Origin of the sequence: Nitrosospira sp. Nsp1 (genome assembly GCF_900100985.1) — a bacterium.
Classification (GTDB): Bacteria; Pseudomonadota; Gammaproteobacteria; order Burkholderiales; family Nitrosomonadaceae; genus Nitrosospira.
Genome location: NZ_FMUF01000017.1, coordinates 1 through 57,419 on the forward strand (window position 1 = coordinate 1; position 57,419 = coordinate 57,419).

The following is a 57,419-nucleotide window of genomic DNA, read 5'->3' on the forward strand; positions in this document are numbered from 1 at the left end:
ATCAGCAAGAAATGGACGATGCCGATTCAGAACTGGAAAGCGGCACTAAATCGATTTACCATCATGTTCGATGAGCGTATGCCACAGCATTAAACAATTCCCCGATTACACAAAATCAAGGACACCCTCGGCAGGTCAGGCTGTAGCCGGCGCCTCCAGCTAAACTGGAGACACCGGGAACCAGCGAAAGGTCCATATCTGTCCCAATCACTCTTCCATTATAAGAAATTAGTAGCCCCCTCCTGATCCATCCGATTGCCCGGAAGAACCCGCTCCCTGGCCCGATGAGCCGGACGAGCCTGCTCCCTGTCCCATGGATGACCCCCCGGAGGAAGATCCCTCTCGACCCGATCCGCCTTGACCCGTGTTAGAGCTGCGAGGTCTCTCGCTGCCTTGGCCTGAAGCAGCGCCTTGCCCTCCGGACTGCCCTGCCGAGGAACCTTTCTTGTCCACCGGCCCGCCATGCCCGGACATATCGCCATACTGTCCTGTCTGGTCTCCCGCGCCTGCGGCATGAGCCGCGCCAGCAGCACCAAAGATGACAATACCTGCAAAAACTACAGATCGAGCCATTTTTTTCAGCATAAGAATATTTTCCATAATAACTATCTCCTTTGCCAGCGGAATTGCTGAATTGAAATACTACTCAGAATACCTTGGTGTTCCGTACGTTGACGCACAAACCAAATGCGCAGCTGTGGCAGAAACTGGAGCACGTCTGTCGGACTCATCAGAAATTTCAACTCTCCATCCAGGGAATTCGCATCTTGTTATTCCGTAATCGGATGAAATTGCGAGCAAGCCGCGTGAGCCAAGGAATGGCTTTATCTTAACCAGCAAAATCGAGCTGGCTCTGTTCGCCAGCATAACTTGGCTCTCTTCCTGCCATAAGGTGGAGCCTGTCGCTTATCAGCCCAACCAGTCATGGCGGCCTATTCAACGAACCAGCAGCGCGAGCAGGCTGCAGGCATTATCGAAAATGTGGGCTAACGAACAGAACGACCGAAAGCCCCCGCGTTATCTTCCTGCCAACAAGCAATACTGATTTGTTTGAATTTGAGTAGACGATTTGCTTCCGGCCACCAATTATATATTTGTCATATTGGAGATAACCATGCCCACCACGCACAGTACCGCAACAAGAAAAAGCCCGACACAACGACCCACCACGCTCGGACCCAGGCACGACGCCATTGAGTTGTTGACCGACGATCACGCCAAGGTAAAAAAAATGTTCAAGGAATTCAAGAAACTGTGCAAGAAGAATGAGAAGGAAGGAAAGGAAGAGTTGGTGGAACAAATCTGCAAGGAACTTACGGTACATGCTCAGTTGGAGGAGGAAATATTCTATCCCGCTGTCCGCGAGGCGATCGACGACGACAACCTGATGAACGAGGCAATGGTTGAGCACACATCAGCCAAGGATTTGATCGGCCAAATTCAATCGATGAAAGCTTCCGACCCCATGTACGAGGCAACAGTCAGTGTCCTCCGCGAATATGTCAACCATCATGTGAAAGAAGAGGAAAATGAAATGTTTCCCGAGGCAAGGAAGTCGAAAATGGACCTCGAAGAAATCGGCTCGGAAATAGCCAAACGGAAAGAGGTTTTAATGGAAGCATGGCGCAAACAGATGCTTAAGGCACCTGCGAAGCGTACCTCGCTGCCGAACTCGGGGGCAAGCAAGGAACCGATCGTCCGCACAAGTAGAAAATGACACATCGGCGTTTGCCCGGTGCTTCAAGCATAGGCGGAAATGGCATTGCGGCAAGAACGGTACCGGGATGGAGCTTTATGCACGTAAATGAAAATCCTGCGACTGCGATTTACTTGCTTTTAGCACCTTGCGGGGCAAATTAAAAAAGGTGAGCTGAAGCTCACCTTTTTTCCTCCGGTTCTATCTACCTGACAGTCTGTCGGACTTAAAGGAAATCGGCTGCAAAAGCGTTTGACTGGTTCATATTTCGCCGCTTTTTCGGCCAATAGAATAACTATTGGCCTTCAAAACCTGCCCTCGTCCAGTCACTTTTTCGCTGTGATTCTTCAAGCCCGACAGGCTGCTGGTCATTTATGACTTTGGCTGCCAGCCTTGGCATGCTGCATGGAGGATCCGCCACGGCCGGAAGATGAAGAGCGGCTGCCGGAGCCGCTTTTTCCGCCATGCGAGGCTTCGCCCCCTTTTCGACCGGCTTCGCGCGCTTCTGCGGAATCAAACTCATGGGCGGTTCCCTTTTCGTGAGCCGCTTTACCACCCTTACTCGCGATTTCGCGCTGCTTATTTTCGTCCATCGAGGCAAAACCGCGCTTGCTATCGCTACCACTGCTTTTTGATGTAGGCATTTTTATCTCCAGATATCCAAAAAATAAAGAATTCCCGTTGATACCACCCGACACCCAATTCTGACGCTTGAAGCGACGGCAGTGCTCTGGGAAGCTTATCTCCACTATTAAAATTAAAAACTGAGACGTGATGTCATCTTAGTGAGCGTAACTACTCTTTTATGTACGGCGGCGAACATAAAGCCTAAAAAATTAATTCATTTGTATTTATTACGCCTGAATGAAAACAGGAACGAACGATCTTCTTGTCATGAGGATACATGACCGTGGATAGATTCTGATTCTCCAGGTTCATGTAACATGCCTTGCTGTTGGAGTGGCGGGATAACTTCCTGTTGATGGCCTCCTGGATTATATGGAAGCGCCGGGTCATGGGGTTGATGTGGGCGGGCCGCTCTTCCGGCCTGTTCGCAACAACTGCACCGGTACACTGAACAAGGCGATTACGGCCGATATAGCTTATAAATTGGTACGCGCATATTTCGTAGCACTGGGATTCGAGATTGGGGTTCACGCCTTGCGCGCGACCGCGCGCACCAATGCGCTGAATCATCAGGCAGACATTGTCAAGGTGCAGAAATGGCTGGGGGTATGCGAATATTGCGACAACGCGGATTATGATCACCGCAAGACACGGCTGAAGGCAGTCCGACGTTTAAGGTAAGTTAATAACTCATGCTACGGTAAATTCTTTCAAACGCGCCATCATTGACGCGTTCATGATTCTATAGCCTTGGTTCCAGGATTCCGCAGACAATAAAAAACCCGCCGAAGCGGGTTGATCAGGGAAAGCCAGTACCGCCACCTTCCTTTTGCCAGCCAGGACACGGCAGTAGGAACCGTGTACGCCAGTCATTCCAATCGTCAGGAAACCAGCCCCATCAATCCGGTTAACATCAGGATCAGGATCAGTTCAAAAATGTTATCATTTTCGGTGCTTTCATCCTTACTGTTTTCCGGTTTCATGTTTTCAGTTTTCATTTTACCGCTCCTCGTTTGATTAATTACGAAGCTTGCACCATTGCACTACTTGTGAATAATATGTGAAGAATGTGTGAAGAATATGTGAAGACCTTATTTTTGTCAAGGGATAAAGACCTTCTAACGGTCAACCGGATTAGCTGGCGGAATGAAGGGATATTCTCCAAATTCTGCAGATGATCCGCTAGTCTTCAGATGTTTAAATCAGTTTCCCACAGCAATGGAATCATCCTGTTCAGATGCAAAAATGCCCGCAGGAATTCACTATAATAACCAACAGATTTATTTGGATCGTAGGCACCGATTTGAATCGTTGCCCTCCCGGTCGTGGCATCTTCCGTGTGGGACTGCCGATGCGGGCTACGGCATATCATGGTGACGGCAGCTGACCGATGTACCGGCGCTGCGTCTGTTGTCCGGTCAGACGTTACCGATCGCCTCGCGCTGTGCAATCCGGGCGTCACGGGTGTGGTGTGCAGCTGCTGGCGCGTGACCAGGTGCGATGTGTCCAAGTCGAGATTCATGACGTTGACATCGTGGCTGCAGACGCGCGCGGCTATGACGAGTGGCCCAAGGTTATGGCGTAAACGCGTTTCTTGGCCTGCTGCTGTCGGTTGCAGTCATTGTCCTCATGCGGTCAAATGCTCGTGCAGGATGATTGTACCGACCAACATCAACACGATGCCTCCAAGTACTTCAGCGCGCCGGCCTACGAGGGTACCCAATACGCGGCCCAGCATAGCGCCAACGGTGACCATAATCATGGTAGCCAAGCCAATGGCCGCGGCCGCTACCAGAATATTGACATTGATGAATGCCAAGCCGATGCCAACGGCAAGAGCATCGATACTGGTGGCAATAGCAGTGACCACGAGCAGGAAGAAGCCATGCCGCCTGGTTTTTTCTTCCTTTTCTTCCGAGACTTTCAAACCGTTGTAAATCATGTGCAGGCCCAGGATCAGCAATAAGCCAAATGCTATCCAATGATCCCAGTCTTTAACGAACTGCGACGCCGCTTGGCCGATCAGCCAACCGATGATCGGGGTAATGCCTTCGACCACACCAAAAATCAAGCCCATGCGCAAAGCCTCGGCAAGCCGGGGTTTATACAGGCTCGATCCTTTGCCGATGGCTGCTGCGAAAGAATCCGTTGACATGGCGAGGGCGAGCATTATTAAAGAGAAATGATTCACAGTTTTCTATTTCCAGCTGGGCCCGGTAGCCAGCACAAACCTGATAATCTCGCATTCGTCGACTCAACCAGTTCACCCTTTTTCATCTTCGTTAGCCGTTAGCGTCTGCGCTATCGAGGGGAAACGGACTCCCTTTGCGACTTTCTCGTTTTCAGCCAAGCCACTCTCTTATCGGATCAGCTCGGCTCATGGAAGCCAAGCAATTAAATAGAGACATGCTGCGACGTTTGGCAGGATACTGGATAATATGCTCGAGCGTACGGCCAATCCTTTTTGCGGAATACCGTTTGCAGAGCGTGCCCGGCCTGACACGTGGATGAGGTGTGTACTACGTGGGCAGACGATCCGTCAACACGAAACCAGGCGTTCGTGGATGACTGCGCTATTTGTCTCTTAACACGCTGTGCTACGCATAGCGGGCAAAAGTACCATGATCCAGGCAGTAGTGGATAACGTAACCGGATAACGCAACCAACAGCAATTACTGGAGTACCGCAGGTAATGGCTTGCTTGGTGTAGTGCTCCTATTATGGCTAAAACCGGCCCTCGGGTCGAATTCTGACTGACCGTTCCAATGGGTGAAGACAGAGTTCTGGAGGACCAGGTCTTTCCCGGTTAGCAAGAACTATTCAAGGTCTTTCTTCATGAGAACACGTAAACTTGTCTTCAATATTCATCTTTATATTGGTCTTGCCAGTGGTCTGTTTCTGGTTCTGAGCGGGTTAAGTGGAAGCATGATAGTTTTTCGGGAAGAGATCGAGAAACTCATGCACCCAGAATTGCTGGAAACGGTGGCACGCGACGAGCGAATCCCTGTGCAGACAGTATTGAATACGGTCAAGCGGGCGTATCCAGAAGACAGGATAGTTTTTATCCGGATGCCGCGCACGTCACAGGAAACCTATTTGTTCAAGATGAATAGCGCTCATGACTTGTTCGTGTATGCGGATCCTTACAGTGGAGAAGTGCTCGGTGCGCATAGGCAGGAAGATACGCTTATTGGATGGGTTGCTCTTGTACATACCGAACTTCTGATTGGCGAGCGCGGTAAAACTGCCCTTGGCGTCAGCGCATTGCTCCTGATCTGCATGAGCGTCACAGGCCCCTTTCTGTGGTGGCCACCTAATGGAAAGATTTCCCGAGGCCTTAAAATCGATTGGCGGAGTCCCAGGAAAAAGCTTGTTTTTGATATGCACCGTGCATTCGGAATCTATTCCATGCTTTTTCTTCTTATCATTGCATTCACTGGTGTCTCGCTGGTGTTCAATAAAACTGTAATCGAAATTACCAATTTTTTGACAGCCAGTGCACCAAGACCTTCGCCCCCTTTCTCCAGTTCTCTTGGAAAAACCGAAACAATCCCTCCAATCGATGACTTGCTGCATAAGGCAGACCGCATTCTATCCGGCCCCACCACCTGGATCACCTTCCCTCAAACAGCAGAGGCACCGCTTGTGATCCGAAAAAAGATGCCTGAGGAATTCAATCCAAACGGAAAAAGTTTTATCTATTTCGATCAGTATACGGGTGAAGTGCTACTTGTCGAAGAAGCCTCGTCTGCTCCTGCGGGCGCCCGCATCTACAATACGTTTTACCCCATACATACAGGTACCTTAGGGGGATTGCCTACCCGTATCTTTCAGGTGATCGTTGGTTTTTTACCACTCCTCCTGTTTGTCACAGGTTATATCATGTGGAAAAATCGGAGCAAAGCGAGAGCGCATAAAAAAACTCCAAAAAGTAATTTGAAGCAGCATGATTCAAAAGTCCCGGATTCAGGAGATCATGCGGCAGAACCTTAGCCCGGTATCACGATCCAGGTAAACCAAACCTGCCATTAATCCCGGCTCTACCGAAAAGAGAATTCCAGCTTTACATGAGAACGATTCTAATTTACTATAAAAATAATTAACGGTACCAGCCAGCCATTCAGCCATTGCCAGCCAGTACTTTTCCGAGAAAACCAAGAAAAAGGAAAACATTGTGCTGCGCAAGATTGCTTCCGCCTCCCATCCTTCGTGCGCCCTTGCGCAAATACGCTTCAAGCCGCTGGCCCTGGCCATGCGCATGGCTTTCGCCGGCCTGTTGACCGTGGGATTCATCGATCACGTTCATGCGCAAACTGCGCCACAGGCAAAGCAAGAGGCCACCGGAGACGTGGCGACACTCCCTGAGATGAAAGTCAGCGCAGAACGATCTGATGCGCTTCCGCAGCCCTATGCCGGCGGACAAGTGGCGCGCGGCGGACGGCTCGGGTTGCTCGGCAATACGGACCTCATGAAGGCTCCTTTCAGCATCAGCAGCTATACGTCGCAGATGATCCAGAACCAGCAGGCAATCACGGCGGCCGACCTCTTGTTCAAAGATCCTTCAGTCCGCTCCACCGGCCAGAGGGGTGGCGTCGTCGATTCTTTCTATATTCGTGGCTTTCCGATCGGCGAAGGCAACGTGGGAGAACTCGCCTTCGACGGGCAGTACGGTGTGGCCCCAAATTACCGGGTATTCACCGATTACGCCGAGCGCGTCGAGGTGATCAAGGGGCCTGCCGCCCTGCTGTATGGCATGTCCCCGAACAGTGGCGTCGGCGGTGTTATCAACATCGTTCCAAAGCGCGCGTCTCCGACCGACTTGACCCGGCTCACGGGCAACTACATGTCGAACGCGCAGGGGGGCGGACATCTCGATGTCAGCAGGCGGTTTGGCGCGGATCGCCAGTTCGGCATCCGGCTCAATGGCAGCCATCACCAGGGCAATACGCCGCTGGACAATCAGTTCCGACAGGCGGATGTCGGCGCCGTGGCGCTCGACTATCAGGGCGAACGGTTCCGGGCGACGCTTGACGCCATCGGCCAGTATGAGCGGTTCAAGGCGCCATCGCGCCCGTTCCTGGTTACCGCGGGCCTTGACGTACCGTCCGCGCCCAATGGCCGGCGTAACGTCACCCAGCCCTGGGGCTGGTCGAAGATCCAAGACAACTCGGTCCTGCTCAAAGCCGAATATGACTTCTCCAACGCGCTGACACTGTTCGCCAGTGTCGGCGGCGCCCACTCATGGGCGGATCGGCTGTCCGATCAGACGCCGACGATCCTGAATGTCGCCGGCGACACCATATCAAAGCCGATGTACTTCAGGTTCGGCGTCGAACGCTCCAGCACCGACGCCGGGCTGCGCGCTCGCTTCAATACTGGCCCCGTTCGCCACACCGTGACGCTTCAGGGCAGCGGTTATCGTGATCGTCTAAAGCGAGGCTCCAGCGCCGGTACGGATGTGTTGTCGAACATGTATTCGCCCATTGATCGCCCGGGTCAAGACTTGGCTAAACCCGGCTTGGCGAAAGTCTCGGAGACCGAATTCTACGGAGGCACATTAACCGATACCTTGTCTATAGCCGACGAGCGTGTGCTGCTTTTGCTTGGTGGGCGCATACAGCAAGTCAATTCCGACAACTTCGGTTCAACCGGCGCCGTCACGTCTTCCTATGCCAAAAGCGCCATCACACCGCTGGTGGCTCTGCTCGTCAGACCCTGGAAAAACATCTCGGTTTTCGCTAACCGTATCGAAGGGCTGAGCAAAGGGGATATTGCACCGCAGATCGCAGTCAATGCCGGCCAGATCTTCGCGCCCTATAAATCCGAGCAAATCGAGGTCGGCATCAAGATCGATCATGGTCGCCTGATCACTACGTTGAGTGTCTTTCAGATCAAGAAGCCCAGCGGCCAGCTCACCGGCAATGTCTTTGCGGTTGATAGCGAGCAGCGCAATCGGGGCCTGGAACTCGCCCTGTTCGGTGAACCCGCATCGGGCGTTCGGCTGCTGGGCGGCGTGACGCTGTTCGATGCCGAATTGACGAAAACCAGCAGCGCGACCACGCTGGGCAATAAGCCGGTCGGTGTGCCGTCATTGCAGGCCAACCTGGGCGCTGAATGGGATATGCCGTGGCTGCCTGGATTCACCTTGACCGGGAACCTTATTCACACCGGCAAACGATATATCAACCAGGCGAATACGCAAAGCGTGCCTTCCTGGACCACGTTTGACTTTGGCGCGCGCTACGGCACCAAGGTGGCCGGAAAATCCGCTACCGTACGGGCTAGTGTCCTCAATGCATTCGATAGCAACTACTGGGCAGGCGTGGCCTCTTTCAGCACTTTATCGCTAGGCACGCCGCGCACCGTACTGGTATCGGCCACGGTCGACTTCTGAGTTGAGGCGGGAGCACGCCATGCAAGACAATTTCCTATTGGTGGAGAACGAAGCCGGGCACATACGTGCCTCGATCCCAATCGCACTGCCGCCCGTTCTCAATCAAAGCATAGCGGATATGGTCTATTCGATACCGCATACACTCCTGGATCTGGTCAATCGGCATGGATCTCCGCTCCACGTCATTTGGCCGCATATTCTGCAGCAAAACGTTGACGCGTTTCGGGCCATCCTCACAGCGGGTGTCATCGTCCAACCGCGGCAGCTCTGAGATCTCGTTCAAACCAAACCCCGCCGCTGAGCCGATCCTTTAAGTCCGACAGACTGCTAAATGGCGGTGATCAGATCCTTGAGCACCTTGAAATTCACGGGTTTGGTGAGGTGATAATCAAAGCCGCTCTCATGCGAGAGCCGGCGGTCTTTCTCTTGGCCCCAGCCAGTCAATGCTATCAGCTTGATATCGTCGAACTGCGGTTGCTGGCGAATGCAGCGCGCCACTTCGTTACCATCCATGCCGGGCATGCCGATATCCATGAGGATTACATTGGGCTGGTAATCGGGAATAATCGCAAGTGCTGCCGGGCCGCTATTAGCACCCTTGACATCGAGGCCCATTGATTCAAGCAACATGACAAGCACTTCGGCCGCATCATGATTATCGTCTACCACCAATACGCGCAACTTGCGCGCCGTGGCGTCCGTTTTCGGCGGTTCAGGCGTTTTTCCGTGCATGGTCATTTCCGATAACGGCAAACGTACAATAAATTCGCTGCCTTTATCCTCCCCCTCGCTTGTGGCTTCGACCGTACCGCCGTGCATTTTAACGAGACGATAGACCAGGTTGAGCCCAATACCGAGCCCGCCCTGCGCCCCGTCACCATTTCGCCGTTCCTGAGCGAACATGTCGAACAAACGGGGTAGCATCCCCGGCAAGATTCCAATACCGTTGTCCCGCACGGATATGATGGCGCTATCGCCTTCCTGACGGACAGTCAGCCAGATCCGTCCGCCCTTTCTGGTATATCGTGCTGCATTGTTGAGCAGATTCGTGAATACCTGCTCAAGGCGTACGGGGTCGGCATAAACGATTAAAGGCACCTCAGGTATGGATACATCCAATTTATGCTCCTTCTCGCTGATCTGCGCCCTGCCTGCCTCGACAGCATTGCACAGCACAACAGCCAGATCCGTGGGAGCTTGCCGCAGCTCCACCTTCCCACTGGTGATGCGCGATATCTCCAGCAGATCGTCCACCAGCCTGACCATATGGTTGACTTGCCGGTTGATCATCGGCAACAGGCGCGGAACATCCGCCGCGCCGCCAGGACGCGCGATGATCTCCAGTGCGTTAGCAATCGGTGCAAGCGGATTGCGCAGCTCATGCGCAAGCGTGGCCAGAAACTCATCCTTGCAGCGGTCGGCATACAGCAGGGCTGTTTCCGCATTGACTGCCTCGGTAATATCTATTGATATGCCGATGTGGCCCGCATACTCGCCGGCGGTGGTAAACCACGGCAGCGCATAAGACTTCAGCCACCGCCATTCCCCTTCGGCGGTCTTGATCCTGACCCGATGCTGAAAACGTGCGCGGTCGTGCAACGCCTGCTCGAACGCTGCCACGTACGCCGGTGCATCGTCCGGATGAATGGCCGAACGCCATCCGGTGGGCATCAGATCTTCCAGGGCAATGCCGAGCATGTCCAGAAATCGCTGGTTGAGATAAACCGCATTCCCCTTCGCGTCCACTTGCCAGGTCAGTGCCGGGGATGCTTCCGCGATAGCGCGGAATCTTGCCTCACTCTCGCGCAGGCTCTGCTCGGTCTGCTTGCGTTCGGTTATGTCAATAAGATACCCAACGCCCTCGTTATCGTTGAGTTCTTTTGCTGCAATCAGTGCCCACCAGCGCGAGCCGTCCTTGCGAAATAATTCCTTTTCATAAGGAGAAATGCGACCCGTTGCCTTGAGTTCCTCCGTAGCCTTCGAAGAGACTGTTTTCCATTCTGCCGGCGTAAGGTCGTCGCATTGCAATAGACCCGCGCTCGCATCTTCGCCGCTGAAGCCACTCATCTTCAGAAAAGCACCGTTCGCTTCCGTAATCCGGTTTTCCCTATTGAAGAAAATAACACCGACCGTGTCGATCTCAAATGCAGTTCGGAAACGCTCTTGTGCTTCGCGTATCGTCTTTTCGGTTTTTTGGCGCATTTTCACATGCTCGGTGACGTCGATTCCATGATTCATGACCCATGACCCGGGATCGGGGCATTACGGAATGCTTCTTCCAGCAGGCTGTATTCGTTTTGCTTGTAACGCTCTTTGAGGCGGTGACGTTCCGACCCCACGCGCGCATCTTGATTACTTCGGTTTTCTCGCTAACCGTCACAAACACGGCGCCTGTCCTGCCCCTCCGGATCTGGAGGATGTTTAGCACGCATCAAGGATGATCACCGTCATTATAGCTCTGCATGAGCTTCATGCCCTCAATAATAATAAGGCGGCGGAAGGCAGCAAAAGCATGAAGTTAACCGCAAACTGAAGACTCCTGGACCATGTCGAGATTGGCTCAACTTCAATTCAACCCAATCATGCCCAAAGATTAGCTCGCCCATTTCGCTGCCGCGCTACCAGTCCGGCATTTCTGCCTGAATCATGTGTACCCGCTCCTCCGGTTCAACTTCAGCACTTTGATATTCGATACCTCGTTCGATCACCAGACACACTCGAGAAGAATGTAGCCAAACTATTTTTTCCACAGCTCGTTACCGTGCAGACTAGCATGATCTTGTGCTTCGCTTGCTCGCACACCCTCGAACTTGCGGCATTATGCTCAAGAAAAAAGAAATTATGCCATGACCGTGATAATTTTCTCGGAACAGGACGCGATATCGTTGATACCGATTAAGAAAAGAACCGGTCCCATATATACTAATGCCATTATGTAACGAACTGATCCGAAAAAACGGTATTGTTCAGTCTTTTGGCGTTGAATGGACTCAAGAGATCCTCTTGATTGAACTCAGGGATTAAACAGGGTGGACAATGCCCGTGAAAATAAAACCTACCGCGTATACCATTGTCAAAGAAAATTACAGGCTTGGCGCCTACTGTTTTACTGCTGCCTTTTTGTTTATAGCTGGCCAGGATTTTAAAAAGGAATGACGCAATGACGGAAGATAATGATGAAAGGCGGCCACGCACTCACATCTTGCAAACTTCCAATACCATTCTTCAGGCGAGCGAGCTTGTCGAGCACGAGCTCAAGCAAGTCAAGGAAGCGTTGGAAGAGAAAACCAGGCAACTTGACCACTCCCTGTCTATCCTGCGTGCCACCATAGAATCGACAGCCGATGGCATCCTGGTTACCGACGAGCATGATAATGTACTTCGCTTCAACGAACGGTATCTGGAGATGTGGCAAATCCACCCCGCCATTATCGATACGGGGCAACACCGGCATCTTCTGAAATTCTGCTGCAAGCATTTGGCGGATCCACGGCAATTCCTGGATAAGCTGGAGGAAATCTACGCAACCTGGCCGACAGACAGTTATGATTTGCTGGAACTGGCTGATGGCAGAGTGTTCGAGCGCTTTTCAAGGATACAGCATATCGAAGAGCGGAGCGTCGGCCGCATCTGGAGCTTTAGAGACATCACGGCACGCAAGCACGCTGAGGAAGCCCTGCGCGAAAGCACCGAGCGCTTGCGTTTCATGGCTGAGGCAATGCCGCAAAAAATATTCACCGCCCGGGCCGACGGAACCCTGGATTATTTCAATCAGCAATGGAAAGATTACACAGGTCTTGCCCCTGAGCAAATGGCAGGCTGGGAATGGACAAAACTTATCCATCCCGAAGATATGGATGAGAGCATCGGGCGCTGGCAACACTCTCTGAACACCGGTGAGCCTTTCCGGATGGAATGCCGTTTCCGGCGGGCCGACGGTGATTACCGCTGGCATTTGATCCAGACTCAGGCCAGACGCGACGCCAGAGGAAATATATTGATGTGGGTCGGTTCAAATACCGATATCGACCCTATCAAGCGGGCGGACGAGGAAAAAAAGCAACTTCTCGAGAACGAAAGAATCGCGAGAAACGAAGCCGAGCGCGCCAACCAGTTGAAGGATGAATTTCTCGCAACCTTGTCTCACGAACTCCGGACGCCACTTAACGCGATCCTCGGATGGTCACAGCTCATATTGCAGGGAACAATGGGCAAGGAAGACATCCAGCGAGGCTTGGAAACCATCGAGCGGAATGCGCGTGCGCAGAACAAACTTATCGAAGACCTGCTCGAAATGAGCAGTATCATCTCGGGAAAGGTAAGGCTTGACGTGCAGCGACTGGATTTTGCCTGCATCGCCGAGGCAGCCGTTGAATCCATTGCCCCGGCAGCCGAGGCCAAAGGGATTTGCATTCGAAAAATCATCGACCCGACCGCAGGATGGGTTTCGGGTGACAATAACCGGCTTCAGCAGGTCATCTGGAACCTCCTTTCCAATGCGGTTAAATTTACGCCCAAGGGCGGTACCGTGGAGGTTATAGTCGAGCGCGTCGCTTCTCATCTCCATGTTATCGTCAGGGATTCGGGGATGGGCATCAAACCCGAGTTCCTCGCATACGTTTTTGACCGTTTCCGCCAGGCTGACTCCACACTTACGCGAAATCACGGCGGCCTCGGCCTGGGACTTGCCATCGTGAAGCAACTCGTGGGACTTCACGGAGGAACGGTTCGGGCAGAAAGCGATGGCGAGGATAAAGGGTCGGCGTTTATCATCAGCCTGCCGCTCGCTCCCATCAGCGAAAGAAAAGACCCGCATTCCGCAGCGTCCACGCAAATTGCCTTTGAGAATGGGCATATCACGCTTCCCGGCGTAAAAGTACTGGTCATTGATGATGAACAGGATGCACGCGAACTTATCAAGGAGGTGCTTACGCTATTTCAAGCCGACGTGATTACCGCCGCCACCGCCGCAGCGGGTCTGGAAATCCTGAAAAATCAGCGGCCCGATGTGATAGTAAGCGATATCGGCATGCCGGAAAAAGATGGATACCAATTCATTCGCGAAGTAAGAAATCTTCCCGCAACCGACGGTGGGAAAACGCCTGCTATTGCCCTGAGCGCATTTGCCCACTCTGAAGATCGGACGAGAGCGATAATTGCCGGTTATCAGATGCATCTCTCGAAACCCGTCGAGTCGCATGAACTGGTTGCTGCCATTGAAAATCTGACCGGATGGATGCAAAAGCCAAGCGTGCAAGGGACATGACCAGCCAGTCTTATTTTGAATCGCCCCCCTCCGCCTGAGAACTCACCCGCCACGACATTGCTTGGCCTCACGCAAAACCCGCATGGGAAAATAACTGGGGTTTATATCAGCCATTCCCACCATGAATCGACCATGAGCAGCCGACTATGCGCCGCTTGATTCTGCTCGGCGTGCTTGCCCTATTTTCCTGCATCGCGGCAATATTGATTATCGCCTTCGGTGTCGGTGAACTTTTATCAGGCGCGACGCCTACTGCCGTCAACACGCTATCAACCGATTTTCCGGTCGAGCCGGTACAAATACCCGTCAGTACTCATTCAAGGGAAGAGAAGAATTCCGGTGTGCACGGTTGGCTGGTGCGGGGAACCCAAGGTGACGGCGCAGTGTTGCTCGTGCATTCGATCCGGAGCAATCGCGTCGAAATGCTGAGTCGTGCCAGGTTCCTGAATGAGCAAGGGTACAGCGTTCTCCTCATCGATCTCCAGGCACATGGCGAAACGCCGGGAGACCGGATCACCTTCGGCTTGCGCGAGTCGGAAGACGTGGAAGCCGCAGTAGCCTATCTGCGTAATACTTTCCCCGGCGAACGGATCGCAGCCATCGGGGTCTCGCTAGGGGCAGCCGCAATCGTGCTCGCGAAAAATCCGTTGCGGCTTGACGCGGTGGTGCTCGAATCGCTCCATCCCACCATCAAGGAAGCCGTCGAAAACCGCTTGAGGCTCCATCTCGGGCAGATCGGCCCGGTTTTTTCTCCACTCCTGCTGTCACAGCTATCGTTTCGTCTGAACGCCTCTCCCGATGAGTTGAACCCCATCAGCCGGATAGGCGATCTCAACGCACCACTACTGCTGATTTCCGGCACCGATGATCAGCATACGACAATGGCGGAAGCCGAACGCCTGTTTGATGCCGCCCGGCAGCCGAAAGAAATCTGGATCGTCCCCGGCGGAGGACACTTCAATATGCACGCCTATGCCGGTAAAGAATACGAGAATCGTATATCCGATTTTCTTCAATGGTACCTGCGCAAGCGGGATTAATTTACCTGACGCTGAACCATACCCAACGAGTCGGCTCAGTGAAATTCTGACGCTCCTAAAACGGTGTCAGAAAAGAAACCCCGCCCGCGCCCACCGCCGTGCCATCCCGAAGCCGCTGCGCAAACCGGTTCCCTTGCGTTTCACTGTCATCGCCGATAACCCGTCCTATTCTGCTCTTATGGAAGCTCGATAACTGCTTCCCGAACGGAATGACAACTCGCGTATCATTTCCATATAACGCGTCATGCAGCTTCGGCAGTTCGTGCCACGGCGCGGTAGGTCTTCTGTGGTGTACGTTGTGATAGCCGAAGTTTAGGGTAAGAAGGTTCAGCCACGGGTGGCGAGTCGAGATCAGGTTGCTGAACGTATGAGATTCCTCATAGCCCCGGTCGCCTCTATGCTTCATCAGGTCGGCATCGCTGCCGAGCGCCGGAACAAGATCATAATTGTGTTGAAGCGCATCCATGAAGCGCAAAATCGTCAGGAATATAGCGTAAGCCAGCAAATAGCACGCATAAGCCAGTGGCGAATGCAGGAATACCATCAGAAGCAGGCTGAAACGGATAACGGTTATCCCGATTACCCGGGCCCGTTGGTCTTTCTTTTCCTTGAAGATAAACGGCGCGAGGATGAGCATTCCATGCATAAGGAACTCGATGACCGGCACATACAACCATTCCAGCACCTCTACAGTACGGCGCAGAACCGGATGGCGCGCAAGGTAACCCCTGTAGTCGATTAAAATAATATCCGCGTTATCCACATGGTGCCTCATGTGCGTCATACGCACATTGTCATACGTTGCATAGCAACCGCCAGTGAGCCAGTTTAGCCCGCGAGCCATCAAGGCATTGTGGTGCGGCGACTTGAACAGCGCGTTGTGGCCTAGATCATGAATAAGATAAGCCGCTATCGTCATCCCGTGCGCCATGGCGAGCGTACCCAGCACCATCGGAATCGGATTCAGGGACAGAATAAGGGTAGCCCCGCCAAAATAGGAAAACTGGCAGTAAAGCAAGGCCAAGAGGTTTGGGCGCAAGCTGCCTGTAAGGCGAAAGTAAGTCTTTTCAATTCTGTTGAACATGGTTTGGCATTTCCTTAGCGACAATATGCAGCTTTCCATTTTCAACATATCTCGTTCCCATCGTCCAGTGACCTGGGATATCACCCTTTCACGGTGAGTACAGGGGTTCGAATCCCCTTGAGGACGCCAACCTCCAATTAGACAGGTCTTTTATGATCTGGTGTGGGAGTCCCCACTGCCATATCACACCGTGGCAAATCGTCAGGCCTTATAGATAACAATTATACATGTAAAATTGCATACAAATAAGAATTATAATTGTCGCCACGATAATGGTTGATGCCGCAAAGCAAAAAACTGAGGAGAAATGAGCAACCCGAAAAAACAGGTAAACGCCAGGCGCCGCCAATTCATACATCTGCAGAATGATACGGATCAGTATTGGATGGATGTTCTGGGAGACACGCTTTTCCACGACCTGAACTACTACGATCTCTTCACGCGGATGTGGTTAAGGTTCAACGACGCTAATGACACTACGTTCCACAAATCAGAGTTGTATCAGCTCATGCCGAACGTCAGCCAGCGAACGGCGATAAAATATATTCAGATTGCCATCGATCACGGCTTGCTCATCGAGCACGTGAATCCCGATGACCTGCGCTCCAGGCGCATCACGATGTCCAGCGACCTCAAGCGTAAAATCGAGCTTTTTCTGGATTATTCGATATCGACGTTTGAGACACTACCGCTGCCGGGTCCCCGGCAGCAGCGTCGTGGCAAATGATGGTTCATACAGCGGCAGAGATGATTCTGCCCATAATTTAAATTTACCCGGGTCTCACTGGCCACTACCACCCGTGTCATATATCGCTGGCGGATTTGTCGCGTACGGGTTATTCGGGCTGTCACTGCTGTAGGGACTGCCATATCGCCCATACGGGTTATTGATGGAATCTTCGCTGTACTCGCTCCCGTAACGGCCATACGGGTTGCTTGTCGAGTTGGGATCGTATGGGTTGGCGCTGAGATTACCCAGATACTTGCCGGTTTGACGGTCCTTCAAATGTGGAGGCTCAGCTTGGGCAGCGGTAACCGCGAGCGTTAAAAAAATGGCAGAAATGATTAGTTGTGGTCTCACAATAGCGCTCCTTTTTTCGTAGGTCGGGCTCCGCCCGACATCATTTTACGATCGTCGGGCGAAGCCCGACCTACCTTGCAATTTGCATAGACCGTATTGTTGGCTGCTACCAGCACCCGCAACTATCACCAATTCACCCGCAACTATCACCAATTATCAGTATTTATCACACAACCACAGTATTAAAATTGCCCCCGCCTGCACCGCTCGCGCGCTGCCAAGCCTGAGCTTTATGTGCCATAGCGTACAGAACAATTGAACAATTCCGGTTTATGTTCAACGATAGGCATCATCGCTTATTCTGAACAAGAAGGAAAATATCATGAATACGATTTCTGTCTGGCGCGCGACGGTACCTCAAGCAGGCTTTCCAACACTTCAGGAAGAGATTACGGCCGATGTGGTCATCATCGGGGGCGGTATCACCGGTGTTACACTTGCCTTGAATCTGGCCGAGCAAGGCACCTCGGCCGTGCTGCTGGAAGCCCACACCGTTGGCTTCGGCAGCACGGGTAACTCGACGGGCAACCTGTACGAAACCGTCAGCAAGGGAATACATCATATCATTGACCGATGGGACAGCGATACGGCCCGCGCGGTTGCTACCGCCCGTCGCGCAGCGGTGGAACAGATCGACCAGCGGGTGCGTAAATTCGATATCCCCTGTGCTTTCCGCCGTTGTCGCCTCTACCGTTATGCCACCTCCGAGAACGCGCAGGACTCGTTGGAGAAAGAATACCAGGGATCGCTCAAGGCAGGACTATCCGTTCATCTCGAAAAAGCGCTGCCCGTTCCCCTTGCCCCGCCCTCAGGGCCCGTACTGGCGCTGGATAACCAGGCGCAATTTCACCCGCAGGCTTATGTTCGTGGGCTTGCCCGCCAAGCCGAAAACCAGGGTTGCCGTATCTTCGAAAACTCGACGGTTATCGAAGTGGATAAAGACAAGCGCGCCGTGCGTACAGACAAAGGTAAGGTAACGGCCCGGGAAATCGTGTTTGCCACTCACTCGCCGAAGGGCGTGCACCTGGTGCAGGCAGAGATGATCGCCAACCGCGAATATGGGCTCGCCGCACGCATTGCCAGAAATTCCTTTCCCTCCGGGATCTTCTGGGGCACCGGCATCGAACGGTTGTCGATTCGCAACGTGGATGTCGACGACGCCACATTCCTCGTCTGCGTCGGAGAGGAGCACAAAACGGGTCAGCAAAACGCGAAAATCAGCCTGGACCGGCTCGAATCCTCCGCACACGCCCATTTTAATGTACGTGAAGTGGCGTTCAGGTGGTCCGCGCAGAATTACAGCACAGCGGATGGCTTGCCGTATATCGGCCGCGATGCGACAGGCTGCTTCATCGCTACCGGCTTCGAGACCGATGGCTTAACCTATGGAACGCTGGCTGCATCACTCATCGCTGACCAGATTGCCGGGCGCGACAACGTTTTTGCCCCACTCGTCAAGGCGAGTCGTTTCTCGCCGCTGAAGGGAGCCAGGGGCATAGCCGGAGAAACGGCGAGCGTGGTGAAATCCCTCATCAAGGACTACGTGATCAACCGGGAGACGATGCAATTATCGCAGCTCATGCCGGGCAAAGGCGCGATCGTGGAGTTCGAGGACGAATCGTTGGCGGCATACAGAGCCCCTGACGGAACATTGATTGCGGTCTCGCCGGTATGCACGCATATGAAATGCAAAGTGCACTGGAATAGCGTCGAGACAAGCTGGGATTGCCCTTGTCACGGCAGCCGCTTCGCGCCCGACGGGGCAGTGATCGAGGGTCCCGCGTTAGAACCACTGGAACGCAGGTTTCTGACAGGACTGTAATCAAAATCAAAATAAAGCGTTCCGTCCTGCATTGAAGGTGTAGGCAAGATCGCCGATTGCAAGAACCGGTTCGGCGTGAAGACAGCAAGGTAAGTTGGGGTGAAGCACGAACCCCGGCATTTCAAATGCGGAACTGAACATCGGGATTCCAGCGCTACCCCAATCCACAGGCGGCAGCCCCAGCCAAACCAGCTCGCTGCGACTCTGAAAATCCTCCAGCGCACGCAGGATCATCTGTTCAAGCACCTTTCCGAACGCCTTGTCCGCCGGAAAAACCTGAACATTGTCGGGTACGCTCATGTTGCCGATAGCGGTATGAACGGCGTGCTGGATGCCCGTGCGGCTGAACGTCTTTCCATTTACGCTGATAAACATCGACAGCTCATAAGCATCGGTAATCAGTTTTCCAACCATCCACAACGGAAATCCTGTGCGGGATGCCTCCACCGCAACAGTGCCGCTATCGGCAACATTGTTCAGCACGATCCTGATTTCGCCGTCTTCCTGCTCCGGCCCCAGAGAGAGCTCATCAATAGGATAAATCACGCCGGTGTCCCTGAGTATCCGGCCTGAATAATCTCTCAGCGGAACCTCTCCCATGGGAAAGCGTACGCCATTTCGCTGAAACTCGACAACAAGCTTCAGCCGAAGCGGTACGTCTCTTTTTTTGATATCCTTGTAAGTGACAGTCGGAAATGAACTTCCTAAAAACGACCGTGGCGACGCGCATCCCGCGAGTACAGAGGAGGCAATGACATATAGCAATATTACGTAGCGGCCGAGATTCATGAGAAATGGTCCGTATGGGTACAGGAGAGTGCTGGCTATAGCAATGTCGAGGTTAACCCGTTATCCTTCATGCTGCAACTTTCTCGGCCTGTCCTTATGGAATCGCGGGTGTTTTATCTCATATAAATATCTGGATGATGAATCGGACAACGACTCCTTATTGCGCGATATTCGGATTTGACAGCACACGAATCAGGGAAGTACTTTCCATATTGGGATTCAGTGCGGAGCATGGCTTGCTTGCCAAGCGCATGCGCGCTGAAGTGATCGCTGGAAAAGCCGATGAGCTGATCGATTCCTGCCTTGCCCCGCTGGCGCGTAGCCGGGGCTTTACGCTGATCGAGCGAAATATCGGTATTGAATCCTTCAAGAGAACCTGGATCGAACGCTTGCAGCACTACGGTCAGGACTTTGATACCGCCGAGTATTTTGGGGACCGGCTTGCGAGCGCCGCTGCTTATGCACGCGCGAAAATTCCTCTGGGCATTTTTCAGGTACAGCACTGCCTTATCCAGCAGGTGCTCATAGATCGTCTATCGGTTAGATTCGCGGAAGCTGCTTCAACCGCCCGACCTCTCGTAGACTGTGTTTTGAAGCTTTCATCCCTTGATTTATATCTCACGGCCGAGGGCTACCATTTGCCGGAAGTTGCCGAACTGCAAAAGTCGCTGGACAACCTCCGCAAAGAAACATCCCGATTACACCAGGAGGCCTCGATCGATCAACTCACCGGCTTGATGAATTATGCCGGCCTCATGGAATCCCTTGAGCATCAGGTTAACGCCGCGCACGCGAACCAGCATAAGAGTCAAAAGGGTCTTTCCGGCAACATGTGCCTGATCATGATCGATCTCGATTTATTCAAGAAAATCAACGATACGCATGGGCACGTCGTTGGTGATTTTGTGCTCCGGCATGTCGCAAGCCGAATTCAGGCGGCAGTACGCGATTTCGACATGGTAGGCAGGTTTGGCGGGGAGGAATTCGTCATTCTCATGGCAAATACCGATCTGGAACTGGCAACGGTCATTGCCGAGCGCGTGCGTAAAGGGGTGATGGACACGCCTTTACATCTAAAGGAGCTGACCATCCCGGTAACCATCAGCCTTGGCGTCGCAATGCTGAGGCCGGACGAACGCAAGGAATCATTGCTAGAGCGTGCGGATGTGGCAATGTATGAGGCAAAGAGCGCCGGGCGTAATCGCGTAATAATTGCGAAAGATGCTGACGATATCAGAACCCTGCCGGAGTTATAGGCGCATCTGATTAAAAGGTCCGTTAACTATTCAACCGGACCGTCTGCAACGTATCTGCTTTATCGCCGGCAGCGCCGGAGGCAGACAACAGCACAGCCAGATCATCCTCTTGCGCCAACCCATGCGTAAACAACCACTCTCGAGCTTGTGCGAGGCGAGCCTGGGGCTCCGCTCCATTATCGGGCGCGTTGACAACGAGCGGCGAAATACCGCGGACCAGTGCGAGACTTCTATACAACCGCACGGAATCGGCGACCATGACAAGCGGTGCCTGGGGACGGAAGCGGGCAACGGATAGCGCCGTCTCCATGGATTGAACAGGAGCAATGATGGCCCGGGCGCCAATACGGGCGGCGAGCAGGCACGCCGCAAAACTCAGGGCATTTCCCGTTTCGTTCGGGCTGGCTGTTTCCGCGGGATTCATCCGGTCTCGCGCCATGCGTCCGCCATACGCCTCCTCTGTTGCGGTAAGCACGCGCTGGAGAAACCGCACTGCCGCAACCGGGAACTCGCCGACGGCTGTCTCCGCTGAAAGCATGACGGCATCCGTCCCATCCAGCACGGCATTGGCCACGTCAGTCGCCTCGGCACGCGTCGGATGCTCATGCTCCACCATCGACTCGAGCATTTGCGTAGCGGTAATAACAGGTCGACCTTGAGCATTAGCCACCGAAATAATGCGCTTTTGCACAATCGGTATTTCGGCAAGATCGGTTTCAACACCCAGATCGCCGCGCGCCACCATCACCCCGTCGGACGCTGCCACGATCGCGTCAAGATCGTCCAACGCGCGGCGCTTCTCTATCTTGGCCATCAGCAACGGCTTGATCCCGGATCCAGGGGGGAGACAAGACCTCACCCGCGCAAGATCGCCAGCCGATTGCACGAATGAGACGCCAACCCACTCAGCCTCTTGCGATACGGCAAATGCGAGATGCCTTCGGTCCTCATCGGTTGGAATCAGCATGTCTGTGGCGGATTCCGGTATATTAATGCCGGACCCGGAGCGGACAGTGCCGCCGATGCGCACCTGGCAATCGGCCCGGCTTGGGTTTGCAGTCACGCTTTTCACGCCGAGCTCGACCGATCCGTCCGCCAGGAATACCGGCTCCCCGATTCGCAATGCCTGAAGCAACTCACGGCTTCGCACCGGCAACAGACAGTAATTGTCTGCGCTGGCCCCCTTTACCTCGTCACCCGCCACCACGAGCCTGACTATCGTTCCTTCCTCCAATTTACAAAAGCCATCCGGAAGATCGGCCAGGCGGAATTTGGGACCGGGCAAATCCATGAGCAGGGCCACTGGTTGGCCGAGCGCGTGCGCCGCCTGCCGGACCTGTCGAATACGCCGTGCATGGTCGGCATGATCCCCGTGCGATGTATTGATGCGCGCGACATCCATTCCGGCCTCGATCAACCGCTCGATCACGCCGGGCCGGTCCGTCGCCGGACCCAGTGTGCATACAATCTTGGTTCGCTGCCAGTTGGATTGCGTCATATTTGCGATACGTTTCGTTAGACTACCGGTTTTTATATTCTCGGATGGGGTGGATAACGACCCCTATCTGATGATCCCGGATGAATCGATAGTACTCCTGATCTCATTCAGATTGATAGTCTTGATGACGGGATCAGGCTGGAAGAAGCGGCCAAGGCCCATGCATTGATGGAATCCGGCACGCATATGGGTAAAATTGTTCTGACGACTGGTGCTCAGCATGCGGATCGCAATTTGTAATATTACTTCAACCCGGAAGTACTCAATATATTCTCTATGGGGTCGATGAAGCAGCCGTCGATTTCCCGCGACAAGCAATTGCACCAGCCCGGCAAGCAGCATGGCATTCATCTCGGACTCAGGCACCGGGGTTATTTGCAAGGCAACGAACTGAAACTGAGTAAATTGCGCGTTGTTGAAATTATTGTCCGATACGAGAATCCGAGTTTCCATACCGTTGATTTGCGGGCTGAAGGTAATGCCTTCGATGTTATCGAGCGCCAGTGGAGTGCCGTCGTCATGCTTCAGGTCGGATAGGTCAAGCAGCAGAGTTTTAGTCACAGCATTGACATTTGCCGGTGACCGGTGTGCCAGGCGTCTGGGCGCCAACCGCAAATGAGCGCTCAATAGTAATAAACTGGTATCGCCAACCACAATAAAATCGATCAGCCCGTTGGTGGCAAACAGAGCTGCCGGAATGGGCGCGATGGCAACGGGCGACGTCCCCATCGATCTAATCGCGGATCAGAAGGCATATCCTTCGAAAAAGCATGGACAGGCGAACGCACAGTTCACCGCCCGTCTGGAGCATCGCTCTATCCGGGCGTTCACCCAGCTTGGCCGGCTTACTTTTGGGGGTTGGACTGGAGCCATGCCTCAAAACTCGTCGGGCCGATACTCGCGTTGTCGCCGGGGATAAGGGATTGATCGTTCAATTCCGCACCGGAGTAACGTGAGTGGACGTCTGTGATTACCTTGCGTGCGTCGTGCTTTGCCGTTAGGTATCGCTGGACAATTTCGGCAAGAGGTACCCGCTCGGGACCGGCTATCTCGACGATGCCGTTGACCGGCGCCCCCAACGTGGCGTCGGCCATCGCGGCGGCCACGTCATCCGAGGCGATGGGCTGCATAAGAGCAGGTGACAGGCGAACCGTTTGTCCATCCGTTTCCGCTTGAGCGACGATGCCACCCAAGAACTCAAAGAACTGCGTCGAGCGGACGATCGTGTAGGGCACCTTGGATGCCTTGATCAGCTTTTCCTGGGCCATCTTCCTGCGGAAATAACCGCTCTCGAGAAGGCGATCGGTGCCGACGACCGACAGCGCAACGTGGTGTCCCACGCCAGCAGTCGCTTCTGCGGCTAGAAGGTTACGGCCGGACGTCTCGAAGAATTCCAAAACAGCCTTGTCCTCGAACGAAGGCGAGTTCGCAACGTCCACGACAACCTGGGCGCCTGCAAGAGCTTCAGCCAGTCCCTCGCCAGTGATGGTGTTGACACCCGAGGCGGGCGACGCCGCTACTACCTCATGGCCATGCTGACGAAGCCTGTTCACGAGCTTTGCTCCGATGAGTCCGCTTCCGCCAATTACTACGATCTTCATGTTTAACTCCTTATTTTGTCACCTCGCAAGTCAGGGCTAATATGTTCCGTTAAGGTTGCAGTGAGTGCTTTGGACAAAATTCATTGTTAATCCCGTAGAACACTCTGCCGAGGCCTTGGTGGCGAATAGGCACCACTCCACCTCGCATTCAATTCAATGATTAGCATCAAATTTAATTTGTAAGCTGCTGTATTTATTAATTCCTCACTTGGCTAACGTACGATTTTTGTCGTTTCGTGAGAGCTGACCCCGCGTAAAGCTCAATACGGCTCTTAGGGAGGCTCTTTATCAATAGTCATTGAAGCTGTGGAAACCTCAATCCGGTCGCTGCAGAACATAGATATGCATCAGCTTAACCACGAAGAATTTAAAGAATTGCCATAAAGCTTCTGCTGACTCGCGCTTGGTAGCCGCGTTGGTGGCATGGGCAGTGGTTAGTATCTTTATCAATTCGATCACACCAAGGCGCAAAATTCCTGCACCGACCACCGGCCCTGTGGAATCGATACCTTCGTGCAGCGTGCAATACAATGTGGTCGTCTCCCCCCACAGCTTCCAGAATCCACCCAGCCGTACTTGTTTTTTACCAGCCAGATAGTAAGACTTACCGTCATGTTGAAAGCCCAGTTCATATACCATGTATGTCAACGCCGGTTCGCCGCTTGGCATAAAAAGGCTGAATACGCCTGATTCGGCTGGAATCCCTGGACCAAACGGAGGGAAATCAATGTGCCCAGTAAGGCCAGCCCTGTACTGGGAGTCGGCAGTGAAGGTCTTGATGTCTTCAATGTGAATGGTTGCGTGCATCGCCAACAGTGTGGTTGCCCGTGCCCCAATACGTGGCTCGGTTACACCTAAAGTGAAGCCGCCAGCCATGGTTTCCCGAAAAGAAACGCCTGCGCCGCCAGATTCGCACATTTGTGTTGCGCGAGGATCGAATGGCGTTGAGTTCATCGCAATCTAATGTGCGATTTTTCGTCTCACTATTTGTCGTTCTTGACGAGGTTTTTCTCGTTGGTATCGACGATAAAGACGGCCAGCAGGCGTGCGGGCTGAGTCTTACTGTTATTTGCGCTGACGCCATGATGATCGCCGGGTAGTTCGGCGAAGTTCTCGCCGGCGCGATAAACCTTTTCCGGACCATCATTGACTTTGCTACGAATTTCGCCCTCCAGGACTGTTGCATAGATGAAAGCCGACTTTGGATGGGTATGTGCTGGCGATGAGTCACCCGGTTGGTATTCGACAAGCACGCCTTTCATGCTCTTGCCGGGCGCATTTGGAAGAACGTGATCAAAGACGACCGTTACCTTGGACTTATCAGTGGGCAAGCTATCGGCTGAAGCTGCACTTACGGAGAGTGCTGCGAAGGCAACTCCGCAGAGAAATCTAGTAAACATGATGTTCTCCTTCGTTGATAAAAATTAGTGGATATAAATCCACGCATGATGCCCTCAGCCCCATCTATCTGATCGCGGATCAGAAGGCATATTCTTAGGAAAAGCATGGACAGATGAACGCACAGTTCATCGCCCTTCCTGCGCACCGCGTCACCGGAAGCTGTAATCCTCGCGCACCGAGCCTCAGGCTCTCTCGGCAAGATAAGATCTTCATAATACTGTCCCATAGCCGCCGGTTTTCGCCCCTTTATGTTGATAATAGATGCTGTTGCAGTTGCTCGCCGTTATTTCTGGATAAAATGGTTCTCCAGCGTGTTTATTGGGGTCTGAGGGTGGGGTAGCCTTCGATATATACCCAGCCGGTTTGTTATGCCGGCATATGGCAGGGAAGACAGCTTTCCAGATAACCTTTGGACATATTGATTTTCCGGTTTCAAACAACGTCCATCCCCAACCTTCCCCCAGTTGGCATTGCCTTTGAAACGACCTTTTGTATCCTTGATCATCACAAACCATATAGCCGTATCGCCTGCTCATAGCGCCGGTCCAGTGGTCAACGTACGTGAGATGATCTTGCGGGTTTCCTGACTAAAACTGTGCCATCGGGAAATTGGCCAGTTTCACGAAATGCCTTGACTACCTCCAGCTGTGTATAAACATCATGGAAACCGTGGCCGGGCGAGTTAGCATCATTAACCGCCCATGAGCCTAAATGACTCCAATTCGGTCTGTAGTTCTCCGGTCAAGCCTGGGAATACTGTCGCCACCAGGCTTCCAATACACGGGCCACAGACCAAGCTTGAGCCGGAGTTTGGCTTGAATGAATTGTTGGCCATGCTCACGCCTTCACAGGATAACGGCTGGAAGTGGCAATGCGATTCCAAGCATTGATGACTACCGAAAGCCACTCGACAGCCGATATTTCATCTTTTGACAGATTGGCTGCTGCTTGCTCATAGATGGCATCTGGCACTTGCCCGTCAGAGATCAGTGTAATTGCTTCTACCAGTGCCAATGATGAGCGTTCCTTTTCGGTGAAATACCCAGTTTCCCGCCAGGCTGCCAAGACACTTATGCGATCGCTTGACTCGCCACTGGATAGGGCATCTTGAGTATGCATCCTGATACAGAATGCGCACTGGTTGAGTTGGGATGCACGAAGGCGCAACAGATGTGCAAAGCCATCCGGGATGCTTGCGGAAGCAACGGCCTCAGCCGCCAGCTTCTCAAGGCCAATGACCGCTTGGTAAAGCGCTGGAGCGGATTTACCAAGATTGATTCTTTCTGACATGAAATCTCCTTACCTGTATGTTCAGGATTAACGAATAAGCTCACCGGCCCGGCCGCGCAACACCTGCCCGATGACGACAAGCCGGCGAGCAGCGGAAAACAAATTACGCGGCGGGGTCCGGTGCAGCGCTGGGTTCGGCGTGGCGAACCTTTAAGATCGACGACCGCCGAACTCATCCGTGTACAGCGACACAAATTCCCGGACGCTCATAGCCGGCCGGTCACCCGCTCCACGCCGTCCGCCTGCTCATGATTATCTCCAGTAAAAGTTGGGCAATGGATCGTCTACCTGACAATGCCATGCCGCATATTTATTTATAGATAAGGATAAAGAAAAAGCAAATTAGCCCGATTGTTCCCGAATTGCCTCAATAAAAAAGTAACCGAAGGAGTACATCAGGAGGATACGTTGCCTCAAATTGTTGGTAACCGAACTAAGTGGAGGTTATCGACATTGGGAAGCATGAGAGTCATCGAAGCCCCACTGGTGCTTCGCTGGCTTACAGCTTTGGGGGGCGTGCGGATTCTCAGGGCATCCGGACAGCCGCGCTCATCACAAGGTATCTCGTGCATTAGCCATGCGTGAGCACGGCCGTCATGCACTCAGAGGCGACGTTTTGCTCTAAGCGGGTAGAAGCAGCTACATCGACACGATTCGCATAAGTCAGGCTGCAAAGAGAACGCTGGCTTCTCCGTGTTCAAGCATGCTTATCTGCCACATCCTGCACAGCGATACGTGACGAAGGTGTCGTGCGAGATGTCACCAAAAGCAGCATCACAAGACCCAGGACGGCAGAGATGATCGAGCCCGAGAATATTGCAATCTTGGACGCCGCAAAATCCGCCGGGTCAGAAAATGCGCGGCCAGCAATGAAGAGCGACATGGTGAAACCGATGCCCGCCAAGATACTTGCAGCCATCAATTGCATCCACGAATAATCGTCAGGTTTTCGAGCAATCCCAATTTTCACGGCCGCAAATGATGCCAGAAAGATTCCCGCTGGTTTGCCAATAACAAGGCCGGCGATGATCGCAATCATCAGTGATTGCTGGCCTGCACCGACTGCAGACAAGAAATCTACGCCAGCATTTGCGAGGGCGAAGAGCGGTAGCACCACATAGCTTGATCGCGCACCGGCATAGCGCAGCAGTCTGTCGGCTGGCGACTCCAGCCTGTCGTGCAGGGCATCCGGCTGTTGATGAAGAAAGTGGGCACCACGATGGCGTTGCTCGCCGCCGCGCTTTCTACATCCATGGTGACACGGTCTCTTGCCTTGATTGCTGCCCTGCTATCCGCATCAAAATCTTCGATGCCGAGCTGTTCAGCCACCACTTTCAGATCGCCTTCGGTCAAAATTTCTGACCGAGTCATCAAAGTGATGTGGGCGTCCCAGAAACTCTTTGAGTCAGGCGCACGCTCGACCAACTCGGCGGCGCGCTGGCTAACGGATTTCCGATCAGCGGGTAATGGCGGAATACATAACGGAGACGATCCCCAAGCTGGTCCCGCACCTGTGCAATTTTTTCATTCGCCGCACGGCAATGGGGACAGGCATAACTCCCGTATTCGACTAGAGTAATGTCGGCACTGCTTGACCCGAGAATGTGATCCCGGCTTTCATCTACAGCCTTGTCAAGTAATCCGCTGGATTTTCCCTGAGACATGATTTTTATTCCTACGGGTACGCATCATGTTTTCAATGCGAACGGACGCGCGCAACGTCGCCTCCGACTAGACAGCGGAGCTACCCTGCTTGGCGCCCATGCTCATGGCACCATCGCCAATCTCCAGGTTCGATGGAACGCAGACAACAAAGCTGGACCGGTCCAAGCGTACTGGGTCGCCGTCAAGGAATCCGGTCTCAGGAGATGCCCCAATGAACAAAAAAAGATTGCGCGCAACGCCCCGGAAAATCGCGGGGAGAAAACTCCCGCAGTGGGCATCTATTCTAACTGCAACGGCGCGGGATGTTGGCACCGGTTACATGATGGGCGTCTTGCAAAAATCCCTGAGCGAGGGATCGTGATTTGTGCGGCGCGTTGCTCAAGGTGATTTTTTGTTAATCAGTTCTGTTTCCGTGACCTGTTTAATCTGGTTGGGGTGACCTTCAAACCGCTGCGCCGGTTCGGCCAGCGTCTTGTCACCAGCCAGTGCCGCCAGTGCCACTCTGGCTTTGAACGCCGCTGAATGAATGGGTTCGTCTCGTCCTTTTTGCCATTTTCTGCTCCATATCCAGGCCCCGCAGGGACCAAGGTAGCAGATTCTCCACTTGCGGACTCGTTCAAATTCCTGGGACCACTTCTCTGGCAATCGCGATACGGCTAACACCATCCCGGCTGGCCTCGAATGTAAGGCTCTTTTCGTTGTCCCCCACCTACCTTCAGGTAGACCGGTAGACCTCCTGCTGTGCCTGCCGGCGAACCCAGTAGCGCTTGCAAGATGCAGTTATGGAAAAAAGGGCTCTGGAAACGGGGGTGCCGGAAGTTTATTGTTTTTGTTTCCTTCGCTATGATCTTCATGTTGAACCAGAGGCTTGGTCAAATTATGGGTTTTGCTTTTTCTATCGGCAGGATCCGCATTGACGTCAATTCCTCCGACTGGCGATGGCTTATCAAGATCCCAATATTGAAGTACGCTAAAGGGTTGAATTTCCTTGTCTTCGGGTAATTGGTCGCGATTCCAGCCCCCTCCAAGCGAACGAATGAGGTCCACCGATGCTACCAGTACACCAGTCTTGATCTGTACAGACTTGACGCTTGCCGTCAGCGTGCCGATCTGTGCATAAATGAGTTCAAGGCTGGAGGCCAAAGCGCCCTTATAGAGATCCATGGTAAGGTCTTGTGTGATACGTGCGGCTCCGACGGTAGCATCCTGCCGTTCGGCGGCCTTGGCCATCCAATAGGTCTTGGTCAGGTTATTTTCAACTTCACGAAAAGCATTCAACACTGTCGAACGATATGCATTTTCTGTCTCACGGTAGGCCGACCATGACTGTTGCAATTGAGCCCGACGATATCCGCCCTGAAAAATCGGAATGGCAAAAGAGGAACCATAGGCCCAGAAACCGTTAGCCAGGCTGAGCAGATTGAATCCGGAATCCTCAAGTCCTCCTCCGACCCGGAAGGCCACATCCGGAAAAAAAGCGGCACGTGCAATTCCAATGCCGCGGTTGGCCTGCGCCATCCGGCGCTCCATCGCGGCAATATCGGGCCGACGTTCAAGTAAAGTAGATGGAATTGTCTGCGGAAGGCTGAAATTCGTGGTAAGGAGGGTATCTACCGGCTCGATCTTAAAGCTGGCTGGAGCGAGATTAAGAAGAATTGCAATGGCCTGCTCCACCACCTTTCGGTCGCTTTGCATCAGGGACAATTCTGACTCGGTAGCGAACAGCAACGACTGAGCCCGTGCTACGTCGAGATTAGAGGCGATCTTGCCTTCAAACTGAGTCACTACAACATCCACCGTATACCTGTAAAGAATAATCGACCGTGTGTAAATCGCAATTTGCGCATCCAGTCCACGCAGTGCGAAATAATTCGATGCAATTTCCGCCTGCAGAATAAGGCGTGCGAGTCCATAATCAGCCGCACGTTCTTCAGCACGATAGATTCTGGATTGCGCCACATTCCGAAGTTTCGACCAGAAATCCGGCTCCCAGGATGCAATTCCACTCATAATATGTTGAGTATCGCTGTCAGGTTCTCCAGGAGCACGAAAGAGCGTATGGTCGGATTGCCTGTTATTACTGCCACCGTACTCAAAGCCGAGTTGAGGGAAATATCGAGCCCGTGCCTTCATCATTGCATCGCGCGCTTGAACGAACCGTTCAGCTGCTGCATGCAAGTCCGGGTTGGCTGCAAGTCCCTGCTCCACAAGCTTGTTTAGAATTGGATCGTCATATAGTGTCCACCAGTCGGGCCGGATTGCATCATCCGACGGATTAGCCTTGACGAAATCACTCGTTCCCTCCCAGGAATCCGGAACGACATACTCAGGCGGTTTATAAGTGGGCGTCAGATCGAATGCAGGAAAGGGAAGGCCGCTGCAAGCTGCCAGGCTGGCTGCCAGAAATAAAAACCCGCCAAATCTTGCGCCGAGACGACAGAGATTTGAAATATGGGTTCCTTTTTTACGCCGCAAGTCGATCATGGTCAAATGAGTGTTCATGATGCTTGTGATCCGTTCAATGCTTGTTTTAACATCGGATCTGGCATTTCTGCATGTGAGGCTGGTTTCGATGACTCCGCAGCCGGTTTTTTCTCCTCATTGATCAGATCATACCCCGGTGCAGGCGTTACAATGCTTACCTTGTCACCTTCAAGTATGGCAGCGCTGGGATTGTTTATAATCCGGTCTTCTGTTGAGACGCCCTCGGTTAATTCGACAGTAGCGTCGAGGATTCTGGTTATTTTGATCGGCTTGAAGTGAACAATGTTGTCGTCATCCACCACGGCCACTCGCGTCCCCATCTCATCAAATACCAGTGCGCTGGATGGAATGGAGAGGTGTCTATTCGGAACATCCACGGTGATATTGACTGATGCATAGGAACCCGGCCACAGATCCCGCGCTTCATTTTCAATCACAAATTGGGTGACCACCGTACGTGTACCAACATTGAAGCCGCGAGCAGTGGTCAGAAACTCGGCAGTGAAATGTCGGCCGGGAAATTGCGGCACCGTCAGATCGGCTTTCAGGCCATCGTGCATAGTGGCGCCGTAGGCTTCAGGCACACTGACAAACAAACGCATCCGGCTCATGTCGGCGACAGTAAAAAGATTGCGGACTTCACCTTCCGGTAAACTGATAGTGCCTTCCTTATTGATGAAGTCTCCCACATTAATGGCACGGTTAATGACGACGCCGTCATACGGTGCAACAATTGTTTTAAAATTGATCAATGCTTCAAAGTTACGGACGTTTTGCATGGCGGCATTCACCTTTGCCTGTTGGGCTTTTGCCTCGGCCACCTTTACCGAAATCGATTGCTCGGATACCGCCTGGTTTTTGCGCAAGGCTATCCACCGGTCCGCGGTAAGTATGGCGAGCTCATTAAGGGCCACTTCCGATGCCAGATCCGCCTTGCTTTGCGCGTATTGGGCATCGAGCGCCGGTGCGTAGATTTCGGCAAGTACATCTCCTTTTTTGACTAGCGCTCCCCAATCTTTATGCCACATCTTGACGTAACCGGATACCTGAGCATAGATCGGCGCCTGAAACCATGCCTGGATAGTACCTGGAAGCTTGATGGTTTCCTGAGCAGGCAGGTGCTCGGCCTTGATGATAGCCACAGTCCGAACATCATTCTCCATCGCCTTTTCTGTTAAAGAATCCATATGTTTACGGGATTCGATGACTCGGTAACCCAAATAGACAACACCAAGAACGATTGCCAAAATCACTATAAATTTTTGACTTGATTTTTTCATATCAGGAATTCCCGAGTTGAGGTGCAACCTGTTGAGAAATGCTTTCCTGGTCTTTAGGAACGCTTCGTGCGTAATACATGATGGCATACACAGCCGGGACAAAGAACAGGGTATATATCGTCGCGAACATCAGACCGCCAATCACTGCACGACCCAGTGGCGCATTGGTGGATCCTCCCATAGCCATCGGAAGCATGCCCATGATCATGGCTGCCGCGGTCATGAGAACAGGACGAATACGGGCTTTGCCGGACTCAACGGCGGCTCGCAGGGCGTCACCATGCACTTCGATGCGCTCCAGCGCATAGGCCACGACAAGTATGGAATTTGCCGTGGCCGTCCCCATGGCCATGATGGCGCCTGTCAGGGCCGGAACGGAAATATTCGTCTGGGTCAGGAACAGGGCCCAGGCAATGCCTGCCAAAGCGCCGGGCAGGGCTGTAATGATGATGAAGGGAACCAGCCATGATTGAAAATTGACGACAAGCAAGAGATAGATCAGCACGACAGCCGCTGCGAGACCGATAAGCAGTTCGCCATAGGTGGTAACCATATTCGCGGCCTGGCCGGCGATTTGGACATCGGAGCCGCGGGGTACTTCTTCGTCCATCTCCTCGACGATTTTCTTGACGTCATCCAGCAGGTCGCCAAGCCCCCGCCCTTCGGCAGACACATAGACTTCAATCAACGGCATGATGCCCCTGTGGGTGACCAGGCCGGGCGTGCCTACTGGCGTTTTCTGCGTCAGATTGCCCAGGAGTTGATACTTCTCATCCAGGCCGCCTTCCCCCTCCGGTTTGACAGGAATCTTGTTCAACTCATTGGTGCTTGAGACCCAAGGTTGAGGCTGATAGATGTTGATCTGGTATGACATGCCGGTCGTTAGATCCAGCCAGTATTTCTGGTCGATCTGCTGGGTTCCGTTAGTCGTTATCAGCATATTCAGGGCAATATCCGATTCGCTCCTGTCAACACCGAGTCCATATGTCCTTTGGCCTTCAACAAACAGGGTTGGCGTGCGCATGGTTTGCTGGATCACCACATCGGAGGAACCGGGGATTTTACGTAGCTTGCCTTGCAATTTGCGCGCGTATTCGTAGTTTGCGTAGATATCCATCCCGTTAACCTGAACAGTAATCGGAGAAGGGGCACCAAAATTCAAGATTTTCGCTATCAGATCGGCTGGCTGAAAGGTGAATTCGGTCCCCGGATAGCGCTCCTTCAGACCTTTATGGATAATTTTCCGGAGATCCCACACGGCTGATTTCTCGTCGAACAGGGTGATCGTCAGATCGCAGTCCTGCGTTCCGATCGTGGGCGTCGGAATAAAGGCCAGATTATGCGGCCCGACGGGTAAGCCGCAATTGCTGATGACGCCTTCAACCTGCCCGGGAAGCATCCGCGAGATATCCTCCGCAACGCGCGTGGTAATGCGGTTTACAGCTTCTATCCGTGTGCCGAGAGGCGCCCTCATGTGCATCTGGATGGTCCCCGACCTGACCTCCGGAAAAAAATCGCGGCCGTTGAAGTAGAACAGAACAAGGGAGACGAGCGCGAAAGCCAGCATGATCGTTACGAACCGGCGGCGATTTGCAATGGTCTGTTCGAGCAGCCCGCCATACCAGGCGCAGAATTGAAGAAAGCGAGCCTCGAATGCCTGCTGAAAACGGGAGAAAATCCCCATATGATATTTTAACTTCTCCTTGAAACCGGCAGCCTTCCCCCCTGGCTTTTCCTCGCCAGGGTGGTCGCCTTCCTTTCCGTGTCCTTCTGCATGTTCTTCCGCATGTCCTTCTCCGTGTCCTTCTGCGTGAGGATGCTTGATAAGATATTTCGCCATGGTCGGCACGAGCGTACGCGACAGGATGAAGGACGCCAGCATGGCGAATATCACCGCCAGCGCCATCGGCTTGAACAGATAGCCCGATACGCCGGAAAGCGTGAACAGTGGCAGCCAGACAATGCATATGCATAATGTGGCGAGCAGCGTCGGAATAACGATCTGGTTTGCCGCGTCGATGATTGCCTCATCGAGTTCCTTGCCCATTTCCAGGTGGGTATCGATGTTCTCGATCATCACTGTCGCATCGTCGACAAGAATCCCTACCGCCAGCGCCAATCCGCCCAGTGTCATGACGTTCATCGACTCACCCAGCACTTGCAGGAAGATGAGGGAGGTTAAAATACACAATGGAATTGAAGTCGTAACGACTATCATGGGACGCCACGAGCCGAGCATGAGCATGACGATCAAACCGACAAGCAGGCCGGCGATCGCCATCTCATGCGTCACCTCGTTGATGGATTCCCGCACGAAGACCGATGCATCAGTGATGATTCTAACGTCCACATGGGACGGCACGATCTCCTTGATACGCGGAAGGGTTGCCCTGATGCCGTCGACCACGTCCAGGGTCGACGCCTCGCCGCTTTTCATGACGACAATAATGACGGCCTGTTTACCGTCCACGATTACGGAGTTTGTTTGCGGCGGCCCTGCCAGCTGAACATCGGCGACGTCGCGCAAAAAAACGAAGGAATTTCCTTCCCTTTTAATCGGAATATCGTTGAATTCCGGAATCTCCGGCGGCATCGCGTTTGTCTGGACCATCCAGTCGGTCTGCTTGATCTTCATATCGCCCGCGGGCAGCACGATATTCTGGCGATCGAAAGCCGCATGGATATCAGTTGGCGATATATTGCGAGCCAGCATCTTGTCTTGATCGAGGGATACCAGAAGCTGCTTGGGCTTTCCACCGTAAGGATGCGGAACAATCGCTCCCGGGATCACGACAATCAGGGGCCTGAGTTGGTTATAAGCAAGATTATAGAGGTCTGCCGGCGTCATCTCGTCCGAGGTAATCTGCAGGCTGGCTACCGCTACCTGAGAGGCTTCCAGCCGCATGATCATGGGCGGCGAAATATCCGGCGGCAACGCCTTGACAATCGTCTGGGCTATGGCTGTAACTTCCGCTTCTGCGCCAGGGAGGTTGGTGTGGGGCTGAAGAAAAATATTCGTGATGCTGATGCCATAGTACGCCTGGCTGACGATGTCCGAGATACCTTCCACCGTCGAGGTCAAGAAGCGTTCGAAGTAAAAAGTGATACGACCCGACACATCCAGCGGCAACATGCCGGCGTAAGCCCAGACTACAGAGATCACGGGAATCTTGATAGTGGGAAAGACGTCTGTTGGCGAGTGCCGTATCGCCCTGACTCCGAATATGACGATCAGAATTGAAAGAACCACGAAGGTGTAAGGTCTGCGTAACGCAATAAGTACTATCTGGTTCATACTATGTATCCTCTTATATCTTCGGTAAAAAATTCATTTACCTACAATATTGCACGTAAGGATGAGGCAATTCTTTAGCAAACCTTTATAAAACAATACAGTTGCCTAAACCGCATAAAGAAACGAACTGTCACTAACGATCATTACAACTAAACTCTGGACGTGCAGCTTTCGGCCTTGCGCCTCCAAACGGTCTGAACAGGGTTATTGCCGATCCCTTGCCAAACCCAGGAGTTGATCGCCAGGCAGAATATCGCGGGTGAATGGGGGGGAGCGGGAGTCGGACCGGCCTCGCTGTTCCATCGCATCTCGTCCCCTCGCGCCGGCATCGTCCGGGTCCGGCTTACGCCCGGCGCCATCATCCGATTCGCCTTGGTCATGTGTTGCCCGCTCGCCGCGTCGGCGCATATCTCGGCAGATTGCGATGGCCAGATGGGTTGCCCGATATCGATAAGATGAACGTTACAGTATTGGCCCCCGGTATCGAACCGTAGCTGATTAGGAAGTGTTTTGGCGATCAGGAGGAAGATGGCGCCGAAGGCTGCAGTAGCCGGATTGCTTCCCGACGCGATGGCAATCGCCGCGGCGACCGAGGATATTTTTGCGATGCGTCTCCCATTTTCGCCGACTTGAAGGGGCGGAAAGCTCCAAGGCCTGTGGGTATGCTCCAGGGCATAGTTGAATCCAATCTCGCCGGCCTCGTCGTCTGTCTTCCCGACAGCCCGGGGAAAAACAACCTGGCACATTGTCAGGATTTGATTCACGTTCGGGCCGCAAGCGCCGAGGATCGTTGCCGATGCGGCCACAGCTCCGCAGGCGATTTGCTGGGAGCGAGTGCCCGTTGCGGCCCATTGGGCCGCATTTGCCACCGCGTTCGCGATGGCCTCGCTTACGACTCGCATGTTGTTCGCATTCAGGAGGCCTATGACTCCCCCTGAGTGGTCCTTGTCGTAGTGGCTGACGAGAATGTGATCGAGGGGGTAACCGTAACCTCTGAGGATGGGATCGATAAAGTTGTGGACTGTCTCCGCATACCCGAGTAGCCCGCCATCGATCAATATCGTCCGGTGTCGCCCGGTTGCCACGTTTGCCGCAACAACGAGCGCACTTTCTCGTTGCCCGACGTCAATCATATGGATGGTGAGTTGCAGGGCCATGAGCTTCCAGGTCTCCCTTCCAAGATGAACAAGTCATTCTCACACCCGAGAGCGTTTAGCTGCTGCTTGCTATCACGTTGCCCCGGTTCCGATAGACTGGCGATTATGACGTGCTAATGATCGATTCCGCAGCCAAACACGACAATTTCGCCGTGGCTTTTCTTAAACTGATCAGCGCAGATTCAAGAAAGAAGCCAACGTCCAAGGATGAGATAAAATTACCACACCACTTGTCAGGGAAATATTATGTATCGGTGGTCATTTTGTGAGTATTTCGACCTGAAAGTGGTCATTTTGTGAATATTCCAACCTGAAAGTGATCATTTTGTGAACACTGCGACCTGAATCATTCAAGAAGCGTTGGTGGCTGTAAAGCTCCGTATGAGAGGAGGAAGTGCTGACCGAAGCGCAGGCACTGCTGGCTGCCTGAGGGGCGAAATCCGTCCGCTATGCACCAGAGCAGACGATGAAACAGAAAAACACGGTAACTCGGCAATGAAATATGGCCGGGAAATGAATTGTCGGTCCGTTCGTGCTAAAAAACAGCAGCCAACCTACCCGGATCCGGAAGCACTATTTGTTCAGTGCTTCCCTGGAAGAACTAAAAGTAGTACAGCTCTGCCGTGGAGCAAAAGAGAGTACTCCCTCAGGAATGTCCTTCGGCCGACGATGTGGGCGCCACAGACGCCTCGCCCTGTTCATGCGAGTTCCCCTCTTCTTGCGCCGCTGCTTCCGGGCGACCCAGAAGCCGTAGAGCGGCGGCGGTGACGCGCTCAACAGTGAAGCCGAAATGTTTCATGACTTCTTCCGCCGGAGCCGAGGCCCCAAAATGGTCGATTCCGATAATGGCGCCTTCTTCTCCGGCAAACCGTTCCCATCCCAGTGTTGCGCCCGCTTCCACTGTTATGCGTTTTCGCACACCGGCAGGCAGCACTTGCTGGCGGTAGTCGCTGCCCTGCTCCGCAAACAACTCCCAGCTCGGCAGGCTGACCACGCGAGCGCGTATATCCAGCTCCTTCAATCGCGCTTGTGCCTTGACGCATAGCTCGACTTCCGAACCGGTTCCGATCAGCAGTACCTGGGGCTCGCCACCCACAGCCTCCGAAAGGATATATCCCCCTCGCGCCACCCCGGCATCGCGCGCACGCGAGCGGTCGAGAATGGAAAGGTTCTGGCGCGATAGCGCCAATAGCGTGGGCGAGCTTCTCTCTACCGCAACCATCCATGCCTCTGCGGCTTCGTTCGCATCGGCCGGGCGAATAACAGTCAGGCCGGGAATCGCCCTCAGGCCGGCCAGGTGGCCAATCGGCTCGTGCGTCGGTCCATCCTCGCCCACAGCAATGCTGTCGTGCGTGAAGACATAAATCACCCGCAAGCCCATGATGGCTCCCAGGCGTATCGCTGGCTTCATGTAATCGGAGAATACGAAGAACGTTGCACTGAAGGGGATTATGCCTCCGTGCGCGGCCATGCCATTGACGGCTGCGCCCATCGCATGCTCGCGAACGCCGAAGGCGATATTGCGACCCGCATAGCTCCACGTGCCGCCGACTGCACCCGCAGCGGCCGGCACCGGCGTCTCCTCCGATGGCTGAAAATCGCCTTGCTCCTTCAGGGCCGTGTTGGTCGAGGGGTTCAAATCGGCCGAGCCGCCGATAATATTCGGAATGCGCTGGGCGAGCGCGTTCAAGGCCTGCCCGGCAGCCACCCGTGTCGAAACGGGTTTGTCGCCGGGCTTCCATTGCGGCAATTGCGCCGTAAAGTCTGGAGAAAGCCGACCGCCCATGACCTGGTCCCATTCGGCGGCTTCTACGGGAAAGGCTGCCCGGTAAGCGTCGAAGCGCTCCTGCCATTCCTGTTGCGCTTTTGCTCCACGCCCGATAGCCTGCCGAAAGTGCGCCACGGCCTCGGGCGGAAGGAAGAAAGAGTCGGTCGTTGGCCATCCTAATGCTTTTTTGGTGGCAGCTACTTCTTCCGTACCCAGGGGTGACCCATGGGCATGAAAGGAGTCCTGTTTATGGGGGCTGCCATAACCTATATGTGTCCGCACCAGCAGGAGTGATGGACGGTTTTTCTCGGCCTGCGCCTCTCGCAGGGCGGCGGCCACGTCCTCCGTGTCGTTGCCATCCGGCACCGCGCGGGTATGCCACCCATATGCCTCAAACCGCTTGCCGACATCCTCAGTGAACGTAAGATCCGTTGCGCCAGCCAGCGAGATGTGGTTTTGATCATAAAGATAAATGAGCTTGCCCAGGCGAAGGTGTCCCGCAAGCGACGCTGCTTCCGCAGCCACCCCTTCCATTAGATCGCCATCCGAGACGAGCGCATAAGTGTAGTGATCGACCAGATCATGACCAGGGCGGTTATATCGAGCCGCCAGCCATGCCTCGGCCATAGCCATGCCGATGCCATTGCCGAAACCCTGCCCGAGCGGACCGGTCGTCACCTCGACTCCCGGCGTGTGCCCCCGCTCGGGATGGCCTGGCGTCTGGCTACCCCACTGGCGAAAACGCTTGATCTCATCAAGCGGGAGATCATAGCCTGTAAGATGCAGCAGGCTGTATAGAAGCATTGAACCGTGCCCCGCGGACAGGACAAAGCGGTCGCGATCCGGCCACAGCGGATCATGAGGATTGTATTTGAGGAAGCGCGTCCAGAGAACATAGGCCATCGCCGCCGCTCCCATGGGTAAACCCGGATGTCCCGAATTGGCCTTCTGGACAGCGTCAATGGACAGGACCCGGATCGTATTGATGCACAGTTCCTCCAGATGCCGATCCACTGCTGCTGGTTCGTTGCTTTGGGTTCCCTGGATTGTCATTCTGGCCTCCGTTTTAACTGAATCCGACGTCTGGCCGGCAGCCAGACGGCCCTTCCGCAGCATGGTGCTGATTGCGCCGCCATAATGCTAAACAGCTAATTCAATTACGATTGCCGGCCCACCCCCGCCGCGGCTGTAATGCCCCTGCTTCACCAGGACCCATATCAACGCACGATACATGGGCGTAAAACTGATGGCAAGGTCATGCTCGAGCACAGCTTGGCCTATAGGTGCCAGACTCTTCGGGATAAATGCCGATAAATACAGAAAAAAACGCAATACTAAAAGAACCATACGACATTCCGGCCATGTGTGATCGAGCTTGTCAGCTACCCGTTTTCGGCCAGATTTCAGGTATCGGAATGTAATATTATTAGCGTCAGGACAGCGACTGGAACGGCTGTGGCTTCCCGTCCGAATCCCGTGGCAGCACCTATCGCTACCGTCAACCATAACCTGCCGCCGTGATAAACCCTTGCACTGTTTCTTCACTAGTGCGTTCAAGAATAGTGGGAAATCGAAGAATTCCACTGTCAGAAAATATAAAAGCATCCCGCCACCATTCATGCATTGCAGCGGGCACGCCAGACACCGTGCTGTGTTAGCCACCGAACCGACCTCGTCGGCTGGCTCAGGCACGCTTTGTCAGCCATAAGCTTTACGAAGCGGCTTGCGGAATGCATGACGTCATCGGAAGACCTTAACTATATATTGCAGGAGCTCAACATGACTTATGAACACAATACTCAAGGCCTGGATAAAATAATGCCGGAAAGTAACAGCCCCGCCCCCAGATTCATGGGTGCCACCTGGCCTTTGGGAATGGATGTTTACACGCCGAAGGGGGAAATCCTCGGCGCAATCAAGGAAGTAATGCTTGACATGGAGCATGCCAGCGTTGCTTATGCGGTGCTGGCCACCGGCGGTATCCTGGGCTTTGGCGAAAAACTTCATGCTGTACCATGGTGCGCGCTAACGCTTAAACTCGAAACTCTGGACAGGCGTTTCATATTGGATATCGAGAAGGAACGCCTTGAATCCGCACCAGGGTTCGATAAGGACAACTGGCCGGATATGGTCGATGAATCCTGGATCAGCCAGACCAACACATACTACGGTACCCGGCATTATGGGGCGGGCAGATCGGACCAGCGCGGTTGATAAACGGGCTCGCTGCCAGCCTCTAATCAAGGTCCCTTAAACCTGAATCCGGCAGTTGATCGCTCGCTGCGAGGTGGATTCAGGTTGGAAGTTTCCAGCCATCAATCCACCCGCCGCAGGGCATCACCGCGTCGAAGTCTACCCAGCCCACGTGCCTTTCACCCTTTCGACTCGGCTGTGCATGCTGCCTTAACAGCCCGATTATCCATTCACTGGCAATCGCGATACGCACGGCTACATCATCCCGGTTGGCCTCGGATGTAAGGCTCTTTTCGTTGTTCCTTCGCCTCCTTCCGGCAGACCTCCTGCTGTGCCTGCCGGCGAGCCCACATATTCCCCGCGGCAACCACCGCGCCGACCGCAGGTCCGCCAACCAGCGTTCCAACCGCGTCTCCTGGCGCACCTCCCGAGGCTGCACCTGGGGCGGCACCTCTAGCTGCACCCTCGTCACTCCGGCTCTCAGCATCTCCAGCAGAATCATGGGCGCCGGGCTGATTTTGTTAAAAAAATGCATAGTCATTCTCGCTCACGATGTTGGCTCTGCGCCAAGCGAAGAATGTTGGTATATCTGCTTGCAGCTTGAGCAAACTCTGCTGTACCAGAAACCAAAGCCAGGCCGAATCCCATCGGCAATGGCATTGATTCAGTTTTCCGGAGAAGAGTATGCGGAGACTTAGCGCAGCCGGAAGGCGGACATTCGTACAGGAATTTCGTATGCGAAAATCGCGGAAGAAGCTTCCGCCTACGATATTTTTATCAAGCAGTCAAATAAAAAGAAGGCATATAAAACGCCTTCTTTTCTTAATCTCAACTTATTTTTTTATGCACTAGAGTACTGCTGAGCTATCAGGAGATTTGATAGCCGACCTTGATTTTCTCAATCGAGAATGAAAATTTTTACACCTGACTTAGGGAGAAATATGATGAGTGTACTTTTTGCAACACCCGGGAATTGGGACGATGGCCGTCTAGTCACTTTAGATCCAAGTAACAATAAATATGTTTGTACAACCATTCAAAATGGTGCGAATGGCATATTCCTTTACAACTCTGCGGGTGCCGACCATGATACGACGGTAACCATAGTCACTACCAATGCGGCGGCTCCAGTCAAAGTCGTTGTTCCTGGCACGACAGGAAACCAAGGACTTGCCGCAATCGTATTGGTTAACGGGAATGTAACAAATACCGTTACCATCAGCTTAACCAGTGACCAACCCGCCAATTCTAAAATAAGTGCATTTATTGGAAGCCTTGCGTTTCCTATCAATACTGCCGGCATCAATAACAGAAGTCTTCCAATAAATGGAGTTCCCCAGAACTTTAACGCATTTACACGGTATTATGCAGTACCTGCTTCTACCTGGTATCAAATGAACCTGCAAAGCAATATCACGCAGTTTTATACGGCACAGTTTGGGCCAGGGTCATCAGCTGTCAGCATCTATTGCGTAAATCCCGGACCTTCGGCAGCAGCCAATGTTTATCAGGCTGATCCAGGTAACCCCGTCAACTACAAATTTATTTTGCCCGCCCCTACTCAACCACAGCAGCAGATTGCAGCTTCAATATTTGGCAATGGTTCTCAGTTCGTCTGGATCAATGCCGATAGCGTTCAAAATAGCCAACAGGCAACCATCTCTCTCCAGCAACTCTAGTATCTTTTATTACGCCTCACCGTAAATCATGGCTCGATCTATAAAGATAAACAACTTGATACCGAGTTAATACTGCGGTGACGGCGTACACCTATTCCTCATAAGCTACGAACTGCACGATAATGCCGAACAGCCGGCCTTGTGTCGTGCCCACTCGGGACGCCGACCTGCAAGCACGTCATGCTCGGGCTGCTCGTCGTATGGATGTTTCAGCACTTCCATGAGCCGTGTAATGACAGAAGCATCGCCCCGCTCCAGCGCTTCAATTGCCTGCTGAGCGAGGTAATTGCGCAGCACATACTTGGGATTGGCGCGGCTCATCCGTTGATAACGCTGATCCGGAGAATCACCATCCAGGCGCAACCGCGCGATATAACGACGCAACCAACCGGCCAGACGGCCAAGCTGCGCGGGTTCGAATGCTCGCTGTTCATCGTAGAACGCCCTCCGGAATAGCTCCGCCAGTGCCCGATCGTCCATATGATCCACGTTGCCCGGTTCAGGAATTTCCATCAGGGCGCGAAAGAACAACGTCATATCCGTCTCGACCTGTTGCAGCAAATCGAACAGCTCGCTGATGAGCGTGTCGTCATCTCTATGGTCCAGCGAAGCCAGTCCGAGCTTATCGGCCAGCATTCCACGCCATGTGTTGTTGAAGGTTTCGCCATAGACCGCTAATCCCCGCTCCAGTGCGGCGTGATCCTCGATCAGTGGCGCAAGCGCGTTCGCGAGACGGATAAGGTTCCATTGCGCGATTTGCGCCTGGTCACCGAAGCAGTAACGCCGTCCCTGGGCATCCGTGGTGTTGGGTGTCCATCGAAAATCGAAACCTTCCAGCCAGCCATAAGGGCCATAGTCGATTGTCAATCCCAGGATCGACATATTGTCGGTATTCATCACCCCATGCACAAAGCCCACCCGCATCCAGTGAGCAACCATCAACCCGGTGCGCCGGCAGATCTCCTCGAACCAGCGGGCATAAGTCGAGGGTGCAGAAACGGCGGAAGATATGGAATGTGCAGAAGAAGATGGCATCGACAGTTCAGGAAAATGCTCGCGTATCACATAATCGGCCAGGCGTTTGAGTAGATCGGGCTCATCCTGCGCAGCCAGTATTTCGAAGCTGCCGAAGCGTATGAACGAGGGTGCGACGCGGCAGACAATGGCGCCCATCTCGGCCTGCGGATTGCCGTCATAGAACATGTCGCGCACCACCGATTCACCTGTTGCAACCAGACTCAATGCGCGCGTCGTCGGCACACCGAGATAATGCATGGCTTCGCTGCACAGGAACTCGCGAACTGACGAACGAAGCACCGCACGGCCATCCGCGGTTCGCGAATAGGGCGTTCTGCCCGCGCCCTTGAGCTGCAGCTCAAACCGCCTGCCGTCAGGGCGGAGTATCTCGCCCAGGGTGATGGCGCGGCCGTCACCCAACTGTCCCGCCCAATGGCCGAACTGGTGACCGCCGTAACGTGCCGCGTAAGGTTGCATGCCGGGAAGGATACGATTGCCGCCAAGCACGTCTGCCGCAAGGCCCACGGGCGAGCCGGGCGGCGAGATGCCCAGCATTTCCCCCACGGGTTCGGCCCAGGCAAGCAGTCGCGGGGCGCGCACAGCGGTCGGCGCGACGCGGGTATAGCTTGCCCCGCGCACCGCACGCGACACATTGGTTGTCACGGGGTCGCCCGGCAGGCAGCGCACAAAGCTGTCATCGAATTTCACATCGCACAAGTCCGCGAGATCGGTGCGTTCAACGGCTATGGCGCTAAGCTTGAGATTTTGTTGGGTCATATATTTATCAGCATGGAATAGAGGTTCCTTGACACGTGTTCATAGTAGACCTAAATTTATTTATAGACATCAGCAAGGAGAGAAAGATGCCTAAACTGACGGACTACGTCAAAATGGCAGCGGATGAGTATGTGCGGGAAGCAGGAAGCACCGAACTCGATGCGCGCTGGATTGCGGAATTCTTTCAGGACTGCGGTGTGCAGGACGCTTATCCCCGGCAGGACCTCGTCGTTTTTGCGAAACTGGTGCAAAAAGAGTTGACGAAAGAAGACGAACGAGCGGCCAAAAAAGCAGATTTCCAACTGGACAAAATGATTCGCGGGGTAAACCCTCCACGTAAGCCATAGATGAACTTCCATTATGACGGACGCTTCCGGCCCCGTCCGGATACGACGCGAATGTTCATCCCGGAATGTCAAGCGGGTCAGCACGTCAGGAAAGTATATTGAACTGCTTGACCGGCAACTTGAATGGAACGAGTAGCAAAAGACTAGGGTGGTGGAGGCGGCGGAGGATTACCGGGCGGCGGCGGTGGCGGCATCGCAGTATTCGATAAAGGTTGAGATGGCGTCCCAGCGGGTTGATATTGCGAGTTATCCATGACCTGGCCTGATACCGGTACACGGTTACCTTTACCGTACATGCATTGGATATAACCTGCATCATAACGTTGCTGGCCGATAGCTCCCGAATCCCGCGCCGTACTCGTGCCCATCAATCCTCCCAACAAGAGGCCGCTGCCGGCACCAATAGCAGCACCGGTCCCTCCGCCGAAAGCCCCACCTGCCGCGGCGCCAATACCTGTCCCTATGGCAGCGGTTCCCAAACCGCTGAGTATCGACGCGCGATTCGGCGTCTCTCCCTCGACTTGTGTACTGGCATACTGTTTGCAGTAAGCATCGTCTTCACGAAACTGATCGAAGGTTTTACCCGTGCCGGGCAATGCCATTACGCCAGGCCCGCTGGGAATGCTTGCGCACGAGATCAGTGATGAGGATGCAAAAAGTGCCAGTACCAACGGAATCGAGCGACGGATTCTTGACATGATTGTTTTTTATGAACTCAATTCTGGTCAGCCGGTTGTGGCGCCACCTGAAGCCATCCGTCAGGGCATTTTTTTACGTAGGGATAATATCCTTCAGGATTTCTGCAATAGTGCCAGTAATTAGCTTGCGGCGGTGGCGGAGCCTGTATGGTTTGCGGTTGTTGTTGCTGAATATAAACCTGTGGTGCCGCCGGCACAGCCACTACCGGGGGATACCCGTACCCATAGGGTGCCCCAAAACCATAGCCACCGTAGCCACCATAACCACCGTAACCACCGTAACCACCGTAACCACCGTAACCATAACCTCTATAACCATAACCCCCATAATAACCCAAGCCATAACCCAAACCTAATCCCAATCCTAATCCGCCCAGGCCATATCCATAGCCTGGATAGAAACCCCCATAGTAACCGCCATGGCTATGGCCCCCATGGTGTCCGCCATGGTGGTGTCCCCCGCCTCCATGCCCCCCGCCCCCATGGCCTCCTCTCGCCCATGCTGAATCGGCCGAAATCGGCCCAAGCATAAAGAGAATGAGGCAAATTAATTTAATTTTCACGTGAACTCCAATTCTGGACCAGCATGCCACATCGTATCAAAACCGGGTCTGGCAATGCATCGGATGCCATGTTAATCATAGGTGTAAATGAGTCGTCACCGGGTCAATCTTTCGCTCAAGCTCTCCATATACTGTTTATTGCCGCTGCATAGCCCATACCAACTTAGAGCGTTAAACACTCCGTACGTTCATCTTGAGCCGACAAATTCGAGATCAGGAAATGCCGCTTCACGACAGCGAATAGGGGGATGTTTTGCCGATAACAACTGTTTTCATCCCTGCTCTGCTGGTACCATTGCTGATACGACTGATAGCGCAAGAGCTTGCTGACTTTATGACGATGCGTGGGACGCAGTCGAGCTATTCGCCCTACCCCGGCTACCGCCCGGCAAAAGCAAATCCCAATGGACCTATATCGTGCATATGGAAGAGGCGGAGGCGAATGCAACAGCTATCGATTGTGAACCAGAATGTGCTGCGTGGCGGCTCCTGCACAATTCCCAAGGAATGGATTCGCGAAAGGTTTCGCAATTTCTTCCTGGCGAGCACGTGCTGGCGGTTTTCGGGCACCCGCCTGGCACGCGATGTCAACTGATTGCCCGGTTGGAGAAGCTGACGAATGGAACGAATGACCAGGTTGCTGAAGAACGTGGCCGTAAGTGCCGTCTGTATCGGGTTGGCGGCAGGCTGCTCGACCACCCAAAGAACAACCCAGTCGCCAAGAACCGCTATCGAACAACTCCTTATCAGTGAAGCAGTACTGCGGAGCCTGCCTGCCGAATCTCAAGATATGCTTTCTATTCCTTCGGGCGCGGGTGTGATATTGAACACGGCCGGAATAAGCCCAGACCAGGCTCTTCTGCAGAAAATACTGGTGGGGTGGCTGGGAAAACAGGGGTTTTCTGTTCAGAAAGACGAGAAGAACGCAACGTACAGGATTAATGTAATCGTTAATGCGATGGGAACGGAATTCGGTAGCGATTTTTTCGGTATGCCGCCTGCCTCCAGCCAGTTTATTCCGATTTCCCTCCCCGAACTGGCTATATACAAAGCACAATTTCAGACCGGATATGTGAAGTTCTACCTCGACATTTTCAAGTTGCCGTCAGAGCAATTTGTCCAGTCCACGCCCGTGTTCCTGGCTGAGACCTATTACAACAATCATACGTTGCTGCTTTTTATATCGTTTACCCGCACCGATCTGGCCTCTCCCCCGCAAATGAGTATTTTTCGCAAAGCGGTCAATACGGGAGATACGCCGACGGAAGACGTGTGGCGAGCAGTTGTTCCATGAAAGCCCGGCGTAAATCTCAATCAGCCGCGTCCAGCGCCTGGGATATATCCTCGATGATGTCCTCGATGTGCTCGATGCCCACGGATATTCTGACCAGACCTTCCGAAACCCCGGCCTCTTTCAACTCTTCCGGGCTCAACTGCCGATGTGTGGTGGATGCAGGGTGGCAAGCAAGCGACTTCGCGTCGCCGATATTGACCAGGCGCAAAATCATCTTCAGTGCGTCGATAAACTGCGCACCGGCGGCAGCCCCGCCCCTGATTCCGAAGCTCAGCAGACCCGAGGACTTTCCCTTGCTTAACCGATTACACAAGTCATGATACCGGCTGCTTGGCAGTGCCGCGTAATTGACCCACTCCACTTTTGCGTGCTGTTCCAGAAATTGCGCGACCTTCAATGCATTTTCACAGTGCCGGTCCATTCTCAGGCCCAGCGTTTCCAGCCCTTGCAGCAGCAGAAAAGCGCTGTGCGGCGACAGCGCCGCGCCGGTATTGCGTAGCGGCACAACCCGGCAGCGGCCGATATAGGCGGCGTTTTCGAAAGCCTCGGTATATACGACCCCATGATAGGATGGGTCTGGCTCATTCATGAGCCTGAACCGGTCCTTGTGCTTCACCCAGTCGAACTTCCCCGAATCGACTATCGCCCCGCCTACTGTCGTGCCATGGCCACCGATGTATTTCGTGAGCGAGTGTACGACGATATCGCCGCCAAACTTGAAAGGCTGGCAGAGGTAAGGCGTCGAAACGGTGCTGTCCACAATGAGCGGCAAGCCATGCTTATGCGCAATATCCGCCAATTTTTCAATATCGACGACATTACCGGCGGGATTCCCGATCGATTCGCAAAAAATCGCCTTGGTATTGTCATCTATCTGTTTCTCCACAGCATCGTAGTCATCATGCGAGACCATACGCACCTCTATGCCTTGCCGCGGAAACGTGTGGGCAAACAGGTTGTAAGTGCCGCCATAAAGCTGGGTTGTGCTGATAATATTGTCGCCGGCGCTCGTAATGCACTGTATGGCATAAGTGATCGCCGCCATGCCGGAAGCCACGGCCAGCGCGCCGACCCCGCCCTCCATCTCCGCGATGCGCTTTTCCAGCACGGCGGTGGTGGGATTCATGATGCGGGTATAAATATTCCCCGCCACCTTCAGGTCGAACAGGTCGGCACCGTGCTGGGTATTGTCGAAGGTGTAGGAAGTTGTCTGATATATGGGAACCGCCGCCGCTTTCGTCGTCGCTTCGGATTCATACCCATAGTGCAATGCCAGCGATTCTAGTTTCATATCGGTCCCCTTGTTTTATCTGGATAGACAATATATTGCCATATGGCTTCAGACTTGACTGCGAGTCGGGATTCTATCAAATCTGTCGGATGTCATCATCCTGCCGGAAGGAAAACCGGAAGAGACACGGCACCCGGCATGCTGACCCCGCGCAGTAGCCGGTGATACGTTCTTCACCTAGCTTTTTTTGGACTCTCCATCCTGGTGCGCTGCAATAACAACAGCGCCAGCCCCTGCCTCCGCTTCCGGAGAATGCGTTGGGGAAAATCCGGGCAATTGCGCCACCACCTGCCTTTTCTGAGGGTTGGCAAACTGGATGTCCCGTTCCCGGAAGCGCTGCAGGATGAGCCGGTTAAAGCCACGCTGCACTGGCCATCGGCCTCTATCCAGCGTGCGTATCTGCCCAAGGATGGTAATCATTGAGCCATCGACCTGATCCACCCCCCAGATATCCACATCCGCGAGGATCAGATCCCTGAATCGTGGATCGGCCCGCATCTCTTCGCCGACACTCGTGATCGCCTCAAGAACCCTGTCTACGTCCGAGTCGGCCGTTACGCTGACTCGGACGGAAGCGTTGCCAATGCCGCGATTGACATTGGTCACGGTTGTAACGGAGCTGAACGGCACAACATGCAACGCACCATCGGAAGCACGTAGACGCACGGTACGTATCGACAGGTGCTCGACCGATCCCGATACATCCGCCACGGTGATGAAGTCGCCAACCTGAATGGCATTTTCCATCAGAAGGAAGAGGCCGGTAATGAAATCCTGTACCAGCTTCTGGGAGCCGAAACCCAACGCGACGCCGATAATGCTGGCGCCCGCCAACAGCGGCCCAATAGTAATACCCAGCTCGTTCAGTGCTGCGAGCAGCACAATCAGCCCGATGATAAAGAACACGGTGGCGCGCAACATGGGCACCAAAGTACGAAGCCGTGCGGCCCGCGCGGCATCTCCAATCTTTGTCCACCGGTCGATGCGCCGGGACATCGCCTTATTGAGTGCTTCCCATGCCATGAACGCCAACATGCAGGTAACCGCGATCGTGGCGACGGCGGAAGCAAGACGTCGCCCTACCGACCCGCTTTCAAACCAGGAAAGGGTATTCACGCCCCAGACTTGTAGCAACGCAATAAACGCGACAATGCCGATCAACGTGGAGATCGCTCGATACACCAGCAGGTGATAAGTATTTTTTGCGGTGGACTCGGGCGCTATCTCTCTCGAGTCGCTTGACTGACCCAATTGGGCTCGTTTGCTTTCGATATTTTCGATGAATGCGCGGTCAATCGCGCCCAAGACGAAAATCGACACCAGACTCGCGCAGACGATCACTGCCGCCGACCATGCAAAAACCTGAAGCACGTGCTGAAAACCATTCTCCGCCCCCGCCGACCACAGCAACCACATGGCAACGATAACGAATGTCGCGACAAACGACCAGCTATCCGCCAGCATCCCGCGAATCCCGAACAAGTCCTGGCTATCTGAAGCGGCACCACGGATAGCCGCTGCAGTCGCTTTTCGACTGCGAAAGACCATGATCAGCAACATCACATGAACAACCAGACTGACCAATCGGGAAAGCGCAAGATGCGTATCGGAGGTCGCGCCCGTTTGAAGAGCGATATCGGCGATGGCGGTACCAAATACGGCCACCACGATAATCCACCGCAACCAGCGATTCAGGAAATCCGCTGCGCCATCGCTGATGTGCATCAGTCGCAGGCCCTGCCCGAGCGGCGACGCCATGAGATGAACCACGCTCAGCGCTATTCGTGTGGCGGCGTACGCGCCGATTATCAGGATGGTGGCGCTGTAAAACGGAGTGGACCGGCCACCGAACGCATTCAGCAATACGATGGCGGCAGCGACAAAAGCAGTCAGCGGAAGCAATTCCAGTATCCAGTGTGCGACCGCAAACGGCAGCCGGCGCAGAAGGCTCCAGTGGCGATCAGCAGCCGGTACCCTTCGCATGGGCTCAACAGAGTGTTCACTCGGGAAAGCCAGACCGGGGACGGCTTCCGCCTTCACCTTCGATTGTGCAGCGACCTGGCGAGCAGCCGCGCGGTCCTCGACCAGCCTGCGAGGCCGACGGAGCGCAAACACCAGCAGCCAATACGTGAGAAGCGCTCCAGCCAGCGTGAGGGCTGTCTCCGACAGCGCATCAAGCACCACCGCCCGGCGCTCCGGTACACCCAGGTTATACTCCCACCAGTCGCCCACGGTCCTTATCTGAAACAGCATACGCGCGGTAGATCGCAGCTGGCCGACAACCGCATCCACGCGTTTTGCCAACAGGTCAAACACCTGAGCAATCAGGCCGCCCTCCGCCAGTTCTATAGGCAGTGCTTTTTTTTCCGCTGCCGATTCGGCAGGCGCGACGGGCGTAGCAGTTGCAGCGGGCGCGGCTGCATCGGCCGGTGCTCCGCCTGTGGCTTGAGCTATTGCATTCAGGGTTTCTTCGAGCTCTGCTCGTTTCCTTTCATCCTGAAGAATGGAAAGCGTGTGCCTGGCTTGCGCTGGAGTGAGTTGTGCCGGGGCAAGTTGTGCCGGCGCGAGGGTGGATTCACGAACCTGTTCATCCGCGAAGGCCGCATTGAAAAGCGTGCCAGCCAATGATAAAACGAGCGCCATCATCAAAGTGGCAGATGAGTTCATTTGGAAGAACATGGGCAGAGATACCGTGTACAGACGAGAGAAAGATTCTTGTGCCGCAGTTGGCCCGGCAGCTCTGCAAAGCAGAGCGTCGAGGACGCGCCACGGGTACGCGCTGCAAAATGGAAATGCGTCCCCCTTTGCTTGCTGTCCCGGTTCATCGCAGAAGTGGAATTACATCGTTTTCATCCGCTCGCGAATTATTTCGTCCTTGATATGCAGGACAACCCCGCGCGCCGGTTGTCACGTATCCGCAAGTTCGTCATATTGACTGGGTTACATTGACAGAGGCGATTCGATTTCCATTTCAAAGTGGCGGTGCGCGGCAATTGCTTCAATAAGCTGGGGCAGGATATCGTCAAGGTTGCCCTCCGGAAAGTAAAGAATTCCAGGATCGAACTCGCCGGACGGAAGCTTCAATTTTACACCCGCGCTTTTAATCATACTCCTGGCATTTCCCCAGTACCAGGATGGGCTTGCAGTGACGAGTTGCGCCGGTAGACCTGACAAACCCAAAACATGGACAGGCCCGAGCCATCACGGAACGGCGGACCAGACCAGGGTAAGCTTCTTATGCTGTCCCTTCTGAATGTCCAACTGGCGATAAAGTTTTATCGACTGGTAGGTGGCATCCAGGGAATATTTTCCCGGGGGCAGTTTTACCAGCAGGAAAGGGCCCTCCGCAACCGTGTCCAGCACGATCTTGCCCGACTCATTGCTGATGGTCACCGGAACGTCACTGATATATTCGGCGCGAGGTGTGCCCGCCTGTGCCAGTTCGAGCATGAGCGGCCATGAAGTTGCTTCCCTCTTTATCGCACCCGATTCGTCCTCGCCGATACCGCCTGACAGGAATGCAACCTCACCTTGCGTCTGCGTGGCCGGCAAGGATGTGCCCGGCGGGCTCGTGTTATCGTTCCCGGCAAATCCGGATGTCGAAAAGACGGCGAGAAATATCAAGACTAAACCTGCTTTCGTGAATTCAGTTCTCTTCATGGACCGCTCCTCATTAATGAAAAAATCCCCGGCGGGCAGCGTGCGCCCTGCCTGCCCCACTGCCCCGTATGTCTGCGCATTGGGCTGCACCGCATACGGCCGGTAACCTTTCAAGCTAAAATGCGATCACCCGATCAAGGGGTTTTGCCAGCCTTCTCGTCTTTGTCGCCGACAGGATTATCGCCGCCATTTTTCCCGGGGTCCTTGGTTTCGGCAGTTGAAGGGGACGAGCAGTGGCCCAGGCCGAAAATATCGGAAGGTATTCCCCTGCAATCGGTATCCTCCAGGCCGCGCTCGATATCGTCCGCCGCTTGCCCCATCACGGCACGTCCGCGTCCGGTTTCATTAGAATTACCGGTCGCCACAGCGCCGGTCGTTTCATCCCGTTCGTGCGGGAGCAAACACTGACCCTCTGCCTTCTCATGCCACTTCTGTGCGGAATCGGGTTTTGCAAGCTTTACATCCTCTGTCACCAAACCGGCTTCTTTGCAATTCGTTTTCCCCGGCGGCGCTTCCTTACCTGGGTACCTGCTTGCGTTAGTCATCACTTCCCCTCCTCAACATCGCATTGTTTAGCCCGGTAGGGGCCTAACCTATACTTTATCGCGAATCCGATACTGCATTTGCATTTACTCGCTGTATTCCACCACAAATCCGCGTTGCCAGATAGCCGGCGATCGACCGACAAATATGGCAAATATGTTGGACACGTCTGTGCGCTGACGTACTGTTCAGAGCGGGAAATTCGCTTACATTTATTCACGAAAATTACAGGAAAAATCAAGAACCGCATGAATTGACCGGTTTTTGAGTTATCTCTTATTGACTGCACACTGGCTGCTACGATGCACCTTTGCGGTTGAGATTTTTGACTGTGCTTTGATAAAAAATATGTCTTCTGATAATCGTCTTGTTCCCCGCATGCACGTATTGGAGAGGTCGTACCTCATTGCTGCGTCACAACTGAAACAACGCAAAGCAGGTAGCTGATGCTCCGCCAGGGCTTACAGATTTTGCTGCCGAATGCAAACCCCGTATCGCTTGGCGCCAAGTTGCACGCCGCCATGCTGGCCGGCGCGTAACGTACGGAGCCAGCAAAACGGCGCAGCGGAGGCATGGCCACTTGCGAGAGGTTCCCTATCCCTACTGAGCCGGATAAGGGCATAAAGATTCCAGAAGGGTCCGGGATAGCGACGCACGATATCGAGCCAGGCCATTTCCGGTAAAAGGGCGCACCGCGAGGCTTCGCGATTAAACAGAGACATCAATCAATAGGAGACCGACATGAACCTGAAGCGTATCCGAAAAATAATTATTGCCACAATTTGCAGCTTTTTCCTGGTCGGCGCAGTAGCAGCCCAGAAGGATATGACGAGTGCACCCGGAACGAATCCAGCCGCCAAGCCGATGCGGAGTCCTGCTCCCGGGCCCAATGCTGCTCCTGGCGCCATTACGACAGCTCCCGGCATGGATACGCCCGCCGATAGCAACGGTGCCGCGCCGGACACAGCCCAGTCCCGTCTTATTGCCAGCGGCTGGCGCGTTTCGAAGCTGAAAAAAGCAACTGTCTATAACGACGCTAACCAGAAAATTGGAAAAATTGACGACTTTATCGTTACCAAAGACGGATCTTTGACCTTTGCCGTTGTTAACCTGGGTCGATTTCCGGGCCGTGGCACCTATATGGTCGCGATTCCCACGAATGATTTCTCACAAATCGTCCCTAAGGTCATTCTTCCCGGGAAGACCAAAGCGGATCTGGGAAAGCTGCCCAGATTCGAGTATAAGCTCATCCTGGGAAAATAATATACGGTCGAGCCATCGGAAGTCGTCGCGACGACTTCCGACCGTAAGATCGTTTTTCCTTCTTCATATTAATGACAGCTCGCGTTCTGGAGCGCCAAGTTTTGGCCAGTTCATTTGCCACTTCAGGGAAGAATGTGTGCTGCAACATTTAATTTAGAACACGTTTAGAACACGATCCGGTAAATCAGTCCGTAAGGCGGTCACGGTAAAGCGCAAGATTTCGCGGGCGATGTTCCCGCACGATCCAATTTATAGAAGCTCGCTTATTGATGGAATACAAGGATTATTACAAAATAATGGGTGTCGCACGCGATGCTTCGCAGGACGACCTCAAGCGCGCTTACAGGAAGCTGGCGCGCAAATACCATCCGGACGTAAGCAAGGAACCCCAGGCTGAAGCCCGCTTCAAAGAGCTGGGCGAAGCCTATGAAGTTCTCAAGGACCCCGAAAAGCGGGTTGCATACGACCAACTTGGCACAAACTGGAAAGCAAATCAGGAGTTCCGCCCGCCGCCGGGCTGGAATGCCGGCTTCGAATTTTCGCAGCAGGGATTTACCGGGGGGGACGCTTCGCAGTTCAGCGACTTTTTCGAATCATTGTTCGGCCGGGGCTTTCATTCGCAGAGCACCCGGTCCGGCAGCGCGCCAGGCACTGGCCGAAGCCCGTCCTATCACGCGCCGGGTGAGGATCACTATGCGAAAGTAATGATCGACCTGGAGGATTCCTATACGGGCGCCACCCGCACCATCTCGTTGCAAGTACCCGAAGTCGATGGCCAGGGACATGTATCGACACGCGAACACAAGCTCAACGTCGTCATTCCGAGCGGTATTCGACCCAAGCAGTATATTCGCCTTGCAGGACAGGGTGCACCGGGCCAGGGACAAGGCAAACGCGGGGATCTGTATCTTGAAGTTGAATTTCGCCCGCACCCCTACTATCGGGTGGAGGACAACGACGTCTATCTCGATCTGCCGGTGGCGCCATGGGAAACCGCCTTGGGCGCCACCGTGAAAGTACCTACACCCGGCGGAACAATTGAACTCAAGATTCCTGCGGGTTCCGCCACAGGGAGCAAGTTGCGGTTGAAGGGACGCGGCATCCCCGGCAAGACGTCGGGAGATTTCTATGTCGTATTGCGTATCGTGTCTCCGCCAGCCACCGATGAAGCGACCAGGTCACTCTACCGGGACATGGCCGAGCAGTTCAAGTCTTTCAATCCCCGGGCCAAACTTGGAGTGCCGCCATGATGGATGAAAACAGAGGGCCGGATATTCCGCCTGGAAGACCGCCCCGGATGCAAACCGGGCTCAGCGCAATCATTATCGACGAACAGAACGCCCTGACGCTGTCCGAGCTTAGCCGCGCCTGTGCTGTACAAACCGGCTATATCATCGAACTGGTTGACGAAGGCTTGCTCACTCCAGAAGCTGCGGAAGAGCATGAGCCTCAGCGTTGGCGCTTTACGGGCACGCAAATGCGCCGCGCCAGAGTGGCGCTGAGGCTGCAGCACGATCTTGGCGTCAACCTTGCGGGCATAGCGCTGGCTCTGCAGTTGCTGGATGAAGTTGAAATGTTGCGGGCACGACTAAATACCGAAGATACGGCGATGAGCGCCGATGATGTAAATAGCCGGTAATGGCAGATATGACCAGCCCGGCATCCTTCCGATAGAAAGCCAGGTATGACATTCGCACCACCTGACCGGGAGCCGGAGCTTGGTCAATAAAACAACAGATTGGGTTAATTTCTTACTCTGATTATCCTTCGGGCTACCGGGTTTTACTCTCCCCGGCGGACGGCGTGCCTACTTGAGCGGCCAAGTCCACTGCAAGCTGTCGGAGCGTTTCGCCTTCTTCCAGTCCGTCGAGGAAGCGCTGGGGAATACCCGACAATCCGGCTTGGGCTCCGGCTAGCGCGCCAGTCAAAATGGCGCGCGCCTGGTTTTGCCCTCCGCCATTCACGGCGTGCAGCACAGCCGATTCGAAATCCTGAGGGAAGCGAGCAGCCAGGTAGTAGGCTGCGGGAAGCTGGTGATAGATGGCGCAAGGCATGCCATATACGAGGGAGACCTTCCAGGGTGGCTCTATCTGTATCCCCGGGTCCGTGGCGGCGGTGGCAACATACGAAGGTGTCAGCAGGGCGTCGGGTGATGCGAACCGCCCGGCGAGAGGCGGGTCCGGGTCGCCGGGGCGTGGCGGTTGCAGATCTGAATGCGTTACTGCATGAAAAGGCAGTTCGCCCGTCTTCACCAATTGCATCAGCTTGCCGGACAGGTTTTTGTCGAACTCGTGCCCTTGCACCAGGAGGCTCAGTATCGCCCCGTAGGCAACGGTCATCGAAAGCACGATATCGTCGATTTGCGTAAGGCGGGTATTATTGGAAATTGCTGTCGCCAACTCGTACGGCTGAGTCGCATAGCGGACGGCTAAGGCGAGCGTGCGTTCAATGGCTTCTGTCGTATCGGCATGACCACCCGTTTGTCCCCAGGGCAGTTTCTGCTGGACGCGCTTGCGCCAGGCATTGCGGATGGATTGGCTTGTATATCCGCCAGGTCCGTTCGCTGGAGTACCATCAAGCAGAGGAAACAGCTCTTCATCCATGCGCATGCAGAAATCCGCTTCGTCATAGCCGCCTCGCTCGACGAGTGAACGGAGCATGAGCCTGAGAATAACGCCTGCCTGCGACAACTGGCCTGCCTTGAGGCCGTCATGGTAACGGCCCGGTTTGGGATCAGTATAGGTTGTGATCCAGTCACCGTAGTCGCGGTGAAGCGCCTCCAGGTCATAGTACCAGTGGGGGCCGAGGCCCAGGGCGTCTCCGATAAAGGCGCCCATGATGGCGCCGGCAGCACGGTCTTGAATGGCGGGTTTGGCCATGATTCTGATCCTCCTCTGGTTAAAACTGGATTTCTGAACAAATAGGTTAAATAGGTTGGAAACGTACTGTTGTGCCAGACCGCACCGATCCGCTCCCAGTGGGGATCGCAAATAGACTACTCTATCAATTGCGATATGAAAGCGATATGAAATCTCACCTTTCGCCTCCGTAGTTAAAGGTTGCGAGGGATATGACCGTTCCAGCGCAAGATAGTCGGAAAAGGATGTGTGTCCCGCTCATTAACAGGTCCGCCACCCTTTAAACCAAGTGTTTTGCCACCCCTGGCTCCGTACCTCCAGGCTTCGGAACGCACTCGCTACAGCGACCATAGAGAATAAGATCATAACTCTCCACGATGAAATCGGCGGGCGCCGGAAGATTGTTATTCTTGATCCTCTCATGGATATCAAAAACCTTGCTGCATGAACTGCACTTGAAGTGATAATGCTTCCCCAGCTTTGTAAGCTCGTAGCGATCCGCCTCGCCGGGAAGTTTTACCGGCACGATCCAGCCTTCGGTGATCAGATCTTTCAGCGTCCGGTAAACCGTCGCGATACTCAGCGATGGCACGGCGGCCTGCCCCTCCACTAGAATTTCCTGTGTCGAAAGTGGCCTGCCGGCTTCTGTAATCACACCGAGAATAGCGTTGCGCTGCCGGGTATTACGCTCCATGCATCTTATCCCGATAAAAGTTAAACAAAAGAAATATGAGTGGCGGTA

General features: G+C 53.9%; 53 protein-coding genes, 1 tRNA gene and 2 pseudogenes. 21 read left to right on the forward strand and 35 right to left on the reverse strand.

Annotated elements, in window-relative coordinates; genetic code table 11:
• Positions 1-228 precede the first annotated feature (228 nt).
• Positions 229-600 (reverse strand): hypothetical protein, encoded by a 372-nt coding sequence (locus BLP78_RS10855; protein WP_143002938.1) that lies wholly within the window; start codon positions 598-600, stop codon positions 229-231.
• 514 nt (positions 601-1,114) lie between these two features.
• Between BLP78_RS10855 and BLP78_RS10860 the strand changes: the two genes are divergently transcribed.
• Positions 1,115-1,717 (forward strand): hemerythrin domain-containing protein, encoded by a 603-nt coding sequence (locus BLP78_RS10860; RefSeq protein WP_090459244.1) that lies wholly within the window; start codon positions 1,115-1,117, stop codon positions 1,715-1,717.
• 347 nt (positions 1,718-2,064) lie between these two features.
• Here BLP78_RS10860 and BLP78_RS10865 read toward each other — a convergent pair whose 3' ends face one another.
• A complete protein-coding gene (locus BLP78_RS10865) occupies positions 2,065-2,340 on the reverse strand; it encodes a KGG domain-containing protein (RefSeq protein ID WP_090459161.1) in 276 nt (91 codons plus the stop codon).
• A 355-nt stretch (positions 2,341-2,695) separates the two neighbouring features.
• Here BLP78_RS10865 and BLP78_RS10870 point away from each other — a divergent pair, with 355 nt between their 5' ends.
• Complete coding sequence (locus BLP78_RS10870) at positions 2,696-3,004, forward strand: site-specific integrase (protein ID WP_090459164.1); 309 nt, start codon at positions 2,696-2,698, stop codon at positions 3,002-3,004.
• 946 nt (positions 3,005-3,950) lie between these two features.
• On the opposite strand, the gene mntP is transcribed toward BLP78_RS10870, so the two are convergent.
• A complete protein-coding gene (mntP, locus tag BLP78_RS10885; RefSeq protein ID WP_090459169.1) occupies positions 3,951-4,493 on the reverse strand; it encodes a manganese efflux pump MntP in 543 nt (180 codons plus the stop codon).
• A 665-nt stretch (positions 4,494-5,158) separates the two neighbouring features.
• On the opposite strand from mntP, the gene BLP78_RS10890 reads away from it, so the two are divergent.
• The 3 genes from BLP78_RS10890 to BLP78_RS10900 all read left to right on the forward strand — a co-directional run bounded on the left by BLP78_RS10890 (position 5,159) and on the right by BLP78_RS10900 (position 8,988).
• Positions 5,159-6,316, forward strand: coding sequence for a PepSY-associated TM helix domain-containing protein (locus tag BLP78_RS10890; protein ID WP_090459171.1), 1,158 nt, complete (start codon positions 5,159-5,161; stop codon positions 6,314-6,316).
• Positions 6,317-6,497: 181 nt separating this feature from the next.
• A complete protein-coding gene (locus BLP78_RS10895; protein WP_256330220.1) occupies positions 6,498-8,717 on the forward strand; it encodes a TonB-dependent receptor in 2,220 nt (739 codons plus the stop codon).
• A 19-nt stretch (positions 8,718-8,736) separates the two neighbouring features.
• Complete coding sequence (locus BLP78_RS10900) at positions 8,737-8,988, forward strand: hypothetical protein (RefSeq protein WP_090459172.1); 252 nt, start codon at positions 8,737-8,739, stop codon at positions 8,986-8,988.
• Between the two features lie 56 nt (positions 8,989-9,044).
• Here BLP78_RS10900 and BLP78_RS10905 read toward each other — a convergent pair whose 3' ends face one another.
• Positions 9,045-10,955: a PAS domain-containing hybrid sensor histidine kinase/response regulator gene (locus BLP78_RS10905; protein WP_090459174.1), complete on the reverse strand. Its 1,911-nt coding sequence runs from the start codon at positions 10,953-10,955 to the stop codon at positions 9,045-9,047.
• A gap of 922 nt (positions 10,956-11,877) precedes the next feature.
• On the opposite strand from BLP78_RS10905, the gene BLP78_RS10910 reads away from it, so the two are divergent.
• Together BLP78_RS10910 and BLP78_RS10915 are read left to right on the forward strand one after the other, a co-directional pair.
• Entirely contained in the window at positions 11,878-13,983 is a 2,106-nt protein-coding gene (locus BLP78_RS10910; RefSeq protein WP_090459175.1) for a PAS domain-containing hybrid sensor histidine kinase/response regulator, read from the forward strand.
• Between the two features lie 146 nt (positions 13,984-14,129).
• The gene (locus BLP78_RS10915; RefSeq protein WP_090459177.1) at positions 14,130-15,023 is read left to right on the forward strand and encodes an alpha/beta hydrolase; all 894 of its coding nucleotides are present in this window, start codon (positions 14,130-14,132) and stop codon (positions 15,021-15,023) included.
• A gap of 55 nt (positions 15,024-15,078) precedes the next feature.
• Here the strand turns inward: BLP78_RS10915 and BLP78_RS10920 are convergent, their stop codons facing one another.
• The gene (locus tag BLP78_RS10920) at positions 15,079-16,107 is read right to left on the reverse strand and encodes a fatty acid desaturase family protein (protein ID WP_090459178.1); all 1,029 of its coding nucleotides are present in this window, start codon (positions 16,105-16,107) and stop codon (positions 15,079-15,081) included.
• Between the two features lie 53 nt (positions 16,108-16,160).
• On the opposite strand from BLP78_RS10920, the gene BLP78_RS10925 reads away from it, so the two are divergent.
• A tRNA-Glu gene (locus BLP78_RS10925) sits at positions 16,161-16,236 on the forward strand.
• A 178-nt stretch (positions 16,237-16,414) separates the two neighbouring features.
• Complete coding sequence (locus tag BLP78_RS10930) at positions 16,415-16,834, forward strand: MarR family transcriptional regulator (protein ID WP_256330223.1); 420 nt, start codon at positions 16,415-16,417, stop codon at positions 16,832-16,834.
• A 54-nt stretch (positions 16,835-16,888) separates the two neighbouring features.
• On the opposite strand, the gene BLP78_RS10935 is transcribed toward BLP78_RS10930, so the two are convergent.
• A complete protein-coding gene (locus tag BLP78_RS10935) occupies positions 16,889-17,188 on the reverse strand; it encodes a hypothetical protein (RefSeq protein WP_218118968.1) in 300 nt (99 codons plus the stop codon).
• Between the two features lie 322 nt (positions 17,189-17,510).
• Here BLP78_RS10935 and BLP78_RS10940 point away from each other — a divergent pair, with 322 nt between their 5' ends.
• Positions 17,511-19,010: an FAD-dependent oxidoreductase gene (locus BLP78_RS10940; RefSeq protein ID WP_090459180.1), complete on the forward strand. Its 1,500-nt coding sequence runs from the start codon at positions 17,511-17,513 to the stop codon at positions 19,008-19,010.
• A gap of 6 nt (positions 19,011-19,016) precedes the next feature.
• Here BLP78_RS10940 and BLP78_RS10945 read toward each other — a convergent pair whose 3' ends face one another.
• A complete protein-coding gene (locus BLP78_RS10945) occupies positions 19,017-19,799 on the reverse strand; it encodes a hypothetical protein (RefSeq protein ID WP_090459182.1) in 783 nt (260 codons plus the stop codon).
• Between the two features lie 134 nt (positions 19,800-19,933).
• Here BLP78_RS10945 and BLP78_RS10950 point away from each other — a divergent pair, with 134 nt between their 5' ends.
• Positions 19,934-21,055 carry a GGDEF domain-containing protein gene (locus BLP78_RS10950; protein ID WP_256330224.1) on the forward strand — a complete coding sequence of 374 codons (1,122 nt, stop codon included), beginning with the start codon at positions 19,934-19,936 and terminating at the stop codon, positions 21,053-21,055.
• 22 nt (positions 21,056-21,077) lie between these two features.
• On the opposite strand, the gene pyk is transcribed toward BLP78_RS10950, so the two are convergent.
• Complete coding sequence (pyk, locus tag BLP78_RS10955) at positions 21,078-22,553, reverse strand: pyruvate kinase (protein ID WP_090459183.1); 1,476 nt, start codon at positions 22,551-22,553, stop codon at positions 21,078-21,080.
• Between the two features lie 165 nt (positions 22,554-22,718).
• On the opposite strand from pyk, the gene BLP78_RS15615 reads away from it, so the two are divergent.
• Positions 22,719-22,793 (forward strand): hypothetical protein, encoded by a 75-nt coding sequence (locus BLP78_RS15615; RefSeq protein WP_256330233.1) that lies wholly within the window; start codon positions 22,719-22,721, stop codon positions 22,791-22,793.
• 189 nt (positions 22,794-22,982) lie between these two features.
• Here the strand turns inward: BLP78_RS15615 and BLP78_RS16015 are convergent.
• From BLP78_RS16015 to BLP78_RS16030, 9 genes and pseudogenes are all read right to left on the reverse strand, one after another.
• Positions 22,983-23,282 (reverse strand): annotated as a pseudogene (locus tag BLP78_RS16015) (esterase-like activity of phytase family protein); the annotation flags it as partial.
• Between the two features lie 116 nt (positions 23,283-23,398).
• The gene (locus BLP78_RS10965; protein WP_090459187.1) at positions 23,399-24,154 is read right to left on the reverse strand and encodes an SDR family oxidoreductase; all 756 of its coding nucleotides are present in this window, start codon (positions 24,152-24,154) and stop codon (positions 23,399-23,401) included.
• A gap of 315 nt (positions 24,155-24,469) precedes the next feature.
• Positions 24,470-25,030 (reverse strand): hypothetical protein, encoded by a 561-nt coding sequence (locus tag BLP78_RS10970; protein WP_143002940.1) that lies wholly within the window; start codon positions 25,028-25,030, stop codon positions 24,470-24,472.
• Positions 25,031-25,137: 107 nt separating this feature from the next.
• Entirely contained in the window at positions 25,138-25,554 is a 417-nt protein-coding gene (locus tag BLP78_RS10975; RefSeq protein ID WP_090459190.1) for a cupin domain-containing protein, read from the reverse strand.
• A gap of 553 nt (positions 25,555-26,107) precedes the next feature.
• Positions 26,108-26,284, reverse strand: a pseudogene (locus BLP78_RS16265) (cytochrome P460 family protein); the annotation flags it as partial.
• A 108-nt stretch (positions 26,285-26,392) separates the two neighbouring features.
• A complete protein-coding gene (locus BLP78_RS10980) occupies positions 26,393-26,845 on the reverse strand; it encodes a carboxymuconolactone decarboxylase family protein (RefSeq protein WP_090459192.1) in 453 nt (150 codons plus the stop codon).
• Between the two features lie 697 nt (positions 26,846-27,542).
• Entirely contained in the window at positions 27,543-27,962 is a 420-nt protein-coding gene (locus tag BLP78_RS16020; RefSeq protein ID WP_371128875.1) for a Na+/H+ antiporter NhaA, read from the reverse strand.
• Positions 27,923-28,216 carry a DsbA family protein gene (locus tag BLP78_RS16025; protein ID WP_371128876.1) on the reverse strand — a complete coding sequence of 98 codons (294 nt, stop codon included), beginning with the start codon at positions 28,214-28,216 and terminating at the stop codon, positions 27,923-27,925. The genes BLP78_RS16020 and BLP78_RS16025 overlap by 40 nt, the downstream gene beginning before the upstream one ends.
• Positions 28,216-28,509 (reverse strand): DsbA family protein, encoded by a 294-nt coding sequence (locus tag BLP78_RS16030; RefSeq protein WP_256330227.1) that lies wholly within the window; start codon positions 28,507-28,509, stop codon positions 28,216-28,218. Before BLP78_RS16030 ends, BLP78_RS16025 begins: the two co-directional genes overlap by 1 nt.
• 212 nt (positions 28,510-28,721) lie before the next feature.
• Here BLP78_RS16030 and BLP78_RS15620 point away from each other — a divergent pair, with 212 nt between their 5' ends.
• Positions 28,722-28,871 carry a hypothetical protein gene (locus BLP78_RS15620; protein WP_176752849.1) on the forward strand — a complete coding sequence of 50 codons (150 nt, stop codon included), beginning with the start codon at positions 28,722-28,724 and terminating at the stop codon, positions 28,869-28,871.
• 17 nt (positions 28,872-28,888) lie between these two features.
• On the opposite strand, the gene BLP78_RS16270 is transcribed toward BLP78_RS15620, so the two are convergent.
• The 7 genes from BLP78_RS16270 to BLP78_RS11025 form a co-directional block, all read right to left on the reverse strand.
• The gene (locus tag BLP78_RS16270) at positions 28,889-29,155 is read right to left on the reverse strand and encodes a hypothetical protein (protein WP_176752848.1); all 267 of its coding nucleotides are present in this window, start codon (positions 29,153-29,155) and stop codon (positions 28,889-28,891) included.
• 135 nt (positions 29,156-29,290) lie between these two features.
• Entirely contained in the window at positions 29,291-31,012 is a 1,722-nt protein-coding gene (locus BLP78_RS11000; protein ID WP_090459197.1) for an efflux transporter outer membrane subunit, read from the reverse strand.
• Positions 31,009-32,274 carry an efflux RND transporter periplasmic adaptor subunit gene (locus BLP78_RS11005; RefSeq protein ID WP_090459198.1) on the reverse strand — a complete coding sequence of 422 codons (1,266 nt, stop codon included), beginning with the start codon at positions 32,272-32,274 and terminating at the stop codon, positions 31,009-31,011. Before BLP78_RS11005 ends, BLP78_RS11000 begins: the two co-directional genes overlap by 4 nt.
• A 1-nt stretch (position 32,275) precedes the next feature.
• The gene (locus BLP78_RS11010; RefSeq protein ID WP_090459200.1) at positions 32,276-35,569 is read right to left on the reverse strand and encodes an efflux RND transporter permease subunit; all 3,294 of its coding nucleotides are present in this window, start codon (positions 35,567-35,569) and stop codon (positions 32,276-32,278) included.
• A gap of 149 nt (positions 35,570-35,718) precedes the next feature.
• Positions 35,719-36,726: a ComEC/Rec2 family competence protein gene (locus BLP78_RS11015; RefSeq protein ID WP_256330228.1), complete on the reverse strand. Its 1,008-nt coding sequence runs from the start codon at positions 36,724-36,726 to the stop codon at positions 35,719-35,721.
• 646 nt (positions 36,727-37,372) lie between these two features.
• Positions 37,373-39,547, reverse strand: coding sequence for a transketolase (tkt, locus tag BLP78_RS11020; protein ID WP_090459253.1), 2,175 nt, complete (start codon positions 39,545-39,547; stop codon positions 37,373-37,375).
• An 87-nt stretch (positions 39,548-39,634) separates the two neighbouring features.
• The gene (locus BLP78_RS11025) at positions 39,635-39,841 is read right to left on the reverse strand and encodes a hypothetical protein (protein WP_090459202.1); all 207 of its coding nucleotides are present in this window, start codon (positions 39,839-39,841) and stop codon (positions 39,635-39,637) included.
• A 432-nt stretch (positions 39,842-40,273) separates the two neighbouring features.
• Here BLP78_RS11025 and BLP78_RS11030 point away from each other — a divergent pair, with 432 nt between their 5' ends.
• Positions 40,274-40,708, forward strand: a complete 435-nt coding sequence (locus BLP78_RS11030; protein WP_090459255.1) for a PRC-barrel domain-containing protein — start codon at positions 40,274-40,276, stop codon at positions 40,706-40,708.
• A 79-nt stretch (positions 40,709-40,787) separates the two neighbouring features.
• Here BLP78_RS11030 and BLP78_RS11035 read toward each other — a convergent pair whose 3' ends face one another.
• Positions 40,788-41,228 (reverse strand): hypothetical protein, encoded by a 441-nt coding sequence (locus BLP78_RS11035; RefSeq protein ID WP_143002942.1) that lies wholly within the window; start codon positions 41,226-41,228, stop codon positions 40,788-40,790.
• 367 nt (positions 41,229-41,595) lie between these two features.
• Here BLP78_RS11035 and BLP78_RS11040 point away from each other — a divergent pair, with 367 nt between their 5' ends.
• Complete coding sequence (locus BLP78_RS11040) at positions 41,596-42,366, forward strand: hypothetical protein (RefSeq protein WP_143002943.1); 771 nt, start codon at positions 41,596-41,598, stop codon at positions 42,364-42,366.
• Positions 42,367-42,471: 105 nt separating this feature from the next.
• Here BLP78_RS11040 and BLP78_RS11045 read toward each other — a convergent pair whose 3' ends face one another.
• Positions 42,472-44,160 (reverse strand): protein adenylyltransferase SelO, encoded by a 1,689-nt coding sequence (locus BLP78_RS11045; RefSeq protein WP_090459206.1) that lies wholly within the window; start codon positions 44,158-44,160, stop codon positions 42,472-42,474.
• Positions 44,161-44,246: 86 nt separating this feature from the next.
• On the opposite strand from BLP78_RS11045, the gene BLP78_RS11050 reads away from it, so the two are divergent.
• The gene (locus tag BLP78_RS11050) at positions 44,247-44,507 is read left to right on the forward strand and encodes a hypothetical protein (RefSeq protein ID WP_090459207.1); all 261 of its coding nucleotides are present in this window, start codon (positions 44,247-44,249) and stop codon (positions 44,505-44,507) included.
• Between the two features lie 143 nt (positions 44,508-44,650).
• Here BLP78_RS11050 and BLP78_RS11055 read toward each other — a convergent pair whose 3' ends face one another.
• Complete coding sequence (locus BLP78_RS11055) at positions 44,651-45,205, reverse strand: hypothetical protein (RefSeq protein ID WP_090459209.1); 555 nt, start codon at positions 45,203-45,205, stop codon at positions 44,651-44,653.
• Between the two features lie 17 nt (positions 45,206-45,222).
• On the reverse strand, positions 45,223-45,735 hold the full coding sequence (locus BLP78_RS11060; protein ID WP_090459211.1) for a hypothetical protein: 513 nt from the start codon (positions 45,733-45,735) through the stop codon (positions 45,223-45,225).
• Between the two features lie 475 nt (positions 45,736-46,210).
• On the opposite strand from BLP78_RS11060, the gene BLP78_RS15625 reads away from it, so the two are divergent.
• A complete protein-coding gene (locus BLP78_RS15625) occupies positions 46,211-46,363 on the forward strand; it encodes a hypothetical protein (protein WP_176752850.1) in 153 nt (50 codons plus the stop codon).
• Positions 46,364-46,387: 24 nt separating this feature from the next.
• Positions 46,388-47,062, forward strand: a complete 675-nt coding sequence (locus BLP78_RS11065) for a hypothetical protein (protein WP_256330230.1) — start codon at positions 46,388-46,390, stop codon at positions 47,060-47,062.
• Positions 47,063-47,078: 16 nt separating this feature from the next.
• Here the strand turns inward: BLP78_RS11065 and BLP78_RS11070 are convergent, their stop codons facing one another.
• From BLP78_RS11070 to BLP78_RS11085, 5 genes are all read right to left on the reverse strand, one after another.
• Complete coding sequence (locus BLP78_RS11070; protein ID WP_090459212.1) at positions 47,079-48,353, reverse strand: O-acetylhomoserine aminocarboxypropyltransferase/cysteine synthase family protein; 1,275 nt, start codon at positions 48,351-48,353, stop codon at positions 47,079-47,081.
• A gap of 177 nt (positions 48,354-48,530) precedes the next feature.
• On the reverse strand, positions 48,531-51,020 hold the full coding sequence (locus tag BLP78_RS11075) for a mechanosensitive ion channel family protein (RefSeq protein WP_176752851.1): 2,490 nt from the start codon (positions 51,018-51,020) through the stop codon (positions 48,531-48,533).
• 273 nt (positions 51,021-51,293) lie between these two features.
• Positions 51,294-51,461, reverse strand: a complete 168-nt coding sequence (locus BLP78_RS15630; RefSeq protein ID WP_176752852.1) for a hypothetical protein — start codon at positions 51,459-51,461, stop codon at positions 51,294-51,296.
• Between the two features lie 93 nt (positions 51,462-51,554).
• Complete coding sequence (locus tag BLP78_RS11080; protein WP_090459259.1) at positions 51,555-52,013, reverse strand: hypothetical protein; 459 nt, start codon at positions 52,011-52,013, stop codon at positions 51,555-51,557.
• A gap of 134 nt (positions 52,014-52,147) precedes the next feature.
• The gene (locus BLP78_RS11085) at positions 52,148-52,558 is read right to left on the reverse strand and encodes a hypothetical protein (protein ID WP_090459216.1); all 411 of its coding nucleotides are present in this window, start codon (positions 52,556-52,558) and stop codon (positions 52,148-52,150) included.
• Positions 52,559-53,297: 739 nt separating this feature from the next.
• Between BLP78_RS11085 and BLP78_RS11090 the strand changes: the two genes are divergently transcribed.
• The 3 genes from BLP78_RS11090 (at position 53,298) to BLP78_RS11100 (ending at position 55,458) form a co-directional block, all read left to right on the forward strand.
• A complete protein-coding gene (locus BLP78_RS11090; protein WP_090459217.1) occupies positions 53,298-53,819 on the forward strand; it encodes a PRC-barrel domain-containing protein in 522 nt (173 codons plus the stop codon).
• Between the two features lie 269 nt (positions 53,820-54,088).
• A complete protein-coding gene (locus BLP78_RS11095; protein WP_090459219.1) occupies positions 54,089-55,069 on the forward strand; it encodes a DnaJ C-terminal domain-containing protein in 981 nt (326 codons plus the stop codon).
• Positions 55,066-55,458, forward strand: a complete 393-nt coding sequence (locus BLP78_RS11100) for a chaperone modulator CbpM (RefSeq protein WP_256330232.1) — start codon at positions 55,066-55,068, stop codon at positions 55,456-55,458. The genes BLP78_RS11095 and BLP78_RS11100 overlap by 4 nt, the downstream gene beginning before the upstream one ends.
• Positions 55,459-55,591: 133 nt before the next feature.
• Here the strand turns inward: BLP78_RS11100 and BLP78_RS11105 are convergent, their stop codons facing one another.
• Positions 55,592-56,698: an ADP-ribosylglycohydrolase family protein gene (locus BLP78_RS11105; RefSeq protein WP_090459220.1), complete on the reverse strand. Its 1,107-nt coding sequence runs from the start codon at positions 56,696-56,698 to the stop codon at positions 55,592-55,594.
• A gap of 259 nt (positions 56,699-56,957) precedes the next feature.
• Positions 56,958-57,371 (reverse strand): Fur family transcriptional regulator, encoded by a 414-nt coding sequence (locus BLP78_RS11110; protein ID WP_090459222.1) that lies wholly within the window; start codon positions 57,369-57,371, stop codon positions 56,958-56,960.
• Positions 57,372-57,419 lie beyond the last annotated feature (48 nt).

Excerpts from the sequence above, each read along its gene's own strand:
- BLP78_RS11065 (WP_256330230.1), top strand. The coding sequence starts at position 46,388 with ATGGAACGAATGACCAGGTTGCTGAAGAACGTGGCCGTAAGTGCCGTC.
- BLP78_RS11070 (WP_090459212.1), bottom strand. The coding sequence starts at position 48,353 with ATGAAACTAGAATCGCTGGCATTGCACTATGGGTATGAATCCGAAGCG.
- BLP78_RS10920 (WP_090459178.1), bottom strand. The coding sequence starts at position 16,107 with ATGTTCAACAGAATTGAAAAGACTTACTTTCGCCTTACAGGCAGCTTG.
- BLP78_RS11095 (WP_090459219.1), top strand. The coding sequence starts at position 54,089 with ATGGAATACAAGGATTATTACAAAATAATGGGTGTCGCACGCGATGCT.
- BLP78_RS11010 (WP_090459200.1), bottom strand. The coding sequence starts at position 35,569 with ATGAACCAGATAGTACTTATTGCGTTACGCAGACCTTACACCTTCGTG.
- BLP78_RS11055 (WP_090459209.1), bottom strand. The coding sequence starts at position 45,205 with ATGTCAAGAATCCGTCGCTCGATTCCGTTGGTACTGGCACTTTTTGCA.
- BLP78_RS11030 (WP_090459255.1), top strand. The coding sequence starts at position 40,274 with ATGACTTATGAACACAATACTCAAGGCCTGGATAAAATAATGCCGGAA.
- BLP78_RS10865 (WP_090459161.1), bottom strand. The coding sequence starts at position 2,340 with ATGCCTACATCAAAAAGCAGTGGTAGCGATAGCAAGCGCGGTTTTGCC.
- BLP78_RS10900 (WP_090459172.1), top strand. The coding sequence starts at position 8,737 with ATGCAAGACAATTTCCTATTGGTGGAGAACGAAGCCGGGCACATACGT.
- BLP78_RS15620 (WP_176752849.1), top strand. The coding sequence starts at position 28,722 with ATGAACAAAAAAAGATTGCGCGCAACGCCCCGGAAAATCGCGGGGAGA.
- BLP78_RS11090 (WP_090459217.1), top strand. The coding sequence starts at position 53,298 with ATGAACCTGAAGCGTATCCGAAAAATAATTATTGCCACAATTTGCAGC.
- pyk (WP_090459183.1), bottom strand. The coding sequence starts at position 22,553 with ATGACGCAATCCAACTGGCAGCGAACCAAGATTGTATGCACACTGGGT.
- BLP78_RS10930 (WP_256330223.1), top strand. The coding sequence starts at position 16,415 with ATGAGCAACCCGAAAAAACAGGTAAACGCCAGGCGCCGCCAATTCATA.
- BLP78_RS11015 (WP_256330228.1), bottom strand. The coding sequence starts at position 36,726 with ATGGCCCTGCAACTCACCATCCATATGATTGACGTCGGGCAACGAGAA.
- BLP78_RS16025 (WP_371128876.1), bottom strand. The coding sequence starts at position 28,216 with ATGACTCGGTCAGAAATTTTGACCGAAGGCGATCTGAAAGTGGTGGCT.
- BLP78_RS11005 (WP_090459198.1), bottom strand. The coding sequence starts at position 32,274 with ATGAAAAAATCAAGTCAAAAATTTATAGTGATTTTGGCAATCGTTCTT.
- tkt (WP_090459253.1), bottom strand. The coding sequence starts at position 39,547 with ATGACAATCCAGGGAACCCAAAGCAACGAACCAGCAGCAGTGGATCGG.
- BLP78_RS10910 (WP_090459175.1), top strand. The coding sequence starts at position 11,878 with ATGACGGAAGATAATGATGAAAGGCGGCCACGCACTCACATCTTGCAA.
- BLP78_RS10975 (WP_090459190.1), bottom strand. The coding sequence starts at position 25,554 with ATGTTTACTAGATTTCTCTGCGGAGTTGCCTTCGCAGCACTCTCCGTA.
- BLP78_RS10855 (WP_143002938.1), bottom strand. The coding sequence starts at position 600 with ATGGAAAATATTCTTATGCTGAAAAAAATGGCTCGATCTGTAGTTTTT.
- BLP78_RS11105 (WP_090459220.1), bottom strand. The coding sequence starts at position 56,698 with ATGGCCAAACCCGCCATTCAAGACCGTGCTGCCGGCGCCATCATGGGC.
- BLP78_RS10950 (WP_256330224.1), top strand. The coding sequence starts at position 19,934 with ATGATGAATCGGACAACGACTCCTTATTGCGCGATATTCGGATTTGAC.
- BLP78_RS10905 (WP_090459174.1), bottom strand. The coding sequence starts at position 10,955 with ATGAATCATGGAATCGACGTCACCGAGCATGTGAAAATGCGCCAAAAA.
- BLP78_RS10940 (WP_090459180.1), top strand. The coding sequence starts at position 17,511 with ATGAATACGATTTCTGTCTGGCGCGCGACGGTACCTCAAGCAGGCTTT.
- BLP78_RS11040 (WP_143002943.1), top strand. The coding sequence starts at position 41,596 with ATGAAAATTTTTACACCTGACTTAGGGAGAAATATGATGAGTGTACTT.
- BLP78_RS15625 (WP_176752850.1), top strand. The coding sequence starts at position 46,211 with ATGCAACAGCTATCGATTGTGAACCAGAATGTGCTGCGTGGCGGCTCC.
- BLP78_RS10945 (WP_090459182.1), bottom strand. The coding sequence starts at position 19,799 with ATGAATCTCGGCCGCTACGTAATATTGCTATATGTCATTGCCTCCTCT.
- BLP78_RS10980 (WP_090459192.1), bottom strand. The coding sequence starts at position 26,845 with ATGTCAGAAAGAATCAATCTTGGTAAATCCGCTCCAGCGCTTTACCAA.
- BLP78_RS10870 (WP_090459164.1), top strand. The coding sequence starts at position 2,696 with ATGGAAGCGCCGGGTCATGGGGTTGATGTGGGCGGGCCGCTCTTCCGG.
- BLP78_RS10860 (WP_090459244.1), top strand. The coding sequence starts at position 1,115 with ATGCCCACCACGCACAGTACCGCAACAAGAAAAAGCCCGACACAACGA.
- BLP78_RS11100 (WP_256330232.1), top strand. The coding sequence starts at position 55,066 with ATGATGGATGAAAACAGAGGGCCGGATATTCCGCCTGGAAGACCGCCC.
- BLP78_RS11035 (WP_143002942.1), bottom strand. The coding sequence starts at position 41,228 with ATGACTATGCATTTTTTTAACAAAATCAGCCCGGCGCCCATGATTCTG.
- BLP78_RS10915 (WP_090459177.1), top strand. The coding sequence starts at position 14,130 with ATGCGCCGCTTGATTCTGCTCGGCGTGCTTGCCCTATTTTCCTGCATC.
- BLP78_RS16030 (WP_256330227.1), bottom strand. The coding sequence starts at position 28,509 with ATGTCTCAGGGAAAATCCAGCGGATTACTTGACAAGGCTGTAGATGAA.
- BLP78_RS15630 (WP_176752852.1), bottom strand. The coding sequence starts at position 51,461 with ATGATTAAAAGCGCGGGTGTAAAATTGAAGCTTCCGTCCGGCGAGTTC.
- BLP78_RS11110 (WP_090459222.1), bottom strand. The coding sequence starts at position 57,371 with ATGGAGCGTAATACCCGGCAGCGCAACGCTATTCTCGGTGTGATTACA.
- BLP78_RS10965 (WP_090459187.1), bottom strand. The coding sequence starts at position 24,154 with ATGAAGATCGTAGTAATTGGCGGAAGCGGACTCATCGGAGCAAAGCTC.
- BLP78_RS11085 (WP_090459216.1), bottom strand. The coding sequence starts at position 52,558 with ATGACTAACGCAAGCAGGTACCCAGGTAAGGAAGCGCCGCCGGGGAAA.
- BLP78_RS11000 (WP_090459197.1), bottom strand. The coding sequence starts at position 31,012 with ATGAACACTCATTTGACCATGATCGACTTGCGGCGTAAAAAAGGAACC.
- BLP78_RS10890 (WP_090459171.1), top strand. The coding sequence starts at position 5,159 with ATGAGAACACGTAAACTTGTCTTCAATATTCATCTTTATATTGGTCTT.
- BLP78_RS11045 (WP_090459206.1), bottom strand. The coding sequence starts at position 44,160 with ATGACCCAACAAAATCTCAAGCTTAGCGCCATAGCCGTTGAACGCACC.
- BLP78_RS11060 (WP_090459211.1), bottom strand. The coding sequence starts at position 45,735 with ATGCTTGGGCCGATTTCGGCCGATTCAGCATGGGCGAGAGGAGGCCAT.
- BLP78_RS11050 (WP_090459207.1), top strand. The coding sequence starts at position 44,247 with ATGCCTAAACTGACGGACTACGTCAAAATGGCAGCGGATGAGTATGTG.
- BLP78_RS10970 (WP_143002940.1), bottom strand. The coding sequence starts at position 25,030 with ATGGCTGGCGGCTTCACTTTAGGTGTAACCGAGCCACGTATTGGGGCA.
- BLP78_RS11025 (WP_090459202.1), bottom strand. The coding sequence starts at position 39,841 with ATGGTTCTTTTAGTATTGCGTTTTTTTCTGTATTTATCGGCATTTATC.
- mntP (WP_090459169.1), bottom strand. The coding sequence starts at position 4,493 with ATGCTCGCCCTCGCCATGTCAACGGATTCTTTCGCAGCAGCCATCGGC.
- BLP78_RS11075 (WP_176752851.1), bottom strand. The coding sequence starts at position 51,020 with ATGAACTCATCTGCCACTTTGATGATGGCGCTCGTTTTATCATTGGCT.
- BLP78_RS11080 (WP_090459259.1), bottom strand. The coding sequence starts at position 52,013 with ATGAAGAGAACTGAATTCACGAAAGCAGGTTTAGTCTTGATATTTCTC.